Origin of the sequence: Jiella sonneratiae (assembly GCF_017353515.1) — a bacterium.
Classification (GTDB): domain Bacteria; phylum Pseudomonadota; class Alphaproteobacteria; order Rhizobiales; family Rhizobiaceae; genus Jiella; species Jiella sonneratiae.
This window is the reverse complement of record NZ_JAFMPY010000012.1, coordinates 1-57,671: the sequence shown is the minus strand read 5'-3', so window position 1 is coordinate 57,671 and position 57,671 is coordinate 1. Positions and strand designations below refer to the sequence as shown.

Here is a 57,671-nt window from a genome sequence, read left to right as displayed (position 1 = left end):
CGGGCGCGGCCGCCTCGCCGGAGGCTGCGCCGTCGGCGCCGGCCTCGGCGGGCGCGAAGAGCTGCGCCGAATTCGCCTTGAGCGAGGCGCCGAGGCTCGCCGATGCCGGCCCCAGGGCCTCGGCCGCCCGCGCCATGTCGTCGACCGACTGGCCGAGCACGCCGAAGGCCCCGCCGACGAGGCCCGCTGCGCCGCTGGTCAGGAGATAGAGGGCGAGAAGTGCCGTGACCGCCCAGGTGACGATGCCGTGCAGCGCGCCGTCCACCGCCGAGGGAATGCCGGCAAAGCGCGCGGCGGCGAAGCCGCCGGCAAACACCCCGACGAGGACGACGACGACCGCCCAGATTCCCGCCACCGACAGAATGCCGCCGGGCGCGCCGGTCGCCGTGGAAAGCCCCACCCCAAGCCCGAACAGGCCGAGCATGAACTGGATCATCAGCGCCAGGATCGCGCCGGCGACGATGCCGCCCCAGGAGATCCGGCGCAGCGTCCCGACGGGTGTGGCGGCCCGCTCGCGGCCGAGCTCGCTCACCCGTGTTTCACCGTGGCGCCTCTCGCGCCCGATACCGGAAAGATCAGCGATGCCCGCCTCCCCTCGTTGAGATTGGCGCCGGCGTGTCGCCGGCTGTTTCCTCGGCCGCCGCGATGCGCCCCGCATCGGGCGCGAGCCGCAACCCTCGATACGCATCTGCGGACGCAATGCCCGCTACGGCCGTCGTCTTCCTTAGCGTCATGACGCGAGCATCTCCAGTGCCCGCTCGCGCGGCCGACCGACGAGGCCGCCCGCGACTGCCGCCAGCAGCGCGGCGAGAAGCGCCAGGAAGGCGGTAAAGCAACCGGCGGCGAGTTCGCCGGCGGCGCGGTCGGCGGCACGCCGGGCAATGCGCAGGTCGCGGTCGTTCTGCCTCTGCCAGTCGAGCAGCCGCCGTTCTGCTGCGGAGCGCGCCATCCCCGACGCCGTCTCGATCGCGGTCACGGCAGCGCCGACCGCCCCGGCATCCGCGGTCTCCGCGATGCCGGCAAGGATCGTCGCATAGGCCGCCGCCGTCTCGGCTTCGCTCGCCTGCTGGCTGCGGCCGGCATTGGCACGGTCGAGGAACGCCTGCACCTCGCGCGGCAGCGCGGGCGATCCGCCGGCATGCCGCGGCGCCTCGAGCCGCGCCGCGGTTGCGAGCGACGAGACCGCGGCACCGACCGGGCCGAGGCTTCGCCCGACGAGGGCCGGCGGCCGCTCGGCCTGGACGAGGACGGTGACGAGAAGGGCGGTGGAAAAGGTCAGCAATCCGCACAGCGCCGCCTCGCGCGCACCGGCCGCGTCGGCGAGCCGGGCGCTGGCAAATCCGCCGGCGGCGAAAGCCGCCGGGGCCGCCACGACCCAGAAGAGGCCGGCCGGCGAGAGGAGCGGCGCGGCGTTCGGCCCGCTGCCGGTGGCGAGAAGATCGTCGAAGAGGCCGAAGCCGGCAAGTGCGGCGGTGACTTCGACGAGGATCGCGACCAGGACGCCGGCGGCGATCGCCTCCCATGGGATCGTGCGGGGGGCGCCGCCCGCCGCCGTCGCTCTCCAGTTGAAGATTGCCGTTGCTTTCGACGTCACTGCGATCCCGCGCCCTGGATTCGACCCCCGAAACCGTGCGTAGCGACTCGTCGGCGGAAATGCCAGCGCCGGAACATTGACCGGCTGACCTTCGCTGCCGGCAGGCCGGCTTCGCATCTCGACAGATGCGCGACGATCTGCTAACGGAGCCCGACTTGCGGGGCGCGGTGCCTCACAGGAACGGCACGGGCTGTCGGAACAATATTTCCTAGCGCTACAAACGGAAAACTCGGTGCAGGTACTCGTCCGCGACAACAATGTGGATCAGGCGCTTCGGGCGCTGAAGAAGAAGATGCAGCGCGAGGGCATCTTCCGCGAAATGAAGATGCGCAACTTCTACGAAAAGCCTTCCGAGAAGCGCGCCCGCGAAAAGGCGGAGGCGGTCCGCCGCGCCCGCAAGCTGGCTCGCAAGCGCGCGCAGCGCGAAGGGCTGACCGCCGGCGGCCGCGTCCACTGATTCTGCCGCAGCGTCATCGACAGCATCGCTGCTTCGCGTGTCGCGGCGGCGCGATGCGATGATCCCCGTCACGACGGCACGCGTCGTTTCGCCGCCCCTCGCCTGTCCGCGGCGATCCGCGACAGTCTGGCGGCGCGCCGATGCGCCGGAGCCCGGGCGGTTCTAGGAGCCCGGCAGACGATTTCGCCGCAGGCAGCGATCGGGCAGCGGGTGGGTTGGCTGCGCCACAGTCCTGGCCCGTTCGGCGGGGAACGATTTCAAAATTCGGCCGCTTGTGCGAGATAGTAAGAAATTCTCCCACGCAACAGCCGGACGAAATCCACACGACATGCCGATGACCGAGCGCCCGACGCCTGACGCCAATCGCCGACGCCCTGCAGTGCCCACATGGTGGGGCGGGCGTCGGGGCATGTCGGGAGCGCTGCTTGCGGCCCTTGTCCTCGCCGGCTGCCAGACCGGCTCCGACGTCGCGGCGATCCAGGCGATCTCGCTCGACAAGAACCAGGGCACCGAGCAGAACATCGCCTCGCTGAGCGCGACGGTGGACTCTAACCCCTCCGATCCCGAGGGTTACAACGTCCGCGGCACCGCCTATGGCCGGGCCGGCGACTACGACAGCGCCATCGCCGACTTCAACCGCGCGATCCAGCTCGATCCGAACTTCTACCAGGCCTACGCCAATCGCGCGCTGGTCTATCGCCAGATCAACGATCCGGGCAAGGCGGCGGCCGACTATACCAAGGCGATCCAGATCAACCCGAACTACGGCTCGGCCTATATCGGGCTCGGCAACGTCTACCGGGTGGCCGGGCGCAACCGCGAGGCGCTGAACTACTTCCAGAAGGCGATCGATCTCGGCACGTCCGATCCGCGCGCCTATCACAACCGCGGCCTGCTCTATCAGCTCGACGGCCAGCACAAGCTGGCGATCGAGGACTTTTCCCGGGCGATCTCGCTGCAGCCCAGCGCCGCCGAGCCCTATTCGGCGCGCGGCGTCTCCTATCTCGCCCTCGGCGACGACGACAACGCCTTCGAGGACTTCAACACCGCGCTGCGCCTCGACGACACCAAGGCGGAATACTGGACCAACCAGGCGCTGGTCTACGAGCGCAAGGGCGACAAGAGCCGGGCCTTCAAGTCCTATGCACGGGCCTCGCAGCTGAACCCCGGCTACCGGCCGGCGAAGGACGGCCTGGCCCGCACCCGGAGCTGATCGGGCGCCGCCGAAACCCTCACACGTCGTCATCCCCTAGCCCTCGTGCCGAGGATCTACTGCCATCGACGCGACGGATCGCTGCCGGGGATGCCCCTCCGCAACAGGAATGGGATGCCGCCGGCGACGGTAGATCCTCGGCACGAGGCCGAGGATGACGGCGCGTGTTGGGAGAGGCGTCGCGAAGCGGCGCCGGAAGCGGCCAAACCATTCTCCCAACATGTTCGGCAGGACCGACACGACGGGGCGGTGCCGGAAGAGGCAGCAACCTTCACACGTCGTCATCCTCGGCCTTGTGCCGAGGATCTACTGCCGTCGAAGCGACGGATCTGTGCCGGGGATGCCCCTCCGCGACAGGAATGGGATGTCGCCGGCGACGGTAGATCCTCGGCACGAGGCCGAGGATGACGGCGCGTCTCGGGAGAGGCGTCGCGAAGCGGTGCCGGAAGCGGCGAAACCATTCTTCCGTCGCGTCTGTCAGTGACCGACACGACGGGCGCGGTGCCGGAAGAGGCAGCAACCTTCACACGTCGTCATCCTCGGCCTTGTGCCGAGGATCTACTGCCGTCGAAGCGACGGATCTGTGCCGGGGATGCCTCTCCGCGACCGGATCGGATGCCGCATGCGACGGTAGATCCTCGGCACGAGGCCGAGGATGACGGCGCGCGTTGAGAGAGCCGTCGCGAAGCGGTGCCGGAAGCGGCGAAGCCATGCTTTTGCCGCGTCTCGGGAGAGCCGGCGCGGCGAGGTCGCGTCCCCGAACGGGACCCTGACGGCCGCGCTGCCCGGCTCAGCCGAGGCGCAGGCGCTGCGTCTGCCGTCCTTCAGCGTCGAAGTTCTCCGGCGCCAGCCAGGCCTCGTAGCCCGCCTTCAGCCGCGGCCAGTCGCGGTCGAGCATGGCGAACCAGGCGGTGTCGCGGTTCTCCCCCTTCACCACCATGTGCTGGCGAAAGATGCCCTCGAAGGCGAAGCCGAACCGCTCCGCCGCGCGCTTCGACGGCTCGTTCCGGTCGTTGCATTTCCATTCGAAGCGGCGATAGCCGAGCGTTTCGAAGACGTATCGGGCGGCGAGGAAAAGCGCCTCGGTGGCGATGCGCGTGCCGGCGATCCCCTCGCCCCACAGGATGTTGCCGATCTCGACGACGCCGTGCTCCGGCGTGATCCGCATCAGCGCCTGCCGCCCGCCGGCCCGCCCGGTCAGGCGGTCGATCACGGCGTGAAACAGCGGGTCCTCGGACCCAGCCGCCCGATCGGCCCAGGCGAGCATGTCGGCCAGATCCGCGGGGGGATGGTCCGGCAGCCAGAGATGGCGGCGCTCGGCCGCCTCGCCGCCGACCGCCGCGAGGATGTCGGCGGCGTGCCGCGCCGGATCAATGGGCTCCAGCCGGACGTAGCGGCCTTCGAGGACGACGCGCCCGGGGCGCCCCGCCGGCACGACGATCGGACAGGCTTCGGCTTGGCTCATCGCAACGCTTCCTCAAATCCCCCCGGCGGGTCTCTCCTGCCGGCGCCAGCATGATCCCGCCGCTTCGCCGGTCCGCCGGCGCTCCTGCGATAACAGGCGAAGCGATTGCCGAAAACGCGCAAAAAAGTACCGGCGACACGAATGTCGCCGGTCTCGCTTCTGATGGATGGCGGATGAGGACGCGGGAGAGCGGCCGTCAGGCCGTGACTTCCGCGACGTCGAAGGTCAGCGGCTTGGCGCTGGCGATCGCCTTGTGGGCCCGCACCGCCTCGAGCACCTCGTCCGGAACCGGGGAATCGACGTAGAGAAGGGCGATGGCGTCGCCGCCCGGCCGGTTGCGGCCGAGCTGGAAGTTGGCGATGTTGACGCCGGCATTGCCGAAGGTGGTGCCGAGCAGGCCGATGATGCCCGGCGCGTCGTTGTTGGTGGTGTAGACCATGTAGCGGCCGATCTCGGCGTCGAGATTGATGCCCTTGATCTGGATGAAGCGCGGCTTGCCGTCGGAAAAGACGGTACCGGCGACGTCGCGGGTCTGTTTCTCGGTTTTGATCTGAAGCTTGATGTAGGTCTCGAACACGCCCGACTGGTCGCGCCGCGACTCGGTGACCTGGATGCCGCGCTCCTTCGCCATCACCGGCGCCGAGACCATGTTGACGTCGGCGACCTGGCTCTTCATCAGCCCGGCGAGCGCCGCCGAGGTCAGCGCCTTGGTGTTCATGCCCGCGACGGTGCCGTCATAGACGATCTCGACCGACTTGATCGGCTCTTCCGTGACCTGGCCGACGAAGGCGCCGAGGCATTCGGAAAGCTTGACGAAGGGGGTGAGGATCGGCGCCTCCTCGGCGGTGATCGACGGCATGTTGATGGCGTTGGAGACCGCGCCGCGGATGAGATAGTCGGCCATCTGCTCGGCCACCTGCAGCGCGACGTTCTCCTGGGCCTCGGTGGTCGAGGCGCCGAGATGCGGCGTGCAGACGACGCCCGGCAGGCCGAAGAGGACGCTCTCCTTGGCCGGCTCGGTCTCGAACACGTCGACGCCGGCGCCGGCAACCTTGCCGGACTTCAGCGCCGCGGCGAGGTCGGCCTCGACGACGAGGCCGCCACGGGCGCAGTTGATGATCCTGACCCCGTCCTTCATCTTGGCGATCGCCGCGGCGTTGACGATGCCGCGGGTCTTGTCGGTCATCGGCGTGTGGAGGGTGATGAAGTCGGCGCGCTTGAACAGCTCGTCGAGCTCGACCTTCTCGATGCCGAGCTGGGCGGCGCGCTCGGCCGACAGGAACGGATCGAAGGCGACGACGCGCATCTTCAGGCCGACGCCGCGGGAAGCGACGATCGAACCGATGTTGCCGCAGCCGATGACGCCGAGGGTCTTGCCGGTGATCTCGACGCCCATGAAGCGGTTCTTCTCCCACTTGCCGGCCTGCGTCGAGGTGTCGGCGGCGGGAAGCTCTCTTGCGACGGCGAACATCAGCGCGATGGCGTGCTCGGCGGTGGTGATCGAGTTGCCGAAGGGCGTGTTCATCACGATGATGCCCTTGCGGCTCGCCGCCGGAATGTCGACGTTGTCGACGCCGATGCCGGCGCGGCCGATCACCTTCAGATTGGTCGCCGCCTCGATGATCTTCTCGGTGACCTTGGTGGCCGAGCGGATGGCGAGGCCGTCATAGTCGCCGATGATCTCGAGCAGCTTGTCCTTGTCCTTGCCGAGCTGCGGCTGGAAGTCGACCTCGATGCCGCGGTCCTTGAAGATCTGGACGGCGGTTTCGGACAGGGCGTCGGAAACGAGAACGCGAGGTGCCATGGTGCGTGGTCCTTTTCGGTGCGGCGCATAACCTCAAGGCAGCGCCGGCTGAATAACGAGTGCGAAAGCTGAACCTGGTCGTCATCCCGGCCTTGAGCCGGGATCCATTCCTCGGCCTTCTCGGCGTGCAGTTCGGTCGAGGATGATCTCGGCCCGATCGGTTCATGTTCGGCGGTTTGGCATGGATCCCGGGTCAAGCCCGGGATGACGAAGCGTCGGGGTCGGGCGTGAGGCCGGGATGGCGAGGCTTCGAGGTTGAACGCCTAAAGTGAGCGCCCCGAGCCCCTCATCCTGAGGTGCGAGCGAAGCGAGCCTCGAAGGGCGAAGGGCGGGATCCGGCGCCTGTCGTCCCGCGCCCGTCGAGGCCACCTTCCGTGGCATCTCAGGATGAGGGACGAGCAGGAAGCCGGGCGCCCGTCAGGCCGCCTTCTTCAGCTCGCCCTTCTGTTGCGCATAGGCCCAGGCGAGCCAGGGCATCAGCGCTTCGAGGTCGGTGGCCTCGACGGTCGCGCCGCACCAGATGCGAAGCCCGGCCGGCGCGTCGCGATAGGCGCCGATGTCGAGGGCGACGCCTTCCTTCTCCAGAAGCGAGGCGACACCCTTGGCGAAGGCGTTCTGGGCGTCCTCGGACTGGGCGACGAGATCGGGATCGGTGAAGGTCAGGCACACCGAGGTGTTGGAGCGGATCTCCGGGCGCTTGGCGAGGAAGCCGATCCAGTCGTTCGCGGCGACGAAGTCCTCGAGGACCTTGAGATTGGCGTCCGCCCGCGCCTTCAGCGCCTCGAGCCCGCCGATCTCCTTGCCCCACTGGAGAGCGTCGAGATAGTCCTCGACGCAGAGCATCGAGGGCGTGTTGATCGTCTCGCCCTTGAAGATGCCCTCGATCAGCTTGCCGCCCTTGGTCATGCGGAAGATCTTCGGCAGCGGCCAGGCCGGGGAGTAGCTCTCCAGCCGTTCGACGGCGCGCGGCGAAAGGATCAGCATGCCGTGGGCAGCCTCGCCGCCCATCACCTTCTGCCAGGAGAAGGTGACGACGTCGAGCTTGTCCCAGGGAAGGTCCTGGGCGAAGGCCGCCGAGGTCGCGTCGCAGATGGTGAGACCGGCGCGGTCCGCCGGGATCGCGTCGCCGTTCGGCACCTTCACGCCGGAGGTCGTGCCGTTCCAGGTGAAGACGACGTCGCGGTCGAAGTCGATCTCGGCGAAATCGACGATCTCGCCATACGGGGCCTCGAACTTGCGGACGTCGGCGAGCTTCAGCTGCTTGACCGCGTCGGTCACCCAGCCCGAGCCGAAGGACTCCCACGCGACGACGTCGGTGCCGCGGGCCCCGAGCAGCGACCACATCGCCATCTCGACGGCGCCGGTGTCGGAGGCCGGAACGATGCCGATGCGATAGGTGGCGGGAACGCCGAGCAGCGCGCGGGTCTCGTCGATCGCCTGTTGGAGTTTGGATTTTCCGACCTTGGCGCGATGCGAGCGGCCGAGCGCTGCATCTTCGAGCGCCTGAAGCGACCACCCGGGTCGTTTCGCGCAAGGTCCGGACGAGAAGCGGGGATTGGCCGGACGCAGGTCCGGCTTGGAAATGTTCGCCATCTTGTAGCTACCCTTTCAGATAGGCGCCTCTCGTTGGGGAGAGGTGTCCCGCCGCGGCAGATAGCGGAAAGCCGGAGCGGCGGCAAGAGCCAAGAAATCGGGATGCGGCGACGGGTGCCGCCAGATGCCGTCGGCACGGCGGCCTCCGGCGGAGCCGCCAGCGGTCTCGTGAAAGGCGATTCCGCGCACGGATCGCACGCGTGCGAGAAGACGTCTGACGAGCGGGCCGTCGCCCGCCACATTCCGCCGAATTGCGACACGGGCGTCGCATTCCCGCCACCGGGCGATCACGTTTTTCCGCTTTTCCGGCAGAAGGTTGCGGGAAACTGAAAAAGGTTCCGCTTGCCCCGAAAAAATCTTCCTGCCGCCCGTTTCTCATCACGGTTTCGTCAAAGGCGTTGCCGAAAGAGCGCCGCATCGCAACGGGAAAAGAGCAAGAGCACTGATGAAGATCGTGAAGACCATCGCCCTGGGAGTTGCCCTCCTCGCCGCACCGGCCCTGACCAATGCGCCGGTCCTGTCGGCCGAGGCTTTCGCCGGCAGCGTCAAGGCGTCGGCTGGCAGCGCGTCCTACTACGGCAAGCGTTTCCACGGACGGCGCACGGCCAACGGCGAACGGTTCAACATGAACGCCATGACCGCGGCCCACAAGTCGCTGCCCTTCGGCACCAAGGTGCGCGTCACCAACCGGCGCAACGGCAAGTCCGTCGTCGTCAGGATCAACGATCGCGGGCCCTACGCCCATGGCCGGGTGATCGACCTGTCGCGTGCGGCCGCGTCGCGGATCGGCATGCTTTCCTCCGGCACCGCGCCGGTGAAGCTCGACATCCTCTGAGGGGAACGAGAAAGACGGGCAACTGCGAGGGGTGAGGCGGCACTGTCGTCTCCGTGGACGCTCGAAACGCGAGGGGGATGGGTGAGCTGCCGCTTTCCCACCCGATCGACCGCCCGGCGCGACGCCGGGGCGAAGGGCGACGCCAGGACGGCGCGCCGTCCCGGGCACGGTTCCGGAGACTTTTTGCCGGCAGCAAGGCGCGCCGGCCGCATCCTTCCGCTGACGCAGATCTTCAAGTCGACGCTTCCTTCCGATCCTCGCCCGAGCCGCGGCGACGCGGCGTTCGTCGCCCTCTGATCGGGACATGAAGCGGCCGGGTCACGGCATTCCGCCCATTCGGCCGTGCGGGATTTCGCCGTTTCTTCCACCGGTTTCGGCAACGGTTTTTTGCGGCGCGGGGAACCCGGCGCCCTCCAAAAGCCTTTAGGCAGCAAGTTGAACGGACCACCCCCGAGGTCCTCAAGGAGCAGCCAGTGCTTAGCAAGACCGGAACCCTTCTCGCCTGCCTTTCTATACTTGCCCTCGCGCCGTCGGTCGCGGCCGCAAAAGACGGCAATTCTCAGGAAAGCTTCCAGGTCTCGAGCCTTCGTCTGTCGAGCCTGCCGATTCCGACGTCCCGCGAAAAGGTTCTGGGCGAGTCTGCGCCTGCCAAGGCGGCGAAGATCCGCCGCACCGCCACCGGCATCCGCATGGTCGGGCCGGTGTTCTTTCCCGAGGACCGCCAGTAGGCCGCAGCAGACGGGCGAACCCGCATCGTCCTGACAGCGCGGGTCATCTCCCGCTTATCCCGACTTTCCCGGATCGCGGCGAACGCCGTTCTCCCCTTCCATCCCACCTCCCTTCCCGCGCGGCACCGATCTCCCTGATGTGATCGGTGCCGCTTGCGCATGTCCGTCCCTCGGCGCAATCTCGCCGGACTGGGTCTCCGGCCTAAGGAGCGTCGCCACCACCCAAGCCGCGGTCGAACGGCGGGGGCGAAGACGGTCGAGGACCTGTAGCGGGGACCGGCAACTCACTCTCGCCGGCCTCAACCGAGTGGGAGGAGACAATGAGCGAAACCCTGGACCGCCCGACCGGGGCGGCGGCGAATTCCGCGCGCGCCAAGGCGGAGAAATGGCTGTCGGACTTCGAGGCGGCACTCGCCGCAAACGACGCCGCAAAGGCGGCCTCGATGTTCGCCGCGACGAGCTTCTGGCGCGACCTGATCGCCTTCACCTGGAACATCAAGACGGTCGAAAACCCTGACGGCGTCGAGGCGATGCTCTCGGCCGTCCTTGCCGGCGTGAAGCCACGGAATTTCCGCCTTTCGGAAGAGCCGGGCGAGGACGGCGGCATCGTCACCGCCTTCTTCACCTTCGAGACCGGCGTCGCCCGCGGCGAGGGCGTCGTCCGCCTGAAGGACGGCAAGGCCTGGACCTTCCTCACCGCCATGACGGAGCTCAAGGGCTTCGAGGAGCCGATGAGCGAGCGCCGGCCGATGGGCGCCGAGCACGGCCAGGAACTTAACCGCAAGAGCTGGCTCGAAAAGCGCGAAGCGGAAGCAAAGAGCCTCGGCTACGAGACCCAGCCGCAGGTCGTCATCATCGGCGGCGGCCAGGGCGGCATCGCCCTCGGCGCACGGCTGCGCCAGCTCGGCGTCCCGACCATCATCGTCGAGAAGAACGAACGGCCGGGAGACAGCTGGCGCAGGCGCTACAAGTCGCTCTGCCTGCATGATCCCGTCTGGTACGACCACCTCCCCTATCTGTCGTTTCCCGCCAACTGGCCGGTGTTTTCGCCGAAGGACAAGATCGGCGACTGGCTGGAAATGTACACGCGGGTGATGGAGCTGAACTACTGGTCGAAGACCACCGCCAGGAGCGCCCGCTACGACGCAGACAAGGGTGAGTGGGAGGTCGTCGTCGACCGTGACGGCGAGGCGGTGACGCTGCGGCCGAAGGAGCTGGTCTTCGCCACCGGCATGTCGGCCAAGCCGAACGTCCCCGACTTTCCGGGCAAGGACCGGTTCAAGGGCGACCAGCACCATTCCTCGCAGCATCCCGGCCCCGACGCCTACAAGGGCAGGAAGGCGGTCGTCATCGGCTCGAACAACTCGGCCCACGACATCGCGGCGGCGCTCTACGAGGCGGGCGCCGACGTCACCATGGTGCAGCGCTCGACCACCCACATCGTGCGCTCCGAGCCGCTGATGGAGCACGGACTCGGCGATCTCTATTCGGAACGGGCGCTGAAGGCCGGCATCGACACCCACAAGGCGGACATGATCTTCGCCTCGATCCCCTACCGCATCCTCCACGAGTTTCAGATTCCGGTCTACGAGAAGATCCGCGAGGTCGACAAAGCCTTCTACGAAGCGCTCGAAAAGGCCGGCTTCCAGCTCGACTGGGGCGCCGACGGCTCCGGCCTGTTCATGAAATACCTCCGGCGCGGCTCGGGCTACTACATCGACGTCGGCGCCTCGCAGTTGATCATCGACGGCAAGATCAAGCTGAAGGCCGGCCAGGTCGAGGAGATCACCGAGACGGGGGTCAAGCTCGCCGACGGGACGGAGCTCCCGGCCGATCTCATCGTCTATGCCACGGGCTACGGCTCGATGAACGGCTGGGTCGCCGATCTCGTCGGCCAGGAGGCGGCGGACAAGGTCGGCAAGGTCTGGGGCCTCGGATCCGAGACGCCGAAGGATCCGGGCCCCTGGGAGGGAGAGCAGCGCAACATGTGGAAGCCGACCCAGATCGAGCATCTGTGGTTCCACGGCGGCAATCTGCACCAGTCGCGGCACTATTCGCTGTATCTCGCCTTGCAGCTCAAGGCGCGGATGGAGGGTATCCCGACGCCGGTCTTCGGCCTGCAGGAGACCCACCATCTCGGGCGCTGAAAGGCGCAGCGCCCGATCCGGCCGCGAAGGCCGATCGAGACCGGCGGCCGGCTGCACCGGCCGGCCGCCCGGTCATGCGCTCGCGCTCATACGGTCGCCGGCGAAAAGAATCACCGGCGCGTCTGCAACTTTTCCCGGACAGGGCCGTTACTACGCCAACTAAACTCTTCGTGAAAAGGAGTACCGACCATGATCGGTTGGGCCATTACTTTCCTCATCGTCGCGCTGATCGCGGCCGTGCTTGGCTTCGGCGGTATCGCCGGCACCGCGGTCGGCATCGCCAAGATCATCTTCTTCGTCGCGATCGTTCTGTTCGTCCTGTCGCTGATCTTCGGCCGTCGCCGGGCGATCTGACCTTCGGACGATACCGGAATCGATAAGGCCGCTCCGTCTCGCGACGGGGCGGCCTTTTTCGTCCACGGAGCCGGGCGTCTCGCATCGACCCCCTGCCGGCCGAAGGTCAGCGGAAGAGGTGAGCGCGCCAAATATCGTCGAAGATCCACCACGACGATCTTTCGGTCGTACGACGCTGACCCATTGGATTTGCAACGGTCGAGAGGGTGCCGGCGGGCCGGGAGGGCTCGACGGGCTGGATCACCCCTCCCGGGTCTGCTCCCCGTTCGCCCGCTCGAGATACTCCGACGAGCGCATCTCGAAGAGCCGCGAGGCCGTCCGGTCGAATTCGAACGCCTCGGTGCCGCTGCGGCCCTGATACAGCGCGTTGGCCGGCGCCTCGGCCGAGACCACCAGCCGCCGGCCGGCATCGTAGAAGGTGTCGACGAGGGTGATGAAGCGTTTCGCCTCGTTGCGCTCCGCCTCGCCCATCACCGGCACGTCCTCGACCACCAGCGTGTGGAATCGCCGTGCCAGCGCCAGATAGTCCTGGGCCCCGAGAGGCCGCTTCAACAGGTCCTCGAAGGCGAACCGCGCGGCGCCGTTGCCGGCCCGCGGAACCGGGATCGTCCGCCCCTTCACCGACAGCGACGCGGTGGTCTCCCTGCCGCCGCCGAGAAGCCGCTCCCAGGCCGCGTCGATGCGCTCGGCGGCGGACGGATCGCGGCTGTCCAGATAGACGTCCTCCTCGCCAAGAAACGCCAGACGATAGTCCTCGGCGCCGGCAAGTTCGAAGGTTTCCGCATGCTTCTTCAGAACCTCGACGAACGGCAGGAAGAGCTGCCGGTTGAGGCCGTCTGGATAGAGCGCGTCCGGCGCGACGTTGGAGGTCGCGACGAGGACGAGGCCGTTCGCGAACAGCGCCTTGAACAGCCGCGACAGGATCATCGCGTCGGCGATGTCGGTGACGGTGAATTCGTCGAAGCAGAGCAGCCGGGATTGCGCCGCGATCGCCGCCGCGACCGGCGGGATCGGGTCGTCGCCCCGCACCTCGCCGTTCTTGTGGGCGCGGCGATGTTCGCCGATCCGCTCGTGCACCTCGGCCATGAAGGCGTGGAAGTGCACGCGCCGCTTGGCGGCGACGGCGGTCTGGCGGAAGAACATGTCCATCAGCATGCTCTTGCCGCGGCCGACGTCGCCGTAGACATAAAGGCCCTTGACCGGATCGGCTTCGCGCTTCTTGCCGAAGAGCCAGCCGAGCGCGCTCTTCTTCGAGGCGCCGATCTCGGCCGAAAGCCGCCGGTCCAGCGCGTCGAGCCGGTCGGCGAGATGGCGCTGCAGCGGATCGGGCTCGATCTCGCGGGCGGCGATCAGCCGCTCCAGCGCAGAGCGCACCGGCCCCTGGCGCGGCTTCGGCTCGACGGTTGCGCTGGGGGCCATGGTTCCGTGCGTTTCCTTCGGCAGTTCGAAATCGTCACGCGCAGCCGCAGGGCGCCCGGGCGGCAGTCCTTGCCGACCGTAGCGGGCGGCCGAGCATGGTCGGCAGACCCCGGCCCGCCCGGATCGGGCCGTGCGGCCCCCCGCCGGCGGGCGGGCGCCGTCCGGCCTCAGCGATAGAGCGTGATCGCCTGCCCGCCGGTGGTGCGGCCTTCGTAGCGTGCCTTGCCGGCCGAAGAGAGGTTGGCGACGTTCGAGCCGCCGGAATCCTTCAGCAGGACCTGGCCGCCCGAGACGTCCCAGGCCGAGACGTCGGCGACCTTGCCGGGGCAGCCGCGCGAGGCGGCGCGATAGCCGCCGGACCATTTGGTGAGCGACAGGATGATCTGGCAGTTGCCGCCGTCGGTGGTCACCTTGTAGGCGCCGAGCACCGAATTGCGCGACAGCGCCGGCTGGCTGACGCTCGCCACCTGGGTGTTCTTCGGCTCGGTCGCCGGCTGGTCGCCGGTGGCGGTACCGGGCGTCGTCTCGAGATCGGTCGCCACCTGATCGGGGCTGGTCACGGTGTCGTTCGACGGCGGCGGCGGCGGAGGCGGCGGCGGCAGCTGGTTCGAGGCCACCTGGCCCGAAGGCACCGGCGTCAGCGGCGGCGGCGAATTGTCGGAATAGGGCGACATCGATCGCGAGCAGCCCGCCGCAGCGAGAAGCGCGAGCGATACGGCCGCGAACCTGACCGGATGTTTCATGAGCAAGATTCCCCCAGACGATCGGCGCGGCGTAGCTGCGCCAGCGCCGTTGCTTGACCTCCATAAAGCGGAGAGACCACAGGCTGCGCAAGACGTCGCTGGTTCAAAACGCGACAGATCGCCGCGCGCCGGGACAACAATCCACCAATACCGTCACCATTCGGTAACCCTGAGGGCGCGTCCCCCGAGACGACCTGCCCTGCCTGCCGTCCTAGTCGTCGACCGTCCTGGAGAAGTCGCCGCTCTCGGGGTCCATCGCCCAGAGCTCGCCGGACGAGATGTCGACCCAGGCTCCGTGCAGCGACAGCCGGCCGTCGGCCTCCAGCGCGGCGATGAAGGGGAAGCTGCGCAGATTGCGCAGGGAATAGCGGATGGCGATGCGCTCGAGCGCCGACTGGCGCTCGCGCCCGGTCATCAGTTCGTTGGCGCCGACGGCTTTGGCCGCGGGATCGAGAAGGCTCATCCACTTGCCGATGAAGTCGCCGGGCGACAGCGGCTCGGCCGAAGGCGACAGCGCGGCGTGGATGCCGCCGCAATTGCCGTGGCCGAGGATGACGATGTGCTCGACGCCGAGCGAATTGACCGCGAACTCCACCGCCGCCGAGGTCGAGTGGTACTCGCCGTCCGGCTCGTAGGGCGGCACCAGGTTGGCGACGTTGCGCAGCACGAAGATGTCGCCCGGCGCGCTGTCGAAGAGGGTCTCCGGCGCGGTGCGGGAATCGCAGCAGGCGATCACCATCGTCTTCGGATGCTGGCCCTTGTCGGCGAGTTCGCGAAAGAGCTGGCGCTCGCCCGGCAGTCGCTTCTCGATGAAGGACTTGTAGCCCGCGAGCAGATGGTCCGGAAGAAGGTCTGCCATGGTTTTCTCCAACGCCGTGCTGCATCGCACGCTGGATCGTTCTGCTTACACAGTCCGGCAGAAATGAAAAGGCCCGCCGGTGCCGCCGGACAAGGCGGCGCCGCGTTCCGTCCCAGCCCGGCTCATGCCGGCTGCTTCGGCATCGAGCGGCCGAGCCGGCGCAGCTGCACCATCGCCATCGGATGCTTCAGGCTGTCGAGGTCGGTCTCGATGGTCAGTTCGTCGGCGCCGCGCTTGGTGGTGCGGGCGAGGAGCTCGAAGACCGTCGCGGTCGCCGATTGCAGCGCCTTTTCCAGCGTCGCCCCGGCGAGCAGCCTGGCGAGGAACACTGCGGCGGTCAGGTCGCCGAGCCCCTTCGGCGCGTTCTCGATCAGCCGGTGCTCGGCGAGCAGCACGGCGCGGTCGTCGACGAGGAGGTTGCCGGTGCCGCCCCGCAGCATCGGAAAGGCCGAGGTGACGACGACGGTGCGCGGGCCGAGGGCGCTCGCCGCCTCGATCAGCTCGCGGTTGTCGGAAAGCTCGAGGCCGGTGAGGAATTCGAGCTCGAAGCGGTTCGGCGTCGCGATGTCGGCGAGCGGCAGGATCTCGGCCGAGATCGCCTCCAGCGTCTCGCGCGGCTGGTAGAGCCGGCCGCCGTCGCCGGTCGCCGGGTCGCAGACGATCAGCGCCCCCGGATTGCAGCGCTTCACCGCCCGGATCAGCCGCGCCACCGGCCCGACCTGGTCGCTGGCGCCGAAATAGCCGGTGAGGACGGCGCCGACTTCGCCGAGCCAGCGCGCCCCGCAGAGATCGTCGATCATCGCGGCGAAGGCCTCCGCCGGCGGCACGATCCGCGTCGACGGGCCGTGGCCGGGATGCCAGGACAGCGTCACCGTCGGCACCGACCAGACCGGAAAGCCGAGGGATTCCAGCGCAAAGCCGGCGGCCCGGTTGCCGACCGAGCCGCGCACCACGTGGCTCGCGATCGAGATGACAGCCGGGCGCTCGCCCGCCTTGTCCTGGTCGTTGGTCATCGCGCCTCAGCCTTTCAGCAACTGGCTTGCCAGGAGCAGTGCGAACACGAGGAAGCCGACGATGCCGGCGAGCCGGCCGATGCGCGTGCCGAGCACCTCGATCCGGTCGGCCGGGTCGACGTCGCGGGCGAGGAAATGGTCGCCCGCCCGCGTCAGGATCGCGAGGCTGTGGGCGCCGATCTGCGGATCGGTCTCCTGGCGCACGCGCTCGAGGATCGCGTTCGCCTCGCGCTGGCGCTCGTCGTCGTCGTGAAGGTTGCCGCTCATGTGCTCCCATCTTCACGAATTGGCCGGCAAGGGCAACAGCGAATGGCCTTTCGGCCCGTCCCCTGCCGAAGAAGTCGGTTCGCCGGCCGCGCGCGGGCGGCCGACGGAAGGCGGCGCCGCTAGCCCGCCATCGCCGCCTTCACCGCCGGATAGAGCGCCCTGTAGCGCGCGTGCGCGTCGCGGAAGGCACCGATCTTCTCGGCCACAGGCTCGAAGGTTCTCGCCATCGGCGGCATGGAGACGACGCTCGCCGGATCGGCGCCGGTCGCCGCCGTGATGCCGAGCCGCGCGGCGCCGAAGGCCGCGCCGAAATCGCCCGCCGCCGGCAGCGCGATCTCGGTTTCGAGCACCGTCGCCATCAGCTCCAGCCAGTAGGCCGAGCGCGAGCCGGCGCCGACGGCGATCAGCCGTTCCGGTTTCGGCGTGTCCCCGGCCGCGTCCAGGCAGTCGCGCATCGAATAGGCGACGCCTTCGAGGACGGCCCGGGTGACGGCCTCGCGCGAGGTGTCGCTTTCGAGCCCGGCGAGGACGCCGCGGATGTCGGCGTCGTTGTGCGGCGTCCGCTCGCCGGAAAGATAGGGCAGGAACATCAGCCGGCCGGGCGCCTCGATCGTCTCGCCGAGCGCTCCGGTCAGCGCCGCGGGCTCCTCCTTCAAGAATTTCGACAGCCACTCCATGCAGCCGGCCGCCGAGAGCGTCACGCCCATCTGGTGCCAGAGGCCCGGGATCGCGTGGCAGAAGGTGTGGAGCGCCGTCTCCGGCACCGGACGGTAGCCGGCCGTCGCGGTGAAGAGGACGCCGGAGGTGCCGAGCGAGAGAAAGCCGGTGCCGGGCGCGGCGACGCCGACCCCGCAGGCCGAGGCGGCATTGTCGCCGCCGCCGCCGGCGACGACCACCCCGGGCTTCAGGCCGAACCGTTCGGCGATGACGTTGCGCACCGCCCCGGAAGCCTCGGTGCCCTCGACGAGCCCCGGCATGGCGGCGCGCGACAGGCCCGTCCGCTCCAGCATCCGGCCCGACCAGTCGCGCCTGCCGGTGTCGAGCCAGGCGGTGCCGGCCGCATCGGACATGTCCGACACCGCTTCGCCGGTCAGCCAGAGCCGCAGATAGTCCTTCGGCAGGAGGACGAGCCTCGTTCGTTCGAAGAGCGCCGGCTCGTGCGCCTGCATCCACAGGAGCTTCGGCGCGGTGAAACCGGGAAAGACGATGTTGCCGGTGATCGCCCGCGCTTCCGCGTCGTCGAGCGCCTTCGCCTCGGCATGGCTGCGGGTGTCGTTCCAGAGGATGCAGGGTCGGAGCACCTTGCCGTCCTCGCCGAGGACGGTCGCCCCGTGCATGTGGCCGGAGAGACCGATGCCGGCGATCGCGGAGAACGCCTCGCCGTGCTTGGCGCGAAGCTCGGCGAGCGCCGCCTCGCAGGCGACGATCCAGCTTTCCGGGTTCTGCTCCGACCAGCCGAAATGCGGCCGCTCGACGGTGAGCGGCACCGAGGCCGAGCCGATCACCGCCTGGTCTTCGCCGATCAACAGCGCCTTGAGCGAAGACGTGCCGAGGTCGAGGCCGAGATAGCTGGTCATGGCCGAGTGCCTTCCGTTCAGCGTGAATTTGGCGGCCTCACGCCGCCGTCAGCAGATCTGCAAGCGATGTCTCGAAAGGTCGTCATCCCGGCCGTGAGCCGGGATCCATTCCAAATCTTCGCCACCTGTTGGACGCGTCGACGCGACGTCGTGGACTTGTCTCGAGCGGACAGGATATTCTAACACCGAGGAATGGATCCCGGGTCAAGCCCGGGATGACGAGCCCGTCGACTTCGAAGCGCCGCCCTTCCGGCGGCGGCCGCCCTCAGACGTAGCGGTTGACGATGCCTTCCAGCATCTCCTGCTTGCCGGACTTCGGCTGCGGGTTCAGCGACAGCGCATTTTCGGCGATCTGTTCGAGGGTCATTTCCCCTGCCAGCATCGCTTTGCTCTCGGCCTTGTCCCAGCCGGCATAGCGCGCCTCGATCGGCCCGGTCAGCGCCTTGTCTTCGAGCATCGCCTCGGCGGCGAGCAGACCCCGCGCACAGGCGTCCATCGAGGCGACATGGGCGATCAGCAGATCGTCCGGATCGATCGACTGGCGGCGGATCTTGGCGTCGAAGTTCAGGCCGCCGGTCGAGAAGCCGCCGTTCTTCAGCATCTCGTGGAAGACCAGCGCCATCTCCTTCACGTCCATGGCGAACTGGTCGGTATCCCAGCCGAGCAGGTCGTCGCCGCGATTGACGTCGAGCGAGCCGAAGATGCCGGTGGCGAAGGCGAGCTTCACCTCGTGCTCGAAGGAATGGCCGGCGAGGATCGCGTGGTTCTGCTCGATGTTGAGCTTCACGTCGGCGAGGAGGTCGTATCTCTGCAGGAAGGCGTAGACCGTCGCGACGTCGAAGTCGTACTGGTGCTTGGTCGGCTCCTTCGGCTTCGGCTCGATCAGGATCGGGCCGGAAAAGCCGATCTTGTGCTTGTAGTCGACGAGCATCGCCATGAACCGGCCGAGCTGGTCGAGCTCGCGCTTCATGTCGGTGTTGAGCAGCGTCTCGTAGCCCTCGCGCCCGCCCCAGCAGACGTAGTTCGCCCCGCCGAGCCGGTGCGTCGCGTCGATCGCCGCCTTCACCTGGCCGACCGCATAGGCAAAGACGTCCGGATCCGGATTGGTCGCGGCGCCCGCCATGTAGCGGCGGTTGGAGAAGAGGTTGGCGGTGCCCCAGAGGAGGCGCACTTTGGCGCTCTCCATCTTCCGTTCGAAGATGTCGGTGATGGCCTTCAGATTGTCGATCGACTGCTGCAGCGTCTCGCCCTCCGGCGCGACGTCGACGTCGTGGAAGGCGAAAAACGGCACGTCCAGCAGCCGGAACATCTCGAAGGCCACCTCGGCCTTCCGTCTGGCGAGTTCCAGCGGGTCGGCGCCATGCATCCAGGGCCGGTTGAAGGTCTCGCCGCCGAACGGGTCGCCGCCCGGCCAGGTGAAGGAGTGCCAGTAGGCGACGGAGAACCGCAGCTGGTCCTCCATGCGCCTGCCCATCACCGCGCGGTCCTTGTCGTAGAAGCGGAAGGCGAGCGGATCGCGGCTGTCCGGGCCTTCGAATGCGACGGGGGTGGTGCGGTCGAAAAAGCTCGAGGACGACATCGGCTGGTCTCCCTTGCGCCTGCGGCGATGTATACGCTGTCGCCGTCACGCCTAGGCGAGCCGATCGTCGAACGCAAGCGGGAAGCAGGCCGGCCGTGCCGGCCCATGCGCGGCCCGGGGGCCCGGCTCAGCCGGCCGCGGCGTCTGCGATGCCGAGGCTTTCGGCGAGCGGGCCGAGATGCGCCGCGTAGCGACGCCATTCGTCCGAGCTGCCGCGATACATCGGCCGCTGCACCTGCGTCCGGCTCGCCGTCTCGACGCGGCGGCGCAGCGTGTGGAAGTCGAGGCAGGCGGGCTCGAAGTCGAGACCGCACCAGGAAAGCAGCGCCCGCGTCTCGCGCTCCTGATCCTCGGTCAGCCGCTCGTAGACGAGTTCGTGGATCGCCCCCGGCATCCGCGCCTTGAAGAAGGCCATCTGCGCGTCGTGGAGAAGGTGGTAGCGGCCGAGATCGGCAAGGTCGTAGACGTATCCGTTGGCCTCCTCGGCAAAGTGCTGGCGGAAGTTCGACCAGCAGGTCGCCATCGGATCGCGGCTCAGATGGATCACCGTCGCTTCGGGGAAGATCAGCGGCAGGAAGCCGGCGAAGACGAAGTTCGCCGGCATCTTGTCGGTGACCACCGGCTCGTCGCCGCCGATCTCGTCGAGGGCGCGGCCATAGGCTTCGCGGATCTTCCCGAGTGCCTCCAGCGCCGCCGCCTCGTCCTGGCCGACCAGGCGGTCGAAGAGCGGCTGCACGGCGTTGCGCAACGCCCGCATCTCGCCGCCGCCGCGGACCATGGAGTGGCTGGCGAGGATCTGCTCGGTCACCGTCGTCCCCGACCGCGGCATGCCGAGAATGAAGATCGGCCGGCGCCGCAGCGCGGTGGCCGGGCGGTGGCCGGCGAAGCGCTCGACGAAACCTGCCGCAAAGCCGTCGCGGACCTTTGCGAACATCGCGGCCTGGGCGTCGACGGCGTAGGGCAGCTGCCGGCGCTTCAGCTGGTTCGCCGCAGCGAAGTGGGAGAAGGCGCGGTCGGTGTCGCCGGCCTCGTCATGGGCCTTGCCGAGGGCGAAGTGGAGATGGACGCGCCCTTCCTCGGAAAGCCCGCCGCGTTCGAGGATCGCCTCCATCTCGGCGATGTGCGGGTCGCCGGCGCCGTAGCGGCGGATCCGGCTCAGCGTCGCGTGGCTCTCCGCATGGTGCGGCGCGCGTTCGAGAATTGCGGCAAGCGTCGTGCGCGCCGCCTCGGTCTCGCCGAAGGCGATCTCGGCGAGCGCCCGATCGTGCTTCAAGGCGAGGTCGGCCGGCGCGAGCGCGATGGCCGCGTCGAAGCCCGCCATCGCCTCGGCCTGGCGCGACAGCGCGGCGAGCGACACCGCCCGGACGCCGGTGGTGCGGTAGTCGGCCGGATCGAGACGCAGCGCCGCGTCGAAGGCCGCGACCGCCTCGCCGTGACGGCCGAGCTTGGCGAGGACCGCGCCGAGATTGCGCTGCACCGAAACGTCGTTCGGCGTGAGGAGGGCGGCGAGCCGGAATGCGCCGGCGGCCCTGTCGTGGCGTTCGAGCTGCTGGTAGGCGCCGCCGAGAAGCTTCGGCAGGATGGGAAAGCGCGGGAAATGCGGCGCGAGCCGGCTCGCGCCGGCGACGACCTCTTCGAACAGACCCTCGCCGTAGAGCGCCTTCAGCCGCTCGATCTCGGCCTCGACGGGCAGCGCCGCCGCCGGCGCCCGGCGGCTGATCGTCGCAAATTCCGCCTGCAGCCGCTTGTCGTCGGGAAACCGCCGGATCTCGGCGGAGGCCAGCGTCAGCGCCTCGCCGATCCGGCCCTTCGCCGCAAGCGTGCGGACCTTCCTCACGGCACGGTCGGCGGACAGGCGTGACTGCGGCATGGCGTGGCGGGCTCCGGTGACAAGCGATCGCCGCCTTCCTAGCCCGCCAGAAGATCGCGAAGCTTGCGCTTCAGAAAAGCCGCCCAAGCCCCCCAAGCCGCCTAAGCCACCTTGCGCCGCCGCTGCCGGTGCTCAGCGCCGCCCGAAGAGCTTCTCGATGTCGGCGAGACCGAGCTCGATGAAGGTCGGCCGACCGTGATTGCACTGGCTCGCCGAAGGGGTCTTCTCCATCTGGCGCAGCAGCGCGTTCATCTCGTCGAGCTTGAGGATGCGCCCCGACCGCACCGAACCGTGGCAGGCGACGGTGGCGGCGACGTGGTCGATCCGGCTCCTCACCGAGTCGCGCGTGCCGAATTCGGCGAGTTCGTCGGCAAGGTCGCGCACGAGGCGCGGAACGTCGACCTGGCCGAGCAGCGCCGGCGTTTCCCGGACGGCGACGGCGGCCGGGCCGAAGCGCTCGACCGCAAGGCCGAGCTGCGCCAGTTCCCCGGCATGCTCGCAGAGCCGTTCGGCGTCGTCCTCGGTCAGGTCGACGATCTCGGGGATCAGCAGCATCTGCGACGGCAGGCGGCGCCCGTGGATCGCCGTCTTCAGCGTTTCGTAGACCAGCCGCTCGTGGGCGGCGTGCTGGTCGACGATGACGAGGCCGGTCTCGGTCTCGGCGACGATGTAGTTGCCGTGGAGCTGCGCCCGCGCCGCGCCGAGCGGAAATTCGCCGCCCGGAGCCTCCGCCGCTTCGCCCGGCTCGACGCTCTGTAGCGGCTGCGGCGCGGGCGACGGGCGGTCGAGGAGCGCGGCGTCCGGCGCCAGCGGGCGGAACGGCGAGGCGCCGGGATCGTAGGGCGCCTGATGCGGCGCGGCGAAGCCGCGGCCCGGGACTGACCCTGGCCCTGGCCCTGGCCCTGGCCCCGCAGCGGCGGCGTAACCGCCCGGCGCGAAGCCGTCGAAGCGCCGGGGCGCCGGGGTGACGGAGCCCGCCCCTGCCCGCATGCGGGCGAGGACGCCGGCAGCCCCCTCGCTCGACGAGCGCAGGCCGGATTCGGCAAAGGCCTGGCGCAACGCCCCGACGAGGAGGCCGCGGATCAGCCCGGGATCGCGGAAGCGCACGTCCGCCTTGGCCGGATGGACGTTGACGTCGACGAGCGCCGGATCGAGGGTGAGGAACAGGACCGCGACCGGATGCCGGTCCTTCGCCATCACGTCGGCATAGCCGCCCCGCAGCGCCGAGACGAGCATCTTGTCGCGCACCGGGCGGCCGTTGACGAACAGGAACTGCTGCAGCGAATTGCCGCGCGAAAAGGTCGGCAGGCCGGCGAGCCCGGTCAGCCGCACCGCCTCGCGCTCGGCGTCGATGGTGACGGCGTTCTCGCCGAAGCCCTCGCCGAGCACCTGGGCGATTCGCTCGCCCATGTCGCGGGCGGCCTCGAACACCGTCGGCGACCGGTCCGGGCCGGTGATCTCGAAGCGGATCTCCGGCTCGGCGAGGGCGAGGCGGCGCACCACGTCGGTGATCGCGGTGGCTTCCGCACGGTCGCTCTTCAAAAACTTCAGCCGCGCCGGCACCTTCTGGAAGAGGTCGCGCACCTCGACGACGGTCCCGCGGGACAGGGCCGTCGGCCGCGGCCCCTCGCAGTGGCCGTGATCGAGGAGGATCTCGAAGGCGGAGGAAGCGCCCGCGGTGCGCGAGCGCAGCGACAGCCGGGCCACCGAGCCGATCGAGGGGAGCGCCTCGCCGCGAAAGCCCAGCGAGGCGATCTGTTCCAGCCCGCCGGCGAGCTTCGACGTGCAGTGGCGGCGCACGGCGAGCCGAAGCTCGGTCTCGGGAATGCCGCACCCGTCGTCGCTCACCCGCAGCAGCGTCTTGCCGCCGCCGGCGGTGGCGATCTCGATGCGGCTCGCGCCGGCGTCGATGGCGTTCTCGAGCAGTTCCTTGACGACGCTCGCCGGCCGCTCGACCACTTCGCCGGCGGCGATCTGGTCGATCAGATGCTCGTCGAGCTGGACGATCGGCACGGGGCCTCCTCTCTTTGGCGGCGCTTTCCTTCCGCCGCCTTTCTAGTCCGGCCCGGCGCCGTCATCAAACGGCGCGGGGCCGCGTGCCGGGTTCTCTGACGCGTTTTCCACCAGCGACTGCGCCGGGGTGAAGCCCCTCCGGTGCCGGCGTCGCAGAGGCGTCTTGCCGACAGGCATTGCATCGCGCAATAATGCAACCATAAGAGATGGTGAAGGGTTCGGGGCCGGGATCGGCATGGCGAGGCGAGCAAAATACCGACCGGCATGCCGTTTCGCCGCCCCCGCCTGCCTCGCGCTGGCGATTCTCGTCGCCGTACCGCAGGCGGCGCGGGCCGGCGCCTGGACCCTGCCCGCCGGGCGGGGCGAGGTGATTGCCACGGGCATCTGGTCGCGGGCGGACGCGGCCTTCGCGGCTGGTGCCGGCAGCCTCCCGTCGGACTTCGGCAAGGGCGCGGCGAGCCTCTTCGTGCAGCATGGCTGGACCGACCGGCTGACGGTATTTTCGAAGATCGAGGTCGCCCGCGAATCCGACGGCGTTTCCGGCTACGAACGCTCCGGCGTCTCGGAACTTCTGGGCGGGGCGCGGCTGCGGCTGTTCAAACACGGCGGCTTCGTCGCCGCGGCGGAACTCGCCGGCGGCTTTGCCCCCGGCGACGGTCCGCTGCTTGCGGCGGCACGGACGACGCTCGAACCGCGGGTCGCCGCCGGCTACGGCTTCGAGCTCGCCGGCCTTCCGGGTTTCGTCGACGCGGAGGCGGCCTATCGGCTTCGCACCGGCGGCGACGCGTCCGACGAACTCCGCCTCGACGTGACGGCGGGCCTTCGCGCCTGGCGCCGCTGGCTGTTCCTCGCCCGCAGCAATTCGACCCTTGCGGTTTCCGGAACCGGCGCGGCCGCCCCCTATGCCTATCACAAGCTCCAGGGCTCCGTGGTCTTCGACGTCGCCGATCGGTGGTCCATCGAGGCGGGGCTGTTTACGACCATCGCCGGCAGCAACGCCCCGAAGGAGCGCGGCCTCGTCACGGCGCTCTGGTATCGTTACTGAGCCGCGCCGGCGTTTGCCTTTCCGGGCCGAAGGCGGTAGTGCGGCATCTTCGCCGCAGGCCCCGGGGTGCCCGGGGCGGCCCCCACGAGAATGCACGACCGTTCGAGGGACGCATGAACCGTTTCGAGAATTCCGGCGAGGCGAAGCTGCGCTACGGAACGCCGGATTTCCAGGTGATCCGGGCGGGGTCCTACGTGCGCTGCGCCGTGACCGGCGAGCCGATCCCGCTCGATCTCCTGCGCTACTGGAGCGTCGAGCGGCAGGAGGCCTATGTCGACGCGGCGGCCTCGTTCAAGCGCGATCTGGAAAGCCGCGGCAGGACCGGCGGCTGAGCTGAGGCCGGCGGCAACCGGAGACGGGTCCGCCGACAGCAGCCCTTCGGCCGCCGCGGCATGGCGCTACCGTGTGGCCCAGCGACGGCGCTCGTAGGCGGCAAGCGTCTCCTTGACGATCCGCGCCGCATCGTGGCGTCCGGCAAATTCCAGCGCGACGTCGATCACCGCGCAGTCCCGATGAAAGGCGCGCGCCGCCGGGCTTCCGGTCGCGAGCCGCACCGCGTCCTTGCGCGTCGTCGCGAGGATAAGGCCGGCCTCGGCGGCGGTGCGCACGAGATCGTCGAGTTCGGCGTCGCTGAAGCCGTGATGGTCGGGAAAGTCGCGGGTCGTCGCGATCTCGGCGCCGAGTTCCTCCAGCGAGGCGTAGAATTTTGCCGGATCGGCGATGCCGGCGAAGGCGAGGACCTTCTCGCCGATCAGGATATGCCGGGACTTCGGGGCGAGCCGCGCCGCAAACACCGCGCGGCCGGCGCGGGCCATCGCCCGCACGGGCCCCTCGCTGCCTTCGCCCGTGCCGATGACGACGAGGGCGTCGGCCCGGCGGACCTGGTCGAGCAGCGGCGCGCGCAGCGGCCCCGCCGGCACGACGTGGCCGTTGCCGAGGCCGCGCCGCGCATCGAGCGCGATGACCGCATAGTCGATCAAGAGCCGCTGGCTCTGGAAGCCGTCGTCCATGATGACGAAGTCGACGGCGCGCTCGCGCTCGAGCAGCCGCAGCGCCGCGGCGCGGTCGGCCGCCACCGCCGTCGGCGCCGCGGCGACGAGCAGCAGCGGCTCGTCGCCGACATCGGCGACGGTGTGGCGGGCCGGATCGACGATCAGCGCCTGGCGCGCGCTGCGGCCGTAGCCGCGCGACACGAAGCCCGGCCGGCGTCCGGCTTCGCGCGCGGCCGCCGCGAGCGCCAGCGCCGTCGGCGTCTTGCCGCCGCCGCCGGCGGTGAAATTGCCGACGCACAGCACCGGCAGGTCGAAGGCGGCGCGCCGGCCGTTTTCGAGATTGCGCCGCGCCAGCGCCCCGACGAGCGCCGCCGCCGGCAGGAGCAGCCGGGCGGAGAGCGACGCCGGCCGCCACCAGAAATCCGGCGCGCGCCGCCCGCTCAACGGCCCTGCGCGACGCGGCCGCGTCGCTCCAGGCTGATCGAGAGCCGCAGCGGGTGCAGGAAGGGGTCGAGCGCCAGAAGCGTCCGGTCGAGGGCGCCGCGCATCTCCGCGACCGAGCGCATCGCCGCCCCCGCCATGGCGAGACGCTGGACGGGATCGAGCAGCAGGCCGTCGACCTGCGCGGCCAGCATGTCGACGTCCTTGACGATCCGCGCCCCGCCGTTCTTCAACAGCCGCTGATAGGTATCGCGGAAGTTCTGGACGTAACGGCCCGAGAGAATGCCGGTCGCCAGCATCGCCGCCTCGATCGGGTTCTGGCCGCCCTGGCCGGTGATCGACTTGCCGACGAAGGCGATCTCGCTCAGCCTGAGATAGACGCCGAGTTCGCCGATCGTGTCGCCGAGATAGACGTCGGTGGCGGCGTCCGGCAGTTCGCCGAGGCTGCGCCGCTTCACCGAAAGGCCCCTGTCGGCGAGCGCCTTGGCGATCGCCGCGCCGCGCTCGACATGCCGTGGCACGATGATGGTGAGGAGTCCCTCGTGGCGCCATTTCAGCCGCTCGTGCACCTCGGCGACGATCGCCTCCTCGCCGGGATGGGTCGAAATCGCCGCAAAACGCGGCCGGGCGCCGATCGCGCCGGTGAGCGCATCGAGCAGTTCGGCATCGGCGGGCAGCGGCTCGGCGTCGGCCTTGAGATTGCCGGCGTTCGTCACCGCCCGCGCCCCGAGCAGGCGGAAGCGCTCGGCGTCGATGTCGGACTGGGCGACGACATGGGCGAAGCTCTCGAACAGCGCCTCCGCCAGCCGCGGCCGGGTCTTCCAGCGCTGGAACGAGCGGTCCGACAGGCGGGCGTTGACGAGGATCTGCGGAATCCGCCGGGCGGTGAGTTCGTGGATCGTCAGCGGCCAGATCTCGCTCTCGGCGACGATCGCGAGGTCCGGCTGCCAGTGGCGGAGAAACCGCCGCACGGCCGGCCTGACGTCGAGCGGGACGTATTGGTGGATGACGCAGTCGGCGAGCCGCTCCTCGACGAGCTGCGCCGAGGTGGTGGTGCCGGTGGTCATGACGATCGAGAGGCCGTCGGCGGCGATGCGCCGGACGAGCGGTGCGACCGCCGCGCTCTCGCCGACGCTGGCGGCGTGGATCCAGACGAGCGGCCCGGCGTCGGGGCGCCTGCGCCCGGCGATGCCGTAGCGCTCCTTCAGCCGCCGCCGGTCCTCCTTGCCGCGGGCCATGCGCCAGCCGACATAGGGTTTCAGGAACGGATAGGCGAAGACGCCGACGGCCCGATAGGCGGCGAAGGCGGCGCGGGTCATCGGGTCGCTCACCGCAGCGTCCCGACCAGCCGCTCGGCGGCGAGGTTCGCCGCCTCGATCGCCCGCGTGATCTCGCGGCGCTTTTCCTCCATCACCGCCTCGTCGGCATCGGCGGGCACGCTGATCGGCTCGCCGGCGATCACCGCCAGCCGGCCGAAGGGCAGCGGGATGCGCGTCCGGTCCCAGGAGCCCGCGACGACGTGATGGCGGCTGGTGACGGCGGCGGCCGGGACGATCGGCCGGCCGGAGATCTTCGCCAGGGTGACGATGCCGAGGCCCGCCTCGCGCGGCGTACCCTTCGGGATGTCGGCGATCATGAAGATGCCGCTGCCGCCCTGCAGCAGCCGGCGCATCGCCACCAGCGCCCGCGCCCCGCCCTTTTCGCGGAAGCGCCTCGCCTTGCCGGGGCGCCCGCCCGAACCGCGCAGGGTCGAGATGCCGAAGGCCTCGACGACCCGGGCGTTGATCTCGGCGTCGGCGCTGCGCGACAGGAGCGCCGCATAAGGCAGGTCGCGCGGCCGGTAGAACGGCGCGAGCAGATGCTGCCCGTGCCACATGGCGACGATCGCCGGATGGTGGCTGTGCAGCAGGCCGGAGACGTCGGACGATCCGGGGGCGAGCCGCTGGCTGGCATGGACGAAGCGCAGGGCGCCGAGGACGGCCGTGCCGATCGCGCCGACCGCCGCCTGCGAGCGCATCAGCCGGCGGAAGACGCCGCGCCGCTTGCGCCGGCGGCCCGAGGGCTCGCGCCTGACGCTGCCTTCCATGTCTGATTGCCGGGCCGGGTCCGCCTCGAGGTACTCGTCATCCGACACGGTCTGCGACACGTCGACCCTTCCGTCTTGGTTGCACGTCACTTCTGCGGGTCGAGCAGCCTGTGCATGTGAACGATGAAGTAGCGCATCGCGGCATTGTCGACCGTCTGCTGCGCCTTGCCGCGCCATGCAGCGAGGGCCGAGGCGTAGTCGGGGAAAATTCCGACGATATCAAGGCTTTCGAGGTCCTTGAACTCGACGGTTGCAAGATTGTCGAGTTCGCCGCCGAAGACGAGGTGAAGCAGTTGCTTGGGCTTTTTTTCTTCCTGCATGGCAAGGGTCCTGATCGATCGGAAGGTGGAGGAACGGGCATCTCAGGCGGCGATGCCCCGGGCGATATCGCGCAAACGCGGCGCCAAGCCAAGGGGGCCGGCGACCATGACGCCGTGGGAGGTCGCCGCGTCGCCGTAGCGCCATCGCCCGCCCTCGGCGTCGGCGAAGAAGCCGCCGGCGCGTTCGAGGATGAGGTCGGCCGCGGCGACGTCCCAGTCGTTGGCGCGGGGACGCACCAGCGTGCCGTCGAGGCGGCCGCTGGCGACGAGGGCGAGGCGGTAGGCGAGAGACGGCACGACGGGCAGCGCCTCCACGGCCTCGCCCTCCCGGGCGCGCAGCCGCTTGCGCATCGAATCGGGCACCGACAGGCGCATCTGCCGGCCCGCGGGCGCCTCGCTGACGCGGCATGGCGCGCCGTTGATGAGCGCCGGCCCGTCCGCCGTCGCCTCGAAGGTCTCGCCGCGCACCGGAACGTGCAGGACGCCTGCCACCGGAACGCCCGCCTCGAGCACCGCGATCGAGACGCACCAGACGTCCTCGCCGCGCAGGAACGCCCGCGTCCCGTCGATCGGATCGACCACGAACACCCGGTGGCGCTCCGTACCGGCGCGGTCGCCGTCCTGCATCTCCTCGGAGACCCAGCCATAGCCGGGCCGCGCCGTGGACAGCGCCTCCTCGAGCGCGCGGTCGACGGCATAGTCGGCCTCGCTCACCGGCGAGGTGCCGTTCTTGTACCAGACCTGCGGATCGCGCTGGAAATAGGTCATGGCGATCGCGCCGCCGCGGCACGCCGCTTCCTTCAGGAGGGCGAGATCGTCGGCGAGGCTGGTGGAGAAGCCGTCCAAGCTCAGTTCCCCGCGACGGTCATGCGTTCGACGCGCAGCGTCGGCGCGACGAGCGAAAAGCGCGTGTCGAGGTCGTCGGCGAGCGTCAGCGCCAGCAGCATCTCCCTGAGGTTGCCGGCGATGGTGAATTCCGACACCGGCCGCGTCAGCACGCCGTCCTCGATCAAAAAGCCGGTCGCGCCGCGGCTGTAGTCGCCGGTGACGAGATTGACGCCCTGCCCGATCAGCTCGTGCACGTAGATGCCGCTCTTCGTTTCGGCGATCAGCTCCTCAGGCGAAACTTCGCCCGGCGTCACCGAAACGTTGCTCGAGGACGGCGAGACCCCGCCGGAGGAGCGGGCGGCGCGCCCGTTGGTCTCGAGCCCGAGTTCGCCGGCGGTCGCCGTGTCGAGCAGCCACGCCTTCAGGATGCCGTTCTCGACCAGCGTCAGCGTCTCGCCGCGCACCCCCTCGCCGTCGAACGGCCGCGATCCCGGCCGGCGGGCGAGCAGCGGCTCGTCGACGATCGAGACGGAGGCCGGCAGGATCTCCCGGTCCATCCGGTCCATCAGGAAGCTCGTCTTGCGGGCGATCGCCGCGCCGTTGATCGCCCCGATGACGCTGCCGATCAGGCCGCGGGCGACGCGGGGGTCGAAGACGATCGGGTAGCTGCCCGTCGCCACCTTGCCGGGCGAAAGCCGGCGCACCGTCCGCTCGCCGGCGCGCCGGCCGATCGCCTCGGGCGATTCGAGGTCGGCGTAATGGATGCGCGAATCGAAGTCGTAGTCGCGCTCCATGCCGGTGCCCTCGCCGGCGATGACGCTGACCGAGCGCGAGAAGCCCGATCGCATCCGTTCGCCGACGAAGCCCTCGGAGGTGACGAGGACGAGACCGCTCGCCCCGGCCGAGACCGAAGCGCCGCCGGAGTTCGTCACGCCGGCGACCGACCGCGCGGCGTCCTCGAGGGCGAGCGCCGCCTCGACCATGGCCTCGCTGGACGGGCTGGTGGCGTCGTAGAGGTCGAGGTCGAGATCGCCGGAAGGCGCCAGCCGGTCCTTCGGCGCGAGCGAGGCGTAACGGTCCTCCGGCGAGACCCTGGCCATGGCGACGGCCCGCTCGGCCAATCGGTCGATGTCGGCGTGGACGTCGGCCGAGACGGTGGCGACGCGCCGGCCGACGAAGACCCGCAACGCCAGATCCTCGCTCTCGGCGCTCTCGGTGTCCTCGACCCTGCCGAGTCTGACCTCGACCGAACGGCCCTGCGAGCGGACGACCGCCGCATCGGCGGCGTCGGCGCCGGCCTTTCTCGCCGCCGCGATCAGCCGTTCCGCGGTCCCGGTCAGCCGCTTCGTATCCTCGTCCATCGCTTCGCCTACTGATCTTCGCTTCGAGACTATTTATTGTGCGGCGCATGCATCGCAAGCCGCCCCGCCGTCGCCGCCGGCCGCCGCGACGGGCGGCGTCGACAATTCCAACGCCGTCGACAGGCGAGAGATAGGAACGAGTGCCCGGCTGTGGAACACGGATCAAGCGCCATCTTTCTCGAAGTGCTGCTGCTGCTGGGCGTCGGCGTCGCGGCCGGCGCGCTGTTCAAGCGGATCGGCCTCGGGACCGTGCTCGGCTATCTCGCCGCCGGAACCCTGATGGGGCCGGTGCTGCGGGTGATCGGAGAGGGCGAGCAGATCCTCTCCGTCGGCGAGCTCGGCGTGGTCTTCCTCCTGTTCATCATCGGCCTGGAACTGAAGCCCGACCGGCTGTGGGCGCTGCGCCGGCAGATCTTCGGCCTCGGTCTCGCCCAGGTGGCGGTCTCCGGCGCGGTGCTGGCGGCCGCCGGCTGGCTGTTCGGTCTCGGCATTCCGGCGGCGATCGTCGTCGGCTTCGGCCTCGCCCTCTCCTCGACGGCCTTCGGCATGCAGCTCCTCGACGAGGCGGGCGAGACCAACACGCGGCACGGACAGGCGGCCTTCTCGATCCTGTTGTTCCAGGATCTCGCGGTGGTGCCGCTGCTCGCCATCCTGCCCTTCCTGGCGCCGGGCGGCGAGAATGCCGGCATCGAGCCGATGCGGATCCTTATCTCGCTCGGCGCCCTCGCGGCGCTGCTCCTTGCCGGACGCTTCCTGGTCAATCCGCTGTTCAGGCTGATGGCCTCGGCGGGGGCGCGCGAGGTCATGCTCGGCGCGGCGCTGTTCGTGGTGCTGGGATCGGCCATGCTGATGCAGGCGGCGGGCTTCTCGATGGCGATGGGCGCCTTCATCGCCGGCATCTTCCTCGCCGATTCCTCCTACCGCCACGAACTCGAGGCCAATATCGAGCCGTTCCGCGGCCTGCTCCTCGGCCTGTTCTTCATCGGCGTCGGCCTGTCGATCGATCTGTCGGTCCTCAAGGACGCCTGGCCGGTGATCCTCGTGGCGGCGCCGGTGCTGATGGCGGTGAAGGCGGCGCTGATCTTCGGCCTCTGCCGGATCTTCGGCGAGACGCGGGGCCTGTCGATCCGGGTCGCCGCCCTGCTCTCCCAGGCAGGCGAGTTCGGCTTCGTGCTGTTCTCGGCGGCGGCGTCGGAGCGGATCTTTTCGGCAGAGACCTCCTCGGTCCTCGTCGCGGTCGTCTCGCTGACCATGGTGCTGACGCCGCTCTCGACCTTTCTCGGCCGCCGGCTCGACCGTCAGGACGCGGAAGAGGAACTGGAGGAGGATTTCGACGGGGCGGGCTCGGAGGTGCTGCTCATCGGCTTCTCGCGCTTCGGCCAGATCGTCGCGCAGGTGCTCCTGTCGAGCGGCATCGACGTCACGATCCTCGACTCCTCCGTCGACCGGATCCGCACCGCCGAGCGCTTCGGCTTCCGCATCTATTTCGGCTCCGGCGTGCGCAAGGACGTGCTGGAGGCGGCGGGAATCCGCAAGGCCGGGCTCGTCGCTGTCTGCACCAACAAGCGCGAGACGACGGACCGGGTGGTCGACATGATCCGCTCGGAATTTCCCAACGTGAGGCTGTTCGTGCGCTCCTACGACCGGACCCACGCGCTGTCGCTGCGGGCGCGCGGCGTCGATTACGAGATCCGCGAGACGGTGGAATCGGCGCTGGCCTTCGGCGGGGCGACGATCGCTTCCCTCGGCATCGAGGACGAGCTCGCCGCCCGCATCGTCGAGGACGTGCGCAATCGTGACAACGCCCGGCTGAAGCTGCAGGAGGCCGAAGGCATCTATGCCGGCAGCGACATGATGACGACGCATGTCGTCACCCCGGAGCCGCTGGTGCGGCCGCGGCCGGGCCTCCACGCCGTCGAGAAGATGCCGGACGGCGAGGACCACGGGGCGATCATCGAGGACGACGCCCCGAAACGCCGGCGGCGCGGCCGGATCTTCGTCGGGCGGCGGCGGCGCGCCCACCGGGTCGCCTCGCGCTGATCCCGGGCTCATTCTGCGGCGGCAGCGGCGACGACGTCCTTGCCATCCTTCGACGCGACCGCCCGCCGCGGCGCGGGGGCCGGGCGGGCGGGGCATCGTTCGTGTCTTCGTGTCAGTGGCGGCCGGGTTCCCCGGCCCTCCGAGGCTTATTTGTAGACCGGGGCCGGCTCGGCATAGACCGAGTCCTGCGCGGTGTAGAGCGGCGCCGGCTCCTTGCCCTTGCCGAAGCCCGTGCCGCCGAATTCGTAGCGCAGGCCGGCGCGGACGGTGTGGATGTTGAAGCCGTCGTCCTTGCCCTGGACGCCGCTGGCGCCCGCTGCGCTGTCCGCTTCGTCGTAGCCGAAGGCGTCGCCCTTGGAGATGCGGGTGTACTTGTAGCCGGCATCGAACTTCAGGCTGTCGGTGATGTCGACGCTGGCACCGGCCATGAGCGAGGAGGCGAAGCGCCAGGACGATTCGCCCGGATGCGTGCCGTGATAGATGCCGCTCGCGTCGCAGGCCGCGCCGCCGCAGGAGATGGTGTTTTCCATGTCGTCATACTTGACGTGGGCGAAGCCGAGGCCGGCGCCGATATAGGGCGTGATGCGGCCGTAGGTGCCGATGTCGACATAGGCGTTGGCCATCGCCGTCCAGATCGAGGCGTGCGAGGAATCGTCGTAGCGGCAGTTGTTGTTCACCGGATCGAGGCCGTAGCCGATCTCGACGAGATAGCCGCAGCGGCTCGAACCCTCGACGCCGGTCCGGAAGTAGTCGACCGTCAGATCGGTGCGGAAGTGGTCGGAAACGCGGTAACCGATACCGGCACCGAAATTCGCCGAGTTCTTCAGGGTGATCGAGTCGTAATATTCGGTGTTGTCGACGCCGTCGTTGCCGAAGCCGACATTGTAGAAGTCGTAGTGACCGTCGGTCTTCGACTTGAAATTATAGCCGATGTCGCCGCGCAGGTACCAGCCCGAGGTCTGGACCACGACCGGCGCCGGCGGCGGCGCGACGTAGGCGGGGGCCTCGATGATGTCCGCTGCGTGGGCGGCGGGGGCAAGGGTCGACCATGCACCGATGGCGGCGACGGTCGTCAAGATCAGCTTTTTCATTGTTTTCGTCTCCGTGAGGTCGGTGCGAACGGCGTCACCGGATTGGGTGACCTCGACGAAAGACGGTAAACGCGAGTGGTTAACGGATGGTTTAGAACGACGATTCGTTTACCATAACGTTGCGGCCGCAGCCGTCTTCTCTTGCCGCCGCAAGTCTGCGGCAAGGTTTCTTCGCGGCAACCGGAAGCCGGCCAAGAACTCGCAGCGGGGAAACGCCGGGCCCGCCGGAGCGTCGCGGCGGGTTTCGGCTCAGGCCGCGGCGTCCTGCAGCGCCCCAACGATGTCGTCGACCACCGCATTGACCAGAACCGCGTCGTCGCCCTCGGCCATGACGCGGATCAGCGGCTCCGTGCCGGAGGGGCGGATCACCAGGCGCCCGGCATTGCCGAGCCGGTCGCGTCCGGCCGAGATCGCCGCCTGCACGCCGTTCTGCTGCAACGGCTCGCCGTTGCGGTAGCGCACGTTCTTCAGGATCTGCGGAACCGGCTGGAACCGCCGGCAGACCTCCGACACCGGCCCGCCGCGGCGGCGCACGACGGCGAGGATCTGCAGCGCCGAGACGAGCCCGTCGCCCGTCGTCGCGAAGTCCGACAGGATGATGTGGCCCGACTGCTCGCCGCCGACATTGTAGCCGTGCTGGCGCATGTGTTCGACGACGTAGCGGTCGCCGACCTTGGTCCTGGCGAGCTGCAGCTTCCGCGCCTCGAGAAACCGTTCGAGACCGAGATTGGACATGATCGTCGCGACGATGCCGCCGGCCGACAGGCGCCCGTCGTCGGCCCAGCTCTCGGCGATGACCGCCATCAGCTGGTCGCCGTCGACGATGTCGCCCTTCTCGTCGACGATCAGGACGCGGTCGGCGTCGCCGTCGAGGGCAATGCCGATGTCGGCCCGCACTTCGCGCACCTTGGCGATCAGCGCGTCCGGGGCGGTCGAGCCGCAGTCGCGGTTGATGTTGACGCCGTCCGGCTCGACGCCGATCTTCACGACGTCGGCGCCGAGCTCCCACAGCACCTCGGGCGCGACCCGGTAGCCGGCGCCGTTGGCGCAGTCGATCGCGACGCGCATGCCGTCCAGCGACAGTTCGCGCGGCAGGGTGCGCTTGGCGAATTCGATGTAGCGGTAGATGTCGCCGTCGACGCGCTTGGCCCGGCCGATCTCCGCGCCGACCGGCATGCGGGCCGAGAGGTCCTCGTCGATCAGGCCGGCGATCTCCGCCTCGATGTCGTCGGACAGCTTGTAGCCGTCCGGGCCGAAGAGCTTGATGCCGTTGTCCTCGAACGGATTGTGGGAGGCCGAGATCATCACCCCGATGTCGGCCCGCAGCGAGCGCGTCAGCATCGCGACGGCCGGCGTCGGCATCGGGCCGAGCAGGAAGACGTCGACGCCGGCGGCGGTGAAGCCGGCCACCATGGCGTTCTCGATCATGTAGCTGGAGCGGCGGGTGTCCTTGCCGATGACCACCCGGTGCCGGTGCTTGCCGCGGCGGAACACGATGCCGGCCGCCATGCCGACCTTCATCGCGACTTCCGCGGTCATCGGATGGCGGTTGGCGGTGCCCCGGATGCCGTCGGTTCCGAAATAGCTTCTCGCCATCAGTTCCCCACTTCCCTCGCTCGCGCATCGACGATGCCGGACGCCCTGAAAAAACGAGCGTGCCGGCATCCCAGGCCGCGCGGCGCAGCGTCCTCACCCGCCGGCGATCGTCTCCGCCGGTCCGGTCGAAGCGGACATCTCTCCGCAGCGGTCGGCCGCCGACGGCCCTCTGAAATCCCCTCGCGCCGGCTTCAAATCCGGCGGACCGACAGCCCGCCCCGGCGCTCCGCCCATTCTAGCCGCATTTTCCGGGTCGGCGTCAGCCCGATCTGCCGGAAGGGTTAAGCGGCCCGCTCAAAGAAAGGGCGACCGCCGAGGGTCGCCCGCTTCCGTCTCGTCTCGTTCCCGCGCCGCTCAGGTCGGCTGCGGCTCGAGGCCGTCGCCGCGCGCCGGGCGCTGCGGGCCGGCCTTCGGCACCGCCGAGCCGCGCGAGGGCGGCGTGTCGTCGCCCATGTCGCGGGTGAGCGGCCGCCCCGCCAGGAGGTCGTGGACCTCGTCGCCCGACAGCGTCTCGTATTCGAGCAGCGCCTTGGCGAGCAGATGCAGCTCGTCGATGTGGTCGGTCAGGATCTTGCGCGCCTTGTTCTCGGCGGTCTCGATGATCTGCCGGACCTCGGAGTCGATCAGACGCGCCGTGTCCTCGGACATGTGCTGCTGGCGCGAGACCGAATGGCCGAGGAACACCTCGTCCTGGTTCTCCTTGTAGCGCAGGCGGCCGAGCTTGTCGCTCATGCCGTATTCCATGACCATGGCGCGCGACATGTTCGTCGCCTGCTGGATGTCGTTGGAGGCGCCGGTGGTGACGTTCTCCGGCCCGTAGATGATCTCCTCGGCCGCCCGGCCGCCGAAGATCATCGCGAGGCGCGCCTCCATCTCGTTCTTGCGCATGCCGTAGCGGTCGCGCTCCGGCAGGTTCATCGTCACGCCCAGCGCCCGGCCGCGGGGGATGATCGTCACCTTGTGCAGCGGGTCGTTGAACGGCTCGTGGATCCCGACGAGGGCGTGGCCGGCCTCGTGATAGGCCGTCAGCTTCTTTTCCTCCTCGGTCATGGCCATGGAGCGCCGCTCGGCACCCATCATGACCTTGTCCTTGGCGTCCTCGAATTCGAGCATGGTGACGAGACGCTTCGAGCGCCGCGCCGCCATCAGCGCCGCCTCGTTGACGAGGTTGGCGAGATCGGCGCCCGAGAAGCCGGGCGTTCCGCGGGCGATGGTCTTGAGGTCGACGTTCGGCGCCAGCGGCACATTGCGGACGTGGACCTTGAGGATCTTCTCGCGGCCGGTGAAATCGGGATTCGGCACCACGACCTGCCGGTCGAACCGGCCCGGGCGCAGCAGCGCCGGATCGAGCACGTCCGGGCGGTTGGTGGCGGCGATGAGGATGATCCCCTCGTTCGCCTCGAAGCCGTCCATCTCGACGAGGAGCTGGTTGAGCGTCTGCTCGCGCTCGTCGTTGCCGCCGCCGAGGCCCGCGCCGCGATGCCGGCCGACGGCGTCGATCTCGTCGATGAAGATGATGCAGGGCGAGTTCTTCTTGGCCTGCTCGAACATGTCGCGCACCCGGCTCGCGCCGACGCCGACGAACATCTCGACGAAGTCGGAACCGGAGATGGTGAAGAACGGCACGTTGGCTTCGCCGGCGACCGACCGCGCCAGCAGCGTCTTGCCGGTGCCCGGAGGGCCGACGAGCAGCACGCCGCGCGGAATCTTGCCGCCGAGGCGCTGGAACTTCTGCGGCTCGCGCAGGAACTCGACGATCTCCTCGAGGTCTTCCTTGGCCTCGTCGACACCGGCGACGTCGGCGAAGGTGACGCGGCCGTGCGCCTCGGTCAGGAGCTTGGCCTTCGACTTGCCGAAGCCCATCGCCTTGCCGCCCGCGCCGCCCTGCATCTGGCGCATCAGGAAGATCCAGACGGCGAGGATGAGGAGGATCGGACCGAAGGAGAGCAGCATCGACCAGATCGGGTTGGAATTGTCGCCCGGCGGGCTCGCCGTGATCTGGACGTTCTTGCCCTCCAGCCGCGACACCAGCTGCGCGTCTTCCGGAGCGTAAGTCTGGAAGGTCGAGGAGGAATCGCTGTATTTTCCGCTGATCCGCTGGCCCTGGATGTTCACCGACTGGATGCGGCCGCTGTCAACGTCCGACAGGAACATCGAATAGGGGATTTCGCGCGAATTGCTGCTCTGCGTGCCGTTCGAGAACAGCTGGAAGAGCGCGATCAGCAGCAGGGCGATGATCGCCCACAGCGCAAAGTTTCGAAAGTTCTGGTTCATCACTCTTCCTGAGTCGGCAAAACGGGCCGCGTCGCGAACCCCGCGAAGATAAGTGCTGCGATGCCCCTTGCCAACACATTGCCCGTGATTTGCGGCAAAAAGCCGGGCATGCCTCGGTTCATGGTGAGGAAGCGGTTAGGCCGTCCGCCGGCGGCAGGTCGCGCCGCAGAAGATGTGGCGCGAGCGGCAGGACAGCGAGGGGCGCGACATCCGGCCCGAGGCGGGGAGCGACGGCGGCCGCCGCCGCCTTCGGCCGCCCGGCCGCATCCACCAGAACGGGCAGGCATTTCTGCCGCGGGCCGCCGAGGCCGAGGCTGCCATATGCCACGAGCCGCGCGCCGGGAAGCTGGGCGAATTGGCCGAGGCCGACGGCCAGCCGCCCGTCGAAGACGACCGGCGCCGGGAGTTCGTCGGCGAAGCGGCCGATCAGGCGCGTCGCGCCGCCTACCGCCAGATCCGCGATGCCGCAGCGCCCGTATTCGCGTCGAAGGAGGATGTCGCTTTCCCGCGCCTCGACCACCGCCCCGCCGAGGGTCGCGACGAGATCCGGGCCGGCGTCTTCCGCGAGCCTGCCGAGAAGATCCCGGACGCCGCGGCCGGGGGGCGGCGCCGGACTGCCCGAGGCGGCGACGATCGCCCGCGACAGGAGCTGCGCGGCGCAGCGCTTCGGCAGGCCGGCGAGCACCGCGCGGTCGAGAAGCACCGCGCCGTCATCGGCGTAGCGAAGCCGCCCGGTGTCCTGAAGATCGGCGAGGAGCGCCGCGAGCGCCGCTTCGCCCTCAGCGCGCGCCCGCTTCGCCCGTCCGAGCCCGCGCAGCGCGCGCTGCCGCAGACCGGCGTCGACGGCAAGTTCGCGCCGGATCCGGGCGCGGTCGGAGCGCATGTCGCGGTTCGACGGATCGTCGACCGGAACGATCCCGCCGGCGGCGACCGCCCCTTTGAGCACCGACTGGGGCATGTCGAGGAACGGTCTGCCCAGAAGCACGTCCGGCCCGAGCCAGCGCAGCGGCCGCATGCCGGCGAGTGCCGCAAGCCCGCCGCCGCGTGCCCGGCGCAGGAGATGGGTCTCGAGGTCGTCGTCGCGGTGGTGGGCGACGAGGACGAGGCCGAGGCGATGGGTGCGGGCGTGGTCGAGAAGAAGCCGGTAGCGGGCCTCCCGGGCGCTGGCGGCAAGATTGCCGGTGCCGTCCCAGCCGGTCCAGGGAAGGGTGTCGTGGGCAAGGCCGAGCGATGCGGCGAGACCTGCGACGAAGGCGGCCTCGGCGGAAGACTCCGGCCTGAGGCGATGGTCGACGGTGGCGACGCGGAGCAGCCGCGCGGAAGCGGCGTTGCGCTCTTGCCAGCCGGCGGCGGCGAGCATCAGCGCCAGGGAATCGGGGCCGCCGGAGACGGCGAGCAGGAGGCCGTCGAGACGGCCGAGCCGTTGTTCGGCGGCGGCGATCACCGCGCCGATCGACGCTGCGAGCCGCGGATCTCCGCCTGGGGCATCCGGTTGCGGCGTTGCGGCAGGGCCGCCCGCCATGGAGGAAACGATCGGGGCGACGCCGCCCGTCAGCAGCTTGCGGCCTTCTGTTCGTCCTGTAGCTTGCGGCGGACGTTGTCGCTCATCTCCGGATAGCGCCGCGCCACCTCCTTGTAGGTGACGCAGGCGGTGTCGCGGTTGTTGAGCTTGGCGAGCGACATGCCGAGCTTCAGCATCATGTCAGGCGCCTTGGCGCTCTTGGGATGCGACTTCTGCGCGTCGAGAAAGACCTCGGCCGCGTCGGCGTATTTCTTCTGCTGGTAGAGGCTCTCGCCCAGCCAGTACTCGGCGTCCGGCGCGTCCTTGGCGCTCGGATAGGTCTGGGAATACTGCCGGAACGACTGCTCGGCCTTGGCATAGTCGCCGGCGAGCAGGTAGTTGTAGGCCAGATCGTACATGTCCCGCGGCCCGCTCGCCTTGATGCTGGCGACCGTGGAGGAATCGGACGACCCCTGCCCGCCTGCCGAAGCGGCGGAGGACGAACCGGCGACCGCGCTGGTGTCGAGGCCGTTGGAGAGCAGCTTGCCGATGTCGTCGCTGCCGTCGGCCGAGGCCGTTGCCGTCGCGTCGGAGGACGCGGCCGGCGCCGCCTCGCCGCGCCGCTCCTGTGGCTTGGCGGAGGCCGGGCTGCTGCCGCCGCCTTCGAGCTGCTGGAAGCGGAACTCGGAATCCTCGCGATATTTGCGCATGTCCTCCTGCGCCTGGAGCAGCTGGAAGCTCAGTTCCTCGACCTTGCCGTTCAGGCGGCGCACCTCGTCCTCGAGCTGGTTGAGGCGCACCACGAGGTCGCCCGACTGTGCGAGCCTGATCGGCTGTTCCTGCGGCGTCGACGGTGCGGCCCCGGGAAGCTGCGCCGCGCCGAGGCCAGGCGTCGCGGCGGCGGTGCGCGTCGCCGGCTCGTCGGCGCCGCCGAACACGCCCGGCAGATCGAAGGCTAAAGCCGCTTGCGGCAGGAAGACCATCAGAAGTCCCGCGGCGGCCAGGCTGCGACGAAGCATCGTCACTCTCGTCTCCATTCGTTCCCCTCGCCCGCGCGGCCTGATCGTCGAGCCTCGGCCCGTCACCGGCAGACGCCGGACGAGAGCCATGGGGCCGGACCGTCACCCCGCCCTCTCCGACGGAACGCGACCGCGGTTCACCCCTCGCGCGAGCTCACGCCTGAAGCATGGAACCATCGAGTTCGGCCAAAGTGTGACGGCCCGCCTGTCGATCCGCAGGGCGGAAGGACGGGCAGGCTGACGGGCCGTTGCGGCCGTGACAGCGGGCCGGGAATGGTCGCACGGCGCCGGCGGAGGGCGATCCGGCCGACCTCGCCGTTCCGGGAAGAAGGGCGCCGCCGCCCGCGGCCCGGAAACAAGGGGCGGGCGGCGGCGCGTCTCGTCAGATCAGCTCGACGGGCCGCCGAGGACGGTCACCGCGCGGCGGTTCTGCGACCAGCAGGAGATGTCGTCGCAGACCGCGACCGGACGCTCCTTGCCGTAGGAGATGGTCCGCATGCGGGTCGCCGGAACGCCGAGCTGCGTGAGGTAGTCGCGGGTCGCCGAGGCGCGGCGGGCGCCGAGGGCGAGGTTGTATTCGCGGGTGCCGCGCTCGTCGGCATGGCCCTCGATGGTGATCGGATACTGCGTGTGCTGCTTCAGCCACATCGCCTGGCGCTGCAGCGTCTGCTGCCCGGTCGCGGTGATGTCCGACGAATCGGTCTCGAAGAACACCCGGTCGCCGACATTGACCGTGAAGTCCTGCGGCGAGCCCGGCACGACGTTGCCCGCGCCGCCGGCACCGCCGAGGCCGAGGCCGGCCGCGTTGTCCGGCAGACCGTCCTTCTTGCTGGCGCAGCCGGCGATGAGGAGGCCGGCGAGAAGCGCGATCGCGATCCGGCCCTTACCCTGAGAAACCATGCCCAGCATGGCGAACTCCTTCAAATCCAAGGATTTTTCGTTATCGACGGCTTACCACGGCCAAGCTTAACGACTGGTAAAATCGATTGTTTTCCCACCCCGCGGCAGGCTTTTGACGAGAGCGCGTCGAAGCGGGCGTTTTTTGCCCCGTCATCGCCCTTTCCGGCGCCTCTGATGCGTTCCGGCAACAGCCAAGGGGTTTATGCCGCAAGCCTTGCCCCGGGCTGTCGCGGCGCGCCCGGCCGGCCCGCGCGGTGCGGGCGGCCGGGGCTCGAATGCCACGGGCCGGCCCGGAATGCGCTGCGGGATCGCCGGCGCCCCTTCGCCGACTCTCGTGGCGCGGCTCAGTCGAGCAGCGGCGACCAGGCCGGATCGGAGGCATAGCCCGGCGTCGGGACCTTCTGCTCGTTGTAGCCGGTCAGGTCGATCGAAAAGAGCTGCGGCCCGCCGCCACCCTTCTGGTCGCGGAAGAACATCAGGACGCGGCCGTTCGGCGCCCAGGTGGGGCCTTCGTTGTGGAAGCCCGAGGTCAGGATGCGCTCGCCGGAGCCGTCCGGCCGCATGACGCCGATCTGGAACTGGCTGCCCGACTGCTTGGTGAAGGCGATGAGGTCGCCGCGCGGCGACCAGACCGGCGTCGAATAGGAGCCGTCGCCGAAGGAGATGCGCTGCTGGTTCGAGCCGTCGGCGCCCATCGTGTAGAGCTGCTGGCGCCCGCCGCGGTCGGATTCGAAGACGATGCGGGTGCCGTCCGGCGAATAGGAGGGCGAGGTGTCGATGGCGTTGGTGGAGGTCAGCCGCGTCGTCGCCCGCGACCTGAGGTCCATCGCGTAGATGTTGGCGTTGCCGTTCTGCTGCAGGCTCATGATCACCTTCTGGCCGTCCGGCGAAAAGCGCGGGGCGAAGGTCATGCCGGGGAAGTTGCCGACGATCTCGCGCTGGCCGGTCTCGAGCTGCAGCAGGTAGACGCGCGGCTCGCCGTTGCCGAAGGACATGTAGGTGACCTCCTGGCGGTTGGGCGAAAAGCGCGGGGTGAGGACGAGGTCGCGGCCGTCGGTGAGGAAGCGCACGTTCGCGCCGTCCTGATCCATGATGGCGAGGCGCTTGACCCGGTTCGCCTTGTCGCCGCTCTCGGAAACGAAGACGATGCGGCTGTCGAAATAGCCCTTCTCGCCGGTGATCCGCTCGTAGATCGCATCGGCGATGATGTGGCCGACGCGGCGCCAGTTGTCGGGATTGGTATAGAACTGCTGGCCGTCGAGCTGCTGGCCGGCGAAAGTGTCCCACAGCCGGAACTCGACGCGCAGACGCCCGTCCGCCTCGGGCGAGACGCGGCCGACGACCAGCGCCTGGGCGTTGATCACCGTCCAGTCCTGGAAGCTCGGGCTGACGTCCGGGCCGAGGCCCTTCTGAATGAAGGCCGCCGGGTCGATCGGCGCGAACAGCCCCGAGCGCTTCAGATCGGCCGAGACGACGTCGGAGATCTGCTTGCCGAGACCGTTCTGCGACTGGAAGTCGGCAATCGCGATCGGCAGCGGCTGGACGTTGCCCTGGGTGATGTCGAGCTCGACGACGGCCGCGGCCGGCGTCGCGACGGCAAGGGCGCCGGCGAGCACCAGGACGGCCGCAAAGACGCGGCTGATGAACATATGCATGAGCGGAATTTCCCCTCTTCAGCGGCCGCGGCGCATCATCGGCTTTCCGGCGGCCGCGCCGAAAATCATTCGTCCGGCCCCCGCGCGGCAACGAGCCGCCCTCCCCCGGGCCCGGCATTGGCAGTTCCCTTCAGGCCCTTCCTAGGTCACTTTCGGGAAATTTGATGGCGATCGACGCGGGACCGCCCGATCAGAGCATCTGGCTCGGATCGAAATTCAGAAGCACTTCCGACCAGGTGTCGTATTTTTCGGCCGGAAGCTTGTAGGGCGCGCAGCGGATCACGGCGCGCAGCGCGGCATCCGCCGCCGCCCGCTCCACCGTCGAACCGCCACCGCCCTCGACGAGTTCCGGCCGGCCCTCGAGGCCGCCGGAGGGATCGAGGCGCATGCGGATCGTCACGCGCAGCGCGCCGGCCTCCGAGACGCCCGCCGGCGGCGACCAGCACTGGCTGACCTGGCCGCGCAGCGCGTCGAGCTCGCTCTGGGAGAGCTTGCCGCCGGTCTTGCGGTCGCCGCCGAGCGAGGCCTGCTGCTGCGAGCGCCTGGCGCCGCCGCCCGCGGACTTCTCCTTGTTGAGGAGCGCAGCGATCTTGTCGGCATCGAACTGGCTGTCGTCCTGAGCCGGCTTGGACGGCTTTTCGGCGGGCTTCTCCGGCTTCTTCGTCTCGGTCGGCTGCGGACGCGAGGGTCTCAGCTGCGGCACCGGGCCGCGCTCCGGCAGCGCGGCGACCTCGGGCTCGGCCGGCTTTTGCTCCGGCTTCTTTTCGGGCTGCTGCTGCGGCTGCGTCTCGGCGGTGGCGATCGCCTCCTCGATCGGATCGGCCTCCTGCGGGGCCGGCTCGGCGGGCGCGGGCTCCTCGGCCGTCTTGGTTTCTTGCGGCTGCGGCGTCGGCTCGGGGCGCGGCGTCGGCACCGCCTCGGGAACCGGGGGCGTCTCCTCGGCGGGCTTGCTCGAAGGCGGCGGCGGCTCGGAGGCCTTGGGCGCGGCGGTCTGTTCCACCGCCCGTTCCCGCTCGGTCGGGGTCGGCGGCGTCTCGAGGTCGGTGGAATTGTCGCCGGCGTTCTGGGCGCTGTCGTCGACGACGGGCTTTTCCGTCGGGTCGGGCGCCGGCGTCTCGGTGACCGGCGCGTCCTTCTTGCCGATCAGCGACTGCGAATATTCCTCGACCGGGACGAGGTCGACGGGAAGCGAATCGACGCTCGCCACCTCCAGCGGGTCGGGCGCGCCTAAAGACCACAGTCCCCAGGTGAGAACCACGGCATGCAGGACGGCGGAGACGACGACGCCGGCTCTCATCTCAGGTCGCAACCCCGCGGCTCATGTCCCTCACGCCTTGGTGTCCTGGTCGGTCACGAGACCGATGTTCTTGAAGCCGGCGGCATTGATGCGGCCCATGACCTGCATGACCGTGCCGTAGTCGGCGGACTTGTCGCCCTTGACGAAGATGCGCTCCTGATAGCCGGTCTTGGCGATCTGCTCGAGCTTCGGCACCACTTCCTCGACGGCGATCTTGGTGTCGTTGATGAAGACGCCGCCGTTGGAATCGACCGAAATGGTGATCGGCTGGGTGTCGGCGTTCAGCGCCTTCGCCTTGGTCTTCGGCAGTTCGATCGGCACGCCCACCGTCAGGAGCGGCGCGGCGACCATGAAGATGATCAGAAGCACGAGCATCACGTCGACCATCGGGGTGACGTTGATCTCGCTCATCGGGGCGCGGCGCGTGCGGCCCCGCCGCGAGCGTCTCGCGCCGCCACCGCCCATCGACATACCCATGGCCAAATCCCTTCTGCAGGTCCCGGGCGAGCCGCCCGCCTGACGGTTCAGCGCTGCTGCGTCAGCTTCTCGTCGATCTGCCGCGACAGGATCGCGGAGAACTCGTCGGCGAAGGCCTCGAGCCGCATGCCGAGCTTGCCGGCGTCGGACGACAGCTTGTTGTAGGCGATGACCGCGGGGATCGCGGCGACGAGGCCGATGGCGGTGGCGAGCAGCGCCTCGGCGATGCCCGGCGCGACGACCGCAAGGCTCGTCTGCTGCGAGCCGGCGATCGCCTGGAACGAGGTCATGATGCCGATCACCGTGCCGAACAGGCCGATGAATGGCGCCGCCGAGCCGACCGTCGCCAGAAAGCCGAGCCGCGATTCCAGGCTGTCCATCTCGCGGGCGAGCGTCACGTCCATCGCCTTCTCGATGCGCTGCTGCAGCCCGATCGGCGAGCGCGCGCCCTTCTCGAAGCTCTTCTTCCACTCGCGCATGGCGGCGACGAACAGCGCGCCCATGCCGGTGGTGCGGCGCTCGGAAAGCGAGTGGTAGAGCTCTTCCAGCGACTGGCCGGACCAGAAATGGCTCTCGAAGCGGTTCAGCTGCCGGCGGAACGAGCCGTAGCGCATGGTCTTGTCGATGATGATCGCCCACGACCAGATCGAGGCGAACAGCAGCCCGATCATCACCAGCTTGACGACGAAGCCCGCCTGCCAGAACAGGTCCCAGAGGGAGACCGATCCCGCCGCCGACAGCGCTTCCTGAGCGATTTGCCCATCCATTTGCGATCAAGCCCCTCAAACAAACCGAGCACCGGCCGCAGGACCCGCGAAGGGCCTGGCCGATGCTATCCGTTTCCTCGCATCCGCTGCGTCGTGCGGTCGTTCATCGCCGCCGGTCGGGATCTCCACCCGGCGCGACGCGATCGACCCGTCCCGCACATCCCGATCCTCATGCGGCCCCCTCGGCGCAACAGCATGTGAGACTGCGCGAACCGGACCCCTCACCCGCTTTCACCAACGATTCCGGTGAAAGCATGGCAAAATCGACTCAAATCCGCCGTTCCCAGTTCTGGACCCATCATGGTTAACAAGCGGTTACGAGCGAGACGCGTCGAGCTGCCCCGCCTCGCGCTCCTCAAACGCCGGGTGCGAGCACCTCGAGCACCCGTTGCGGCATGCGCATCGGCTTGCCCTCCGGCGAGATCACCGCGACCTTGACGTTCGCCTCGACGAGCACTTCCTCGGCGCGCAGGATCTTCTGGTCGAGCAGCACCCGCGCGCCGCCGAGTTGGCGCGTCGTCGTCAGGACGGTGAGGACGTCGTCGATGCGCGCCGGCCTGAGGAAGTCGATCTCCATGCGCCGCACGGCGAAGGCCATCGGCGCGCCGAAGCCGCCGGCCATCAGCTCGCGGTGGCCGATCCCCTTCAGCCGCAGGAAGTCCGAGCGGCCGCGCTCGAGGAAATGCAGGTAGCGGGCGTGGTAGACGACGCCGGAAAAATCGGTGTCCTCGAAATAGACGCGCAGGTCGAGGCGGTGTCCGCCGCCCTCCAGCCGCCCGGCGATGTCCGAAATCGTGACCATTCTTCTCGATATTTCGTCTTTGCGATCATCGTCATGACAGGCATGGCGAAATTTCCGCCGCCCGGCGTCATCGCCATGTCACGCAAGGTCAGGAAGAACGGCGCGTCGACAACCCCTTTGAGCCATCGGGAGGCAGCTTCATGCCGCGCCACGTCCTTGCCGCGCTTCTGGCGACCACGATCCTTTCCGCCACCGGCGCCGCCGGAGCCGAGCAGAGCTTTCACCGCATCGCATCCTTTCCCGTGGCGAGCAACCTGCCTGCGGACAGGGACCCGAACACGCCGACCTCGTCGGAGATCGTCACGGCGAGCCAGGACGGCATGACGCTGATCTATTCCGACAGCCCGGCCGGCGGCATCGGTATGATCGACATCGCCGATCCGAAGGCGCCGAAGCCCGCCGGCTTCATCGCCATGCAGGGCGAGCCCACCTCCGTCGCCGTGGCGGGCGGCGACGTGCTCGTCGGCGTCAACACGTCGGAAAGCTTCAAGAATCCTTCGGGCCGCCTCGCGGTGGTGAGCCTTGCCGAGAAGAAGGAGATCGCCTCCTGCGACCTCGGCGGTCAGCCGGATTCGGTCGCCGTCTCGAAGGACGGCAAGTTCGCCGCGGTCGCCATCGAGAACGAGCGCGACGAGGACCTGAACGACGGCGCGCTGCCGCAGATGCCGGCGGGCTACGTCACCGTCTTCGATCTGAAGGACGGCGCGCCCGAATGCGGCTCGATGAAGAAGGTCGAGATGACCGGCCTGTCGGACATCGGCGGCGACGATCCCGAGCCGGAATTCGTCGACTTCAATTCCAAGAACGAAATTGCCGTCACGCTGCAGGAAAACAACGCCATCGCCATCATCGACGCGGCGACCGGCACGGTGACCAGCCATTTCTCCGCCGGCACGGTCGATCTGAAGAACATCGACGCCGAGGACAATGGCGAGATCAAGCTGACCGATAGCCAGGACGGCCGCCGGCGCGAGCCCGACGCCGTGCAGTGGATCGACGACGACCGGCTGATCACCGCCAACGAGGGCGACTACAAGGGCGGCTCGCGCTCCTTCACCGTCTGGAACAAGGACGGCACGGTCGCCTATGAGAGCGGCCCGGCCTATGAATACGAGCTGGTACGCGCCGGCCATTATCCGGACAAGCGCTCCGACGCCAAGGGCATCGAGCCGGAGGGCCTCGAAGTCGCGAAGTTCGGCGACAGGACCTATGCCTTCGTGCTCTCCGAACGCGGCTCGACGATCGGCGTCTACGACGTCTCCGAGGGCGATCCGACCTTCGTCCAGCTTCTGCCCTCGGGCATCGGGCCGGAGGGCGCGGTGGCGATCCCGGCGCGGGGGCTTCTTGCCAGCGCCAACGAGGAAGACCTCGTCGAGGACGGCGCGGCGCGCAGCCACGTGATGATCTACGAGCTCGGCGACGGCGCACCGTCCTATCCGATGATCGTATCGCAGGATCAGGGCGAGACGCCGCTCGGCTGGGGCGCGCTGTCTGCCCTCGCCGGCGATCCGGACGACGCCTCCACCCTCTATGCGGTGTCGGATTCCTTCTACAAGAACCAGCCGCGCATCTTTTCGATCGACGTGTCGTCCAGACCGGCGAAGATCACCGGCGCGATGGACGTCACCGAGAACGGCGCGCCGATGCAAAAGCTCGACCTCGAGGGCATCACCGCGGACGGCGCGGGCGGCTTCTGGCTGGCGAGCGAGGGCAATCCGGAGAAGGAGATCCCGCACCGGATCCTCCACGTCGACGGCAAAGGCGCGGTTCAGGAAGTGGTCGACATGCCGAAGCAGCTGACCGACCAGTCGACGCGCTTCGGCGCCGAGGGCATCGCCATGGACGGCGAGCGGCTGTGGATCGCCATCCAGCGCGAGTGGAAGGACGATCCGAAGGGCACGGTGAAGCTCCTTGCCTACGAGCCCGCCTCCAAGACGTGGAGTGCCGTGCGCTATCCGCTCGACAAGGCGAAGACGGGCTGGGTCGGCCTGTCGGAGATCACCGCCCATGGCGGCGCGCTCTACATCGTCGAGCGCGACAACCAGATCGGCACGGCGGCGAAGGAGAAGAAACTCTTCAAGGTCTCGCTCGACGGCGTGACGCCGGGGGCGATCGGCGCGGAACTGCCGGTGGTGGAAAAGCAGGAGGTCCACGACTTCCTTCCCGATCTCAAGGCCATCGGCGGCTATGTCGTCGACAAGATCGAGGGGTTCACCTTCGCCAGCGACGGCACCGCCTATGCCGTGACCGACAATGACGGCGTCGACGATTCCTCCGGCGAGACGCTGTTCTTCAAGGTCGATCTCGGCTCGATGTAAGACCCGTTCGGCCGAATGAGACAAAGGCCGCCGGCGCCGACCCGTGCCGGCGGCCTCGCCATGAGTGACGGCCCGGTCCGGGACGACAAAGAGGCGTCGACCGGGCGGCGGCCGGGATCGCACGTTCTTTCACGCCACCCGGCGAATTGTTATCCTTCGCGCCGTTCCTGCCGACGACGCCCGGCCGGAACGGACCGGGAAGGATGTTTTCGAGATGGCCGTAGCCGAGCATGAACCGATGTCGGCCGATCGTTTTCTCGTCTGGATCGAGGCGCAGGAAGAGCGTTACGAGCTGGCGGACGGCCTCGTGGTTCGCATGATGGCGGGCGCCAAGGAGAGCCACAACGTGGTCACGACGAACATCGTCGTGTCGCTGGCGGCCCATGCGAAACGGCGTGGCTGCCGAACGACGTCGAGCGACACCGCCGTCAGGACCGGCCCCCGCGGAATCCGGTTTCCCGACGTCGTCGTCGATTGCGGCCCGCCGGACGCCGATGCGAAAGAGGCGTCCCGCCCGACGATCGTCGTCGAAGTCTCGTCTCCCGGCACGCTCGCCACCGATCTGGCGGACAAGCTGGAAGAATACCGGGGACGCGAAGACATTCGGGTGATCGTGCTCGTCGAGCCCGACGTCGTGTCGGTAAGGGTCTATCGCCGCGATCCGAACGGCGTCTGGTCCATCGAGAAATACGACGATCTAGCCGACACGGTTCATCTGCCGGAGATCGGCGGCTCTCTCGCCTTGGCCGATGTCTACGATACGCTGGAGCCGAGGCGGAGGCCGCAGTTGCACGTCGTCGTTCACACCGCAGATGATCGGACGCCCTGAAGCCGCATCCTCTCGGCCTCCCGGCGCGAGAACGATGACGGCCGGCCTGTCCTCCTTGCTGCCTTCTTCACGGCCGTCCTCGGCTTCTTCAGCCCACAGATTATGAGTGTCTGAGAACGAGGCCCGGCTCGATCCGCTCCGAAATCCGCACGGATTACGACGACGCCGTGACCACAGTCTCCTCCGGATCCCAGTCGAAATCCGCTGGGACCCTGGCCGGAGAAAAAGGTCCATCTCTTCGTCCGTCAGATCGGATACGAAGAATGACCGCCGATAGCCGCCGCGTCAGATATCCAGATTCGCCACCTTCAGCGCGTTGTCCTGGATGAATTCGCGCCGCGGCTCGACTTCGTCGCCCATCAGCTTGGAGAACAGCTGATCGGCATCCGTCGCGTCCTGCACCTTGACCCGCACCAGCACGCGCGCCTCCGGATCGAGGGTCGTCTCCCAGAGCTGCTCCGGGTTCATCTCGCCGAGACCCTTGTAGCGCTGGGTGGCGATGCCCTTGCGGCCGACCTCGAAGACCGCCGCGAGCAGCGCGAGCGGGCCGGAGATCGGACGCTCGGTCTCCTTGCGCCTCAGCGTCGGCACCCCGCCGTCATAGACGTCCTTCAGCCGCGGCGCCTGGCGCATCAGCTGCAGCGCGTCGCCGGAATTAAGCAGACCGGCGTCGAGGATGCGCAGTTCGGTGACGCCGCGCACCACGCGGGTGAAGCGGTAGCCGCCGTCCGCGGCGACGCCGCTCCAGCCGCGCTCGGTCTCCTCGGCGATGAGGTCCAGCCGCTCGGCGATGCGTTCGGCGGTCTTCGGCCCGTCCTCCGGGTGGTCGGCGACCTCCGGCGACAGCGCCCCGAGGATCGCCGCCTGCTCGACCACCGAACGGTCGTAGCGCGAATGAAGGCCGGCGAGCACCTGCCGGACGGCAAGCGCGTCGTCAACCACGGCCCTCAGATCGCGGCCGGTCCGCACCTCGCCGTTGGCAAGTGTCAACGAGGCATCGTCCAGGCCGCCCTCGATGAGATAGTTCTCGAGCGCCTTCTCGTCCTTCAGATACTGGCTCTGCTTGCCGCGCGTCACCTTGTAGAGCGGCGGCTGGGCGATGAAGACGTGGCCGCGCTCGATCAGCTCCGGCATCTGCCGGAAGAAGAAGGTGAGGAGCAGCGTGCGGATATGGGCGCCGTCGACGTCGGCGTCGGTCATGATGATGATCTTGTGGTAGCGCAGCTTGTCGGCGTTGAACTCGTCCTTGCCGATCGAGGTGCCGAGCGCGGTGATCAGCGTGCCGATCTGGTCGGAGCCGAGCATGCGGTCGAAGCGGGCGCGCTCGACGTTGAGGATCTTGCCCCGGAGCGGCAGGATCGCCTGGTTCTTGCGCGAGCGGGCGCCCTTGGCCGAGCCGCCGGCCGAATCGCCCTCGACGATGAAGATCTCCGACTTCGCCGGATCGCGCTCCTGGCAGTCGGCGAGCTTGCCGGGAAGCGAGGTGATGTCGAGCGCGCCCTTGCGGCGGGTGAGCTCGCGGGCCTTGCGCGCCGCCTCGCGCGCCGAAGCCGCCTCGACCACCTTGGCGACCAGGATCCGCGCCTCCTGCGGGTGCTCCTCGAAAAAGGTCGACAGCGCCTCGTTGACGAGGCTCTCGACCACCGGCCTGACCTCGGAGGAAACCAGCTTGTCCTTGGTCTGGGAGGAGAACTTCGGATCCGGCACCTTGACCGAAAGGACGCAGGAAAGCCCCTCGCGGCAGTCGTCGCCGGTGAGCGCCACCTTCTCCTTCTTCAGGATGCCGGAGGCTTCGGCATAGCCGGTCACCTGCCGGGTCAGCGCGCCGCGGAAGCCGGCGAGATGGGTGCCGCCGTCACGCTGCGGGATGTTGTTGGTGAAGCAGAGGACCGTCTCGTTGTAGGAATCGTTCCACCACAGCGCCGCCTCGACGGTGATGCCGTCGCGCTCGCCGTCGACGACGATCGGCTCGGGAATCAGCGGCTTGCGGGAGCGGTCGAGATAGCGCACGAAAGCCTCGAGCCCGCCTTCGTAATGCAGCTCGATCTTCTTCTCGTCCGCCGGCCGCTTGTCGGTGAGGACGATCCTGACGCCGGAATTCAGGAAGGCGAGTTCGCGCAGGCGATGCTCCAGCGTGTTGTAGTCGAAGCTGGTGACGCCGCGGAACGTGTCGAAGGACGGCATGAAGGTGATCGCCGTCCCCGTCTCGCCGCCGGCATCGCCGGTCACGGCGAGCGGCGCGTCGGGAACGCCGTGGGTGAAGGACATTTCGTGGATCTGGCCCTTGCGCCGGATCTTCATCTTCAGCGAGCTCGACAAAGCGTTCACCACCGAGACGCCGACGCCGTGCAGGCCGCCCGAGACCTTGTAGGAGTTCTGGTCGAACTTTCCGCCGGCGTGCAGCTGGGTCATGATGACCTCGGCCGCCGAGACGCCCTCGCCCGTGTGCATGTCCGTCGGAATGCCGCGGCCGTTGTCGGTGACCGTGCAGGAACCCTCGGCGTTCAGCGTCACGGTGACGAGGGTGGCGTGGCCGGCCAGCGCCTCGTCGATGGCGTTGTCGACGACCTCGTAGACCATGTGGTGCAGGCCGGAGCCGTCGTCGGTATCGCCGATATACATGCCGGGACGCTTGCGCACGGCATCCAAACCCTTGAGCACCTTGATCGAATCGGCACCGTATTCGGCGCCGGCCGCGGGGTTCGTTTCGGGCACTGCTGACATGACGGTCCTTGATCTGGGGCCGGCCGGGAAGGGCTCGCGAATCGGCCGGATTTGTCGCTTTTATATAGGCATTCACCCGGCAAGGCGAAAGCGCCGGCCTGCCGGCCGGTCCGGCGCGACGCCGGCCGCCGCGCGCTTCTGCCGCCGCTGCGGCCCGCCCCGATCCTTCAAAGCCGGGCCTCGCGCCGCGGGGCCTTGCGCAGACCAGCCACCATCACACGAAAGGAGGCCGATTCCATGGCCGAGACGACGCTCGCGAGCTTTCCCTTCCGGACGCGCGAAAAACTCCGCTACCGCGACACCGACCGCCAGGGCCACGTCAACAATGCGGTGTTCTCCACCTTCTTCGAAACCGGCCGCGTCGAACTGCTGCATTCCGGCAAGGCGCCGCCGCCGAAAGGCCGGGCCTTCGTCATCGCCCGCCTCGCCATCGACTTTCGCCGCGAGGTGAACTGGCCGGGCGAGGTGGAGATCGGAACCGGGATCGCCGGCCTCGGCAACAGCTCGATCCGGCTCGTCCAGGCGGTCTTCCAGCATGGCGCTCTCTGCGCCGGCGCCGAGACGGTGATCGTCCTGATGGACGAGGCGACGCGCCGGTCGACGCCGCTGCCGGAGGAGATGCGCGAGGCCTTGGCGCCGCACGTCGTCGCCGGCGGCGCGGGCGGCGCGGGCGGCTGAGCACCGGCGCCGGGGCCCGGAAGACGCGCCGGGGCGCGGGCGCGCCTCGCCGGCGCGACCTTTCATCGCCGCGCCTTCCCCTCGACGCCCTTCTCCACTCCTCCCATATGCGCGGTCGAGGCGCCGCCCGGCCGCGCTGCGGCCGCGGCGGCCCGACCGTCAACATGCGCGAGTCGCGATCCATGTCGAACCCGTCCGCCGTTTCCGCCGCCCCGTCCCGTCCGGGCGGTCAGCCCTTCCGCGCCCCGGCCCCGGTGCCGCATTCCCAGCCGCTCGGCTTTGCGAGCTTCATCCGCACGGCGACGCGCAACCCGATCGAAATCTGGGGCACGCGCGCCTTCAAGGAGCCCTATGTGCGCGGCGCCTGGCTGGGCGTTCCGAACGTCGTCGTCAACGATCCCGCCGGCATTCGCTACTGCCTCGTCGAGAACGCCAGGAACTACGTGATGCAGCCGCTGCGCCAGCGGATCCTGCGGCCGCTCCTGCGCGACGGGCTCCTCACCGCCGAGGGCGAACTCTGGCGGCGCACCCGCAAGGCCATCGCCCCGGTCTTCACGCCGCGCCACATCGCCGGCTTCACCGTCCAGATGGAGGCGCGCTCGGCCCTCTTCGCCGAAGGGCTCGCAGGGCGCGCCGGCGAGACCGCCGACATCTCGCACGAGATGACGCTGCTCACCTTCGACATCCTGCAGGAGACGCTGTTTTCCGGCGACATCGCCTCCGAGCCTGAGGGCTTCGCCCGCTCGACGCGCGATTTCCTCGGTTCGATGGGCCGGATCGATCCGCTCGACCTCCTCAACGCCCCGGCCTTCCTGCCGCGGCTGCGGCGCCTGAAGGGCCGCAAGTCGATGACCTATTTCCGCGCGCTCATCGCCGAGACGATCGAGAAGCGGCGCGAGCGCCTCAGCCGCGACCCGGATGGCACGCCGAACGACCTCCTCACCTTGCTGATCAAGGCCGACGGCCTGTCGAGCGAGGAGATCGAGGACAACATCATCACCTTCATCGGCGCCGGCCACGAGACCACCGCCCGGTCGCTCGCCTGGACGCTGTATCTCCTGTCGCAGGCGCCGCAGGAGCGGGCGCTGGTCGAGGCGGAGATCGACGAGGTCCTGCCGACGCTCTCCCATCCGAGCGAGTGGGCCGACCGGCTGATCCACACCAAGGCCGCCTTCGAGGAGGCGATGCGGCTCTATCCGCCCGCCCCCTCGCTCAACCGCACGGCGCTGAAGCCCGACCGGGTGGGCGGCCTCGACATTCCCGCCGGCTCGACCCTTCTCGTCATGCCCTGGCTGGTCCACCGCCACGAAATGCTCTGGGACCGGCCGGATCACTTCATGCCGAGCCGGTTCCTGCCGGAGAATCGCGACAGCATCGACCGCTACCAGTACCTGCCCTTCGGCGTCGGCCCGCGGGTGTGCATCGGCGCGAGCTTCGCCATCCAGGAGGGCGTCATCGCGCTGGCGCTGCTCCTCAGGGACCTGCGCTTCGACTATGTGGGCGAGCGGCCGCCGGAAGTGGTCCAGCGCATCACCGTCCAGCCGGACGGCGGCCTGCCGATGCGGATTTCGCGGCGCCACTGAGGCGGAAACGACATCCGGCGCGGCAAGGGGGCAGCGACGGTGGGTCGCGATCTCGCGATCGCGATTTGCGGTCGCGGGGATATTGGCCTATATGACCGCGCACAGTCTTGCTGCGGCGCATCCGTCCGGCCCTTTTCGAAAGGGGTCTTCGATGCGCTCGACGCCTTGACACACCGGGCATTCCCGTCCCGCCGACCGCCAGTCGCAACGCGAGACCGTCCTGCGGAATGCCGTGCCCCGGAAGCGGTGGACGATGGCCGAAGCCGTCGCTCCAGTGCCTGCGGCGCCAACGGTGCGATCGATCCGCCAGCGATCGCAAGACAGCGTTGCTCCCCTGCGATGATGGCAGAGCGAGCCGAGGCAAGGGCGTCCCGCAAGGGCGCCCGGCCGACGAGGACCGGTCGCCGCGCGGCCGGCCGGGTCGGCCGCATTCCGTGTCGCGCGGAACCGCGCCGTGCCGGAAACGGCGGGGCTGTGTCCGCGTCCTGAAGCTGATCGAAACCCGTCGGTCTCCGCCGCCGGTTTCGCACCGAGAAGAGAGGGAGTCGCTTTGAAAGTCGACGTTCGAGACAACAATGTTGATCAGGCCCTGCGCGCGCTGAAGAAGAAGCTGCAGCGCGAGGGCGTCTTTCGCGAGATGAAGGCGCGCCGCGCCTACGAGAAGCCGTCCGAGCGCCGCGCCCGCGAGAAGCAGCAGGCGATCCGCCGCTCGCGCAAGCTCGCCCGCAAGCAGGCGCAGCGCGAAGGGCTGCTGCCCGGGCCGAAGCGCCGCGCCGCTCACTGACGCTGCCCGCCGGGCAAGCGCCTGCCGGAACCATCCGCAAGCCTGATCATTCGCCCTTCGAGGCAGCGCGGCGAGCCGCATCCGTCCGATGCGACCGCCACGCTGTAACGCACCGAAGCGCGAGGCGGGGCAGACCGGCAGACACTCTCCACCCGGCACCGGGCCGATCGGCCCGATGCATCCAGGGTCGGCAGCATTCTTGCGCCCGCCCCGCGCGGCCCCCGTGATCTTTCCGGATCGCGGGACCCGCGCGGGGCGACGCGTTTTCCCGGACAGCGATGTCCGACAGCCGATGACCGCCTCCGCTCGAACCGAGATCTGGAGGCCCGCATTGATTCCCACCTGGCTGCACGTCCTGGCGATCGTCGCGCTCGTCGTCGGCGTCCTTTCCGCCCTCGCCATCCTCGTCGACACGCGCCGCGATCCCCAGCACATGGCGATCATGAACGTCGTCTGGCCGATCACCGGCCTCTATGCCGGGCCGCTGGCGGTCTGGGCCTATCGCAGATGGGGCAAGCTCGCCGCCCACAGCCGGGCGATGCCGGCGATGCAGGCCGGCAAGCCGATGCCGTCGAAGACCGAGACGCCGCATTATGCGAGCGTCGGCAAGGGCGCGGCCCACTGCGGCGCCGGCTGCACGCTCGGCGACATCTGCGCCGAGTGGCTCGCCTTTCTCATCCCCGCCGTCGCCGTGTGGCTCGGCTGGCACTCGATCTTTTCCGAAAAGATCTTCGCCGTCTGGATCCTCGACTACGTGCTGGCCTTCGGCTTCGGCATCGTCTTCCAGTATTTCGCGATCAAGCCGATGAACGAGGACATGTCGCCGGGCCAGGGCATCGTCGCGGCGCTGAAGGCCGACACGCTCTCTTTGACCTCCTGGCAGGTCGGCATGTACGGCTTCATGGCGATCGCGCATTTCTGGATCTTCGGCAGCCTGCTCGGCACGAAGCTCGAGGTGAACAGCGTCGAATTCTGGTTCATGATGCAGATCGCCATGCTCTGCGGCTTCCTCACCGCCTATCCGGTCAATGTCTGGCTGATCGACAAGGGCATCAAGGAAGCGATGTAGGAGCCTGAGGCGAAAAGGCGGAAGGGCCCTTAGAATTGCGGCCTTTCCAGACATTCGTCGGATGTCGGTGCACCCCCCTCTGCCCTGCCGGGCATCTCCCCCACAAGGGGGGAGATCGGCCCTGCGCCGATGCCTTGCGGTCAGCGGAGGCGTGCCGCTGGCATAGACGTCCAAAGGAAGCGGCATCGGTGGGAGCTTCCGATCTCCCCCCTTGCGGGGGAGATGGCTGGCAAGCCAGAGGGGGGTGAAGCAGCAGCCGCTGCCGTTCAAAATCCAGCTGCGCCGTTCAAGGCCGCTGCCGCCTCCCCGGAAAGAACTCCTCCCCTCAGATCTCCAGACAGATCTTGCCGAAATGCGCGCCCGACTCCTCGTGGCGAAACGCGTCGGCAATCCCGGCGAGCGGGAACGTCCGGTCGATCACCGGCTTCACCCCCGTCGCCTCGAGCGCCCGGACGAAGTCCTGCTGATGGCGGCGGCTGCCGACGATCAGGCCCTTGAGGGTCTGCTGCCGCGCCATCAGCGCCGCCGTCGGCACCTCGCCCGAGCGGCCGGTCAGAACGCCGATCAGCGCGATGTGGCCGGCGATGCGGCAGGCGGTGATCGACTGGCCGAGAGTCTGCGGCCCGCCGACCTCGACGACGATGTCGGCACCGCGGCCGCCGGTGATCTCGCGGACCCTCTCGCCCCAGTTCTCGGTGGTCCTGTAATTGACGACATGGTCGGCGCCGAGGCCGCGCAGCCGCTCCAGCTTCGCATCGGACGAGGAGGTGGAGATCACCGTCGCGCCCATCGCCTTGGCGATCTGCAGCGCAAAGATCGAAACGCCGCCGGTGCCGAGGGTCAGCACCGTGTCGCCGGCCTTCAGCCCCCCGTCGACGGCGAGCGCCCGCCAGGCGGTGAGCCCGGCGGTCGTCAGCGTCGCCGCCTCGGCGTCGGAGTAGCCCTTCGGCGCATGGGTGAACCACGTCGCCGGCCGCACCACGACCTCGCGGGCATAGCCGTCGACGCCGTCGCCGGGAGTCGTGCGGAAGTCGGCGACCGCCGCCTCGCCGTCCAGCCAGTGGGGAAAGAAGCCGGAGACGACCCTGTCGCCGACAGCAAACTCGGTGACGCCTTCGCCGACAGCCTCGACTTCGCCGGCGCCGTCCGACATCGGGATGCGGCCGTCCTCGCTCGGCACCCTGCCGGAGACGACGCCGTAGTCGTGGAAATTGAGCGAACTCGCACGGATGCGGACGCGGATCTCGCCCGGGCCGGGCGTGCCGGGATCGTCGAGATCGACGAGGCCGAGGCGGTCGAGACCGCCGGGCCGGGCAAGTCGGATGGCTTTCATGGCGATGAATCCTCTTCTACTGGGGCGCCCGGCCGGTCCGGCGCGGACGCGCATCCGCAGAAGAGGTAGTGGTTCATGGCTGGCGGCAAGGAAACGCCCCGTCACCCCGGTCCAACCCGACCCTGCCCGACCCGACCCTGCCCGACCCGACCCGGCCGCTGCGAGGCGACCCGCGTCGAGGATGACAACGGCCATGACGAACGAAGGCCCGCGGATCGTCGCCGATCCGCGGGCCCTCCTGCCCGGATGGCCGGTCCCGGGGGGGGCCGGGGGGGGGGGGGGGGGGGGGGGCCCCCCCCCCCGGGGGGGGCGCCGGGGCCCGGGTGTGTGG

At 69.1% G+C, this 57,671-nt stretch carries 48 protein-coding genes (1 of these 48 running past the window's edge); 15 read left to right on the top strand and 33 right to left on the bottom strand.

Features of this window, described 5'->3' with window-relative positions; translation table 11 throughout:
* On the bottom strand, positions 1-532 hold the 5' portion of the coding sequence (locus J1C47_RS12630; RefSeq protein WP_207351128.1) for a hypothetical protein. The gene continues 347 nt to the left of window position 1, outside the view; 532 of the gene's 879 nt are visible here — the first part of the coding sequence; its start codon is at positions 530-532; its stop codon lies off the left edge, out of view.
* 198 nt (positions 533-730) lie between these two features.
* Entirely contained in the window at positions 731-1,594 is an 864-nt protein-coding gene (locus J1C47_RS12625) for a hypothetical protein (protein WP_207351127.1), read from the bottom strand.
* Between the two features lie 232 nt (positions 1,595-1,826).
* On the opposite strand from J1C47_RS12625, the gene rpsU (J1C47_RS24015) reads away from it, so the two are divergent.
* Both rpsU (J1C47_RS24015) and J1C47_RS12615 read left to right on the top strand, forming a co-directional pair.
* Positions 1,827-2,051 carry a 30S ribosomal protein S21 gene (rpsU, locus tag J1C47_RS24015; protein ID WP_207351126.1) on the top strand — a complete coding sequence of 75 codons (225 nt, stop codon included), beginning with the start codon at positions 1,827-1,829 and terminating at the stop codon, positions 2,049-2,051.
* Between the two features lie 409 nt (positions 2,052-2,460).
* Complete coding sequence (locus tag J1C47_RS12615; RefSeq protein WP_245396535.1) at positions 2,461-3,264, top strand: tetratricopeptide repeat protein; 804 nt, start codon at positions 2,461-2,463, stop codon at positions 3,262-3,264.
* Between the two features lie 790 nt (positions 3,265-4,054).
* Here the strand turns inward: J1C47_RS12615 and J1C47_RS12610 are convergent.
* From J1C47_RS12610 to J1C47_RS12600, 3 genes are all read right to left on the bottom strand, one after another.
* Positions 4,055-4,729 carry a GNAT family N-acetyltransferase gene (locus tag J1C47_RS12610; RefSeq protein WP_207351124.1) on the bottom strand — a complete coding sequence of 225 codons (675 nt, stop codon included), beginning with the start codon at positions 4,727-4,729 and terminating at the stop codon, positions 4,055-4,057.
* 196 nt (positions 4,730-4,925) lie between these two features.
* A complete protein-coding gene (gene serA / locus J1C47_RS12605) occupies positions 4,926-6,533 on the bottom strand; it encodes a phosphoglycerate dehydrogenase (protein ID WP_207351123.1) in 1,608 nt (535 codons plus the stop codon).
* Positions 6,534-6,950: 417 nt separating this feature from the next.
* Positions 6,951-8,126, bottom strand: coding sequence for a phosphoserine transaminase (locus J1C47_RS12600; protein ID WP_207351122.1), 1,176 nt, complete (start codon positions 8,124-8,126; stop codon positions 6,951-6,953).
* A 445-nt stretch (positions 8,127-8,571) separates the two neighbouring features.
* Between J1C47_RS12600 and J1C47_RS12595 the strand changes: the two genes are divergently transcribed.
* From J1C47_RS12595 to J1C47_RS12580, 4 genes are all read left to right on the top strand, one after another.
* Complete coding sequence (locus J1C47_RS12595) at positions 8,572-8,961, top strand: septal ring lytic transglycosylase RlpA family protein (protein WP_207351121.1); 390 nt, start codon at positions 8,572-8,574, stop codon at positions 8,959-8,961.
* Between the two features lie 473 nt (positions 8,962-9,434).
* Positions 9,435-9,689 (top strand): hypothetical protein, encoded by a 255-nt coding sequence (locus J1C47_RS12590; protein ID WP_207351120.1) that lies wholly within the window; start codon positions 9,435-9,437, stop codon positions 9,687-9,689.
* Positions 9,690-10,009: 320 nt separating this feature from the next.
* Positions 10,010-11,836 (top strand): flavin-containing monooxygenase, encoded by a 1,827-nt coding sequence (locus J1C47_RS12585; protein ID WP_207351119.1) that lies wholly within the window; start codon positions 10,010-10,012, stop codon positions 11,834-11,836.
* Positions 11,837-12,025: 189 nt separating this feature from the next.
* On the top strand, positions 12,026-12,190 hold the full coding sequence (locus tag J1C47_RS12580; protein ID WP_207351118.1) for a DUF1328 domain-containing protein: 165 nt from the start codon (positions 12,026-12,028) through the stop codon (positions 12,188-12,190).
* 240 nt (positions 12,191-12,430) lie between these two features.
* Here J1C47_RS12580 and zapE read toward each other — a convergent pair whose 3' ends face one another.
* From zapE to mutL, 9 genes are all read right to left on the bottom strand, one after another.
* On the bottom strand, positions 12,431-13,609 hold the full coding sequence (zapE, locus tag J1C47_RS12575) for a cell division protein ZapE (RefSeq protein ID WP_207351117.1): 1,179 nt from the start codon (positions 13,607-13,609) through the stop codon (positions 12,431-12,433).
* A gap of 167 nt (positions 13,610-13,776) precedes the next feature.
* Complete coding sequence (locus J1C47_RS12570; protein ID WP_207351116.1) at positions 13,777-14,352, bottom strand: protease inhibitor Inh/omp19 family protein; 576 nt, start codon at positions 14,350-14,352, stop codon at positions 13,777-13,779.
* Positions 14,353-14,563: 211 nt separating this feature from the next.
* Positions 14,564-15,211 (bottom strand): carbonic anhydrase, encoded by a 648-nt coding sequence (locus J1C47_RS12565; protein ID WP_207351115.1) that lies wholly within the window; start codon positions 15,209-15,211, stop codon positions 14,564-14,566.
* Positions 15,212-15,333: 122 nt separating this feature from the next.
* Positions 15,334-16,224, bottom strand: coding sequence for a pyridoxal kinase PdxY (gene pdxY, locus J1C47_RS12560; protein WP_207351114.1), 891 nt, complete (start codon positions 16,222-16,224; stop codon positions 15,334-15,336).
* 6 nt (positions 16,225-16,230) lie between these two features.
* A complete protein-coding gene (locus J1C47_RS12555; RefSeq protein ID WP_207351113.1) occupies positions 16,231-16,491 on the bottom strand; it encodes a hypothetical protein in 261 nt (86 codons plus the stop codon).
* A 119-nt stretch (positions 16,492-16,610) separates the two neighbouring features.
* Positions 16,611-18,068, bottom strand: a complete 1,458-nt coding sequence (gene xylB, locus J1C47_RS12550; protein ID WP_207351112.1) for a xylulokinase — start codon at positions 18,066-18,068, stop codon at positions 16,611-16,613.
* Between the two features lie 265 nt (positions 18,069-18,333).
* Complete coding sequence (gene xylA, locus J1C47_RS12545; RefSeq protein ID WP_207351111.1) at positions 18,334-19,647, bottom strand: xylose isomerase; 1,314 nt, start codon at positions 19,645-19,647, stop codon at positions 18,334-18,336.
* Positions 19,648-19,774: 127 nt separating this feature from the next.
* Positions 19,775-21,517, bottom strand: a complete 1,743-nt coding sequence (locus tag J1C47_RS12540; protein ID WP_207351110.1) for a tetratricopeptide repeat-containing sulfotransferase family protein — start codon at positions 21,515-21,517, stop codon at positions 19,775-19,777.
* Between the two features lie 132 nt (positions 21,518-21,649).
* Positions 21,650-23,530, bottom strand: a complete 1,881-nt coding sequence (gene mutL, locus J1C47_RS12535; RefSeq protein ID WP_207351109.1) for a DNA mismatch repair endonuclease MutL — start codon at positions 23,528-23,530, stop codon at positions 21,650-21,652.
* A gap of 235 nt (positions 23,531-23,765) precedes the next feature.
* Here mutL and J1C47_RS12530 point away from each other — a divergent pair, with 235 nt between their 5' ends.
* Together J1C47_RS12530 and J1C47_RS12525 are read left to right on the top strand one after the other, a co-directional pair.
* Positions 23,766-24,575, top strand: coding sequence for a hypothetical protein (locus tag J1C47_RS12530; protein ID WP_207351108.1), 810 nt, complete (start codon positions 23,766-23,768; stop codon positions 24,573-24,575).
* 113 nt (positions 24,576-24,688) lie between these two features.
* On the top strand, positions 24,689-24,907 hold the full coding sequence (locus J1C47_RS12525; protein ID WP_207351107.1) for a DUF2093 domain-containing protein: 219 nt from the start codon (positions 24,689-24,691) through the stop codon (positions 24,905-24,907).
* Between the two features lie 66 nt (positions 24,908-24,973).
* On the opposite strand, the gene lpxK is transcribed toward J1C47_RS12525, so the two are convergent.
* From lpxK to J1C47_RS12495, 6 genes are read right to left on the bottom strand one after another with little or no spacing between them, the layout of a single operon-like run.
* Complete coding sequence (lpxK, locus tag J1C47_RS12520) at positions 24,974-26,011, bottom strand: tetraacyldisaccharide 4'-kinase (RefSeq protein WP_207351106.1); 1,038 nt, start codon at positions 26,009-26,011, stop codon at positions 24,974-24,976.
* Positions 26,008-27,339 carry a lipid IV(A) 3-deoxy-D-manno-octulosonic acid transferase gene (waaA, locus tag J1C47_RS12515; RefSeq protein WP_425354559.1) on the bottom strand — a complete coding sequence of 444 codons (1,332 nt, stop codon included), beginning with the start codon at positions 27,337-27,339 and terminating at the stop codon, positions 26,008-26,010. Before waaA ends, lpxK begins: the two co-directional genes overlap by 4 nt.
* Positions 27,336-28,154 carry a lysophospholipid acyltransferase family protein gene (locus J1C47_RS12510; RefSeq protein WP_342591975.1) on the bottom strand — a complete coding sequence of 273 codons (819 nt, stop codon included), beginning with the start codon at positions 28,152-28,154 and terminating at the stop codon, positions 27,336-27,338. The genes waaA and J1C47_RS12510 overlap by 4 nt, the downstream gene beginning before the upstream one ends.
* A 26-nt stretch (positions 28,155-28,180) precedes the next feature.
* Positions 28,181-28,414: a DUF4170 domain-containing protein gene (locus J1C47_RS12505; RefSeq protein WP_207351105.1), complete on the bottom strand. Its 234-nt coding sequence runs from the start codon at positions 28,412-28,414 to the stop codon at positions 28,181-28,183.
* A gap of 42 nt (positions 28,415-28,456) precedes the next feature.
* A complete protein-coding gene (locus tag J1C47_RS12500) occupies positions 28,457-29,260 on the bottom strand; it encodes an inositol monophosphatase family protein (protein WP_245396534.1) in 804 nt (267 codons plus the stop codon).
* Positions 29,261-29,262: 2 nt separating this feature from the next.
* Positions 29,263-30,603 (bottom strand): TldD/PmbA family protein, encoded by a 1,341-nt coding sequence (locus tag J1C47_RS12495; RefSeq protein WP_207351104.1) that lies wholly within the window; start codon positions 30,601-30,603, stop codon positions 29,263-29,265.
* A gap of 150 nt (positions 30,604-30,753) precedes the next feature.
* Between J1C47_RS12495 and J1C47_RS12490 the strand changes: the two genes are divergently transcribed.
* Entirely contained in the window at positions 30,754-32,643 is a 1,890-nt protein-coding gene (locus J1C47_RS12490) for a monovalent cation:proton antiporter-2 (CPA2) family protein (RefSeq protein ID WP_207351103.1), read from the top strand.
* Between the two features lie 146 nt (positions 32,644-32,789).
* On the opposite strand, the gene J1C47_RS12485 is transcribed toward J1C47_RS12490, so the two are convergent.
* The 11 genes from J1C47_RS12485 to ybgC all read right to left on the bottom strand — a co-directional run bounded on the left by J1C47_RS12485 (position 32,790) and on the right by ybgC (position 46,022).
* Positions 32,790-33,734: an outer membrane protein gene (locus tag J1C47_RS12485; protein WP_207351102.1), complete on the bottom strand. Its 945-nt coding sequence runs from the start codon at positions 33,732-33,734 to the stop codon at positions 32,790-32,792.
* A gap of 249 nt (positions 33,735-33,983) precedes the next feature.
* The gene (glmM, locus tag J1C47_RS12480; RefSeq protein ID WP_207351101.1) at positions 33,984-35,330 is read right to left on the bottom strand and encodes a phosphoglucosamine mutase; all 1,347 of its coding nucleotides are present in this window, start codon (positions 35,328-35,330) and stop codon (positions 33,984-33,986) included.
* Between the two features lie 354 nt (positions 35,331-35,684).
* Positions 35,685-37,604 carry an ATP-dependent zinc metalloprotease FtsH gene (gene ftsH, locus J1C47_RS12475; protein ID WP_207351100.1) on the bottom strand — a complete coding sequence of 640 codons (1,920 nt, stop codon included), beginning with the start codon at positions 37,602-37,604 and terminating at the stop codon, positions 35,685-35,687.
* 118 nt (positions 37,605-37,722) lie between these two features.
* Positions 37,723-39,126, bottom strand: coding sequence for a tRNA lysidine(34) synthetase TilS (gene tilS / locus J1C47_RS12470; protein WP_207351099.1), 1,404 nt, complete (start codon positions 39,124-39,126; stop codon positions 37,723-37,725).
* 29 nt (positions 39,127-39,155) lie between these two features.
* Entirely contained in the window at positions 39,156-40,124 is a 969-nt protein-coding gene (gene ybgF, locus J1C47_RS12465; protein WP_207351098.1) for a tol-pal system protein YbgF, read from the bottom strand.
* Positions 40,125-40,511: 387 nt separating this feature from the next.
* A complete protein-coding gene (gene pal / locus J1C47_RS12460; protein WP_207351097.1) occupies positions 40,512-41,033 on the bottom strand; it encodes a peptidoglycan-associated lipoprotein Pal in 522 nt (173 codons plus the stop codon).
* A gap of 335 nt (positions 41,034-41,368) precedes the next feature.
* The gene (gene tolB / locus J1C47_RS12455; RefSeq protein WP_207351096.1) at positions 41,369-42,679 is read right to left on the bottom strand and encodes a Tol-Pal system beta propeller repeat protein TolB; all 1,311 of its coding nucleotides are present in this window, start codon (positions 42,677-42,679) and stop codon (positions 41,369-41,371) included.
* Positions 42,680-42,869: 190 nt separating this feature from the next.
* Complete coding sequence (locus J1C47_RS12450) at positions 42,870-43,988, bottom strand: hypothetical protein (protein ID WP_425354558.1); 1,119 nt, start codon at positions 43,986-43,988, stop codon at positions 42,870-42,872.
* Between the two features lie 18 nt (positions 43,989-44,006).
* On the bottom strand, positions 44,007-44,453 hold the full coding sequence (tolR, locus tag J1C47_RS12445) for a protein TolR (RefSeq protein ID WP_207351095.1): 447 nt from the start codon (positions 44,451-44,453) through the stop codon (positions 44,007-44,009).
* A gap of 47 nt (positions 44,454-44,500) precedes the next feature.
* A complete protein-coding gene (gene tolQ, locus J1C47_RS12440) occupies positions 44,501-45,220 on the bottom strand; it encodes a protein TolQ (RefSeq protein WP_210382312.1) in 720 nt (239 codons plus the stop codon).
* A 355-nt stretch (positions 45,221-45,575) separates the two neighbouring features.
* A complete protein-coding gene (gene ybgC, locus J1C47_RS12435) occupies positions 45,576-46,022 on the bottom strand; it encodes a tol-pal system-associated acyl-CoA thioesterase (protein ID WP_207351094.1) in 447 nt (148 codons plus the stop codon).
* Positions 46,023-46,162: 140 nt separating this feature from the next.
* Here ybgC and J1C47_RS12430 point away from each other — a divergent pair, with 140 nt between their 5' ends.
* Both J1C47_RS12430 and J1C47_RS12425 read left to right on the top strand, forming a co-directional pair.
* Positions 46,163-48,340, top strand: a complete 2,178-nt coding sequence (locus J1C47_RS12430; protein ID WP_207351093.1) for an esterase-like activity of phytase family protein — start codon at positions 46,163-46,165, stop codon at positions 48,338-48,340.
* A gap of 214 nt (positions 48,341-48,554) precedes the next feature.
* Entirely contained in the window at positions 48,555-49,169 is a 615-nt protein-coding gene (locus J1C47_RS12425; protein WP_207351092.1) for a Uma2 family endonuclease, read from the top strand.
* 285 nt (positions 49,170-49,454) lie between these two features.
* Here the strand turns inward: J1C47_RS12425 and gyrB are convergent, their stop codons facing one another.
* Positions 49,455-51,893 (bottom strand): DNA topoisomerase (ATP-hydrolyzing) subunit B, encoded by a 2,439-nt coding sequence (gene gyrB, locus J1C47_RS12420; RefSeq protein WP_207351091.1) that lies wholly within the window; start codon positions 51,891-51,893, stop codon positions 49,455-49,457.
* 237 nt (positions 51,894-52,130) lie between these two features.
* Here gyrB and J1C47_RS12415 point away from each other — a divergent pair, with 237 nt between their 5' ends.
* The 4 genes from J1C47_RS12415 to J1C47_RS12400 all read left to right on the top strand — a co-directional run bounded on the left by J1C47_RS12415 (position 52,131) and on the right by J1C47_RS12400 (position 56,007).
* Positions 52,131-52,571, top strand: a complete 441-nt coding sequence (locus J1C47_RS12415; protein ID WP_207351090.1) for an acyl-CoA thioesterase — start codon at positions 52,131-52,133, stop codon at positions 52,569-52,571.
* 182 nt (positions 52,572-52,753) lie between these two features.
* Positions 52,754-54,154: a cytochrome P450 gene (locus tag J1C47_RS12410; RefSeq protein ID WP_207351089.1), complete on the top strand. Its 1,401-nt coding sequence runs from the start codon at positions 52,754-52,756 to the stop codon at positions 54,152-54,154.
* A 550-nt stretch (positions 54,155-54,704) separates the two neighbouring features.
* On the top strand, positions 54,705-54,938 hold the full coding sequence (gene rpsU, locus J1C47_RS12405) for a 30S ribosomal protein S21 (protein ID WP_134761536.1): 234 nt from the start codon (positions 54,705-54,707) through the stop codon (positions 54,936-54,938).
* A 331-nt stretch (positions 54,939-55,269) separates the two neighbouring features.
* Positions 55,270-56,007, top strand: coding sequence for a DUF4396 domain-containing protein (locus J1C47_RS12400; protein WP_245396533.1), 738 nt, complete (start codon positions 55,270-55,272; stop codon positions 56,005-56,007).
* Positions 56,008-56,332: 325 nt separating this feature from the next.
* On the opposite strand, the gene J1C47_RS12395 is transcribed toward J1C47_RS12400, so the two are convergent.
* Positions 56,333-57,340: a zinc-dependent alcohol dehydrogenase family protein gene (locus tag J1C47_RS12395; RefSeq protein WP_207351087.1), complete on the bottom strand. Its 1,008-nt coding sequence runs from the start codon at positions 57,338-57,340 to the stop codon at positions 56,333-56,335.
* Positions 57,341-57,671 lie beyond the last annotated feature (331 nt).

Coding starts and splice junctions, on each gene's coding strand:
- J1C47_RS12615 (WP_245396535.1), top strand. CDS start 2,461: ATGTCGGGAGCGCTGCTTGCGGCCCTTGTCCTCGCCGGCTGCCAGACC.
- gyrB (WP_207351091.1), bottom strand. CDS start 51,893: ATGTCAGCAGTGCCCGAAACGAACCCCGCGGCCGGCGCCGAATACGGT.
- J1C47_RS12540 (WP_207351110.1), bottom strand. CDS start 21,517: ATGCCGCAGTCACGCCTGTCCGCCGACCGTGCCGTGAGGAAGGTCCGC.
- J1C47_RS12525 (WP_207351107.1), top strand. CDS start 24,689: ATGAACCGTTTCGAGAATTCCGGCGAGGCGAAGCTGCGCTACGGAACG.
- zapE (WP_207351117.1), bottom strand. CDS start 13,609: ATGGCCCCCAGCGCAACCGTCGAGCCGAAGCCGCGCCAGGGGCCGGTG.
- J1C47_RS12495 (WP_207351104.1), bottom strand. CDS start 30,603: ATGGACGAGGATACGAAGCGGCTGACCGGGACCGCGGAACGGCTGATC.
- J1C47_RS12585 (WP_207351119.1), top strand. CDS start 10,010: ATGAGCGAAACCCTGGACCGCCCGACCGGGGCGGCGGCGAATTCCGCG.
- J1C47_RS12485 (WP_207351102.1), bottom strand. CDS start 33,734: ATGAAAAAGCTGATCTTGACGACCGTCGCCGCCATCGGTGCATGGTCG.
- xylA (WP_207351111.1), bottom strand. CDS start 19,647: ATGTCGTCCTCGAGCTTTTTCGACCGCACCACCCCCGTCGCATTCGAA.
- J1C47_RS12410 (WP_207351089.1), top strand. CDS start 52,754: ATGTCGAACCCGTCCGCCGTTTCCGCCGCCCCGTCCCGTCCGGGCGGT.
- pdxY (WP_207351114.1), bottom strand. CDS start 16,224: ATGACCAACGACCAGGACAAGGCGGGCGAGCGCCCGGCTGTCATCTCG.
- J1C47_RS12595 (WP_207351121.1), top strand. CDS start 8,572: ATGAAGATCGTGAAGACCATCGCCCTGGGAGTTGCCCTCCTCGCCGCA.
- xylB (WP_207351112.1), bottom strand. CDS start 18,068: ATGACCAGCTATCTCGGCCTCGACCTCGGCACGTCTTCGCTCAAGGCG.
- ybgC (WP_207351094.1), bottom strand. CDS start 46,022: ATGGTCACGATTTCGGACATCGCCGGGCGGCTGGAGGGCGGCGGACAC.
- J1C47_RS12610 (WP_207351124.1), bottom strand. CDS start 4,729: ATGAGCCAAGCCGAAGCCTGTCCGATCGTCGTGCCGGCGGGGCGCCCC.
- J1C47_RS12530 (WP_207351108.1), top strand. CDS start 23,766: ATGGCGAGGCGAGCAAAATACCGACCGGCATGCCGTTTCGCCGCCCCC.
- ftsH (WP_207351100.1), bottom strand. CDS start 37,604: ATGAACCAGAACTTTCGAAACTTTGCGCTGTGGGCGATCATCGCCCTG.
- pal (WP_207351097.1), bottom strand. CDS start 41,033: ATGCTGGGCATGGTTTCTCAGGGTAAGGGCCGGATCGCGATCGCGCTT.
- J1C47_RS12565 (WP_207351115.1), bottom strand. CDS start 15,211: ATGGCAGACCTTCTTCCGGACCATCTGCTCGCGGGCTACAAGTCCTTC.
- J1C47_RS12580 (WP_207351118.1), top strand. CDS start 12,026: ATGATCGGTTGGGCCATTACTTTCCTCATCGTCGCGCTGATCGCGGCC.
- J1C47_RS12505 (WP_207351105.1), bottom strand. CDS start 28,414: ATGCAGGAAGAAAAAAAGCCCAAGCAACTGCTTCACCTCGTCTTCGGC.
- J1C47_RS12395 (WP_207351087.1), bottom strand. CDS start 57,340: ATGAAAGCCATCCGACTTGCCCGGCCCGGCGGTCTCGACCGCCTCGGC.
- tilS (WP_207351099.1), bottom strand. CDS start 39,126: ATGGCGGGCGGCCCTGCCGCAACGCCGCAACCGGATGCCCCAGGCGGA.
- J1C47_RS12425 (WP_207351092.1), top strand. CDS start 48,555: ATGGCCGTAGCCGAGCATGAACCGATGTCGGCCGATCGTTTTCTCGTC.
- J1C47_RS12555 (WP_207351113.1), bottom strand. CDS start 16,491: ATGAGCGGCAACCTTCACGACGACGACGAGCGCCAGCGCGAGGCGAAC.
- tolQ (WP_210382312.1), bottom strand. CDS start 45,220: ATGGATGGGCAAATCGCTCAGGAAGCGCTGTCGGCGGCGGGATCGGTC.
- J1C47_RS12570 (WP_207351116.1), bottom strand. CDS start 14,352: ATGAAACATCCGGTCAGGTTCGCGGCCGTATCGCTCGCGCTTCTCGCT.
- serA (WP_207351123.1), bottom strand. CDS start 6,533: ATGGCACCTCGCGTTCTCGTTTCCGACGCCCTGTCCGAAACCGCCGTC.
- glmM (WP_207351101.1), bottom strand. CDS start 35,330: ATGGCGAGAAGCTATTTCGGAACCGACGGCATCCGGGGCACCGCCAAC.
- ybgF (WP_207351098.1), bottom strand. CDS start 40,124: ATGCTTCGTCGCAGCCTGGCCGCCGCGGGACTTCTGATGGTCTTCCTG.
- tolB (WP_207351096.1), bottom strand. CDS start 42,679: ATGCATATGTTCATCAGCCGCGTCTTTGCGGCCGTCCTGGTGCTCGCC.
- J1C47_RS12430 (WP_207351093.1), top strand. CDS start 46,163: ATGCCGCGCCACGTCCTTGCCGCGCTTCTGGCGACCACGATCCTTTCC.
- tolR (WP_207351095.1), bottom strand. CDS start 44,453: ATGGGTATGTCGATGGGCGGTGGCGGCGCGAGACGCTCGCGGCGGGGC.
- J1C47_RS12600 (WP_207351122.1), bottom strand. CDS start 8,126: ATGGCGAACATTTCCAAGCCGGACCTGCGTCCGGCCAATCCCCGCTTC.
- J1C47_RS12415 (WP_207351090.1), top strand. CDS start 52,131: ATGGCCGAGACGACGCTCGCGAGCTTTCCCTTCCGGACGCGCGAAAAA.